Genomic DNA, 40,911 nt, shown 5'->3' with positions numbered 1-40,911 from the left:
TCAACGGAATTCGAAAGACTAATACCTCTTACCTAACATAATGCCAGTGGCTGTTGCAGAAGTCGATAACCGCATCGAATAGCTTCATCAAACAGTATTTTTAGTTAGTCCGAAGTATGGCATTGGTTGACAAACCATGATTTTCCGACCGGTTCTAGACTTTTGCAACAGCCACAACACTTATATAACAAACCGCTTTCCAACGGTTTCGGTCTTCGCTGAATCATTACCCAAGAAGATTATCGACTCCTATGAAACCTACCTTTGTTTATCTACTGCTCTCTATTTTACTTTTCAACTGTCATAACTCAGTATCTCCTACTGATAGCTTAGGTCAAGCTAATCAGTGGATTAATGGGAAATGGAAGTTGACAGCAGTTTCAACTATGATTCCTAATCCAACAGTACCTAATGTTCAACTTCTGATTGGCGGTAACCAGATTATACTTATTCAGGATGGCAAGCAAACGGATCAGGTCAATTTTGAGATTATAAAAACCGTTTACGATCTGCAACTCAGAACGAGCGCCCAACCTAGAGCAGATAATTGGTACATCCGTAATCCGGCTTTACGACTCTCAAAAAATCAAATGTTTCTGGATGCCGGCATGGCCAACGACGGGCCTGGGTTTAACTTCGAGCGAGCAGACTAAGGAGCCAATTTAGGGCAGTTATAAGAAAGAGGTAGTATTATGATTCTGTATGTTATAGGAATAATTTATTAACATAATTGTAGTGGCTGTTGCAAAAGTCTGAAACGAGTGTGATAGCCCTAGACGAGCGGCAAACTCTAGCCCGTTTACATGGCAAAATTGGATTATCTGGCAATGGTCCTTGTAGTCCTATTGACTTTTGCAACAGGCACGTCACTTATATAACAGAATTAAGCATTGACCCTTTTTTTGATAAGTACCTAGCTTTCAAATAAAAACAGAGAAATGCAAGTGGAATGAAGTAGATATAAATAGCCGATCTTTCTAGTAAACTGAGGCTAAAATTGTCAATGATAGGCCAAAGAGGAACAAGTATACCGATTAGCCACTCAACAATCAGATACCGCTTAAAACTTAATCTTTGTGGCACAATTATTAAGTCAGTGAGGTAGCCAAGTAAGCATATACCAAACCAAATCGGCGAAGTATAGACCAAGATAAGTGGAGAAGCAAGAAGGGTATCATGACTAGATGTTGTGAAGCCAGCGTGTAACAGTTGATCAATGAGAACTGCTGCTGGGATAGGCACTACAATACCCAAAATAATAGCCATTAAGAAGAGTGTATTAGCCCTCCAAAGAGTACGTTTGTAGCCTGTCATTCGGGTGTAATAATTGAATTTATTTTAGCTTCACTAACGGATGCGTAAAAAGTGAAAATTAGGAAAATTTCTTTACATAATCTTAGTGGCTGTTGCAAAAGTCTGGATGGATTCAAGATGCTTTGTTCAGTACCTTGTTTTCGGCTAAAAAGCGACCTATAGTGACCCCTTTGTTGGGCTTACTTATGCCCTAAAAGACTTTTGCAACAGCCACGACACTTATATAATACTCCTCCAAAAAGTGCAATGCGCTGATTCACAATAGAATTGTACTTTACGATGTTCTTACGTTAAGTCGCGTTTATCAATGGTGATCTCGACTTTTAAATAGATTATATATATCCTGATCAGCTTCTATACGTGCTAATCCATAAAGAACACCAGTACTAGGGCCCCGCATATCCCCATCTATGTACCCAAAGCAGGCTAACATTTTATGATGATCACCATCTTGACTTTCTACTAAAAGTGCCATTGCACGACCGTATGATTCTACTCTCAATTGACCATAGTCGGCTATTTGGTAGGATATACTTTCAAACCGAATTTCGTATCTGAAGCTACCTACTAAATCGGGGGTATGAAAACTTTCATCTTTGTATAATCCCCAAAGCTTTCCTAGACATTCAATAAAATATTTCCCCAATGGAGAAGTATCAGGTTTGGTAATGTAATTGGTGGTGTAGAAGGATAGATCTAGATATTTCCCAAGGTCATTTGTGTTGATATTGTCTAACAGTGGTTTGAAATCGAAAGGAGATAGTCGGACAGTAGTTCGATCTTCAAAGGAAGAGGGGGTAAAATCGAATACGACGGGAACTTGACATTCTCGACCGGTAATCCAGACAGAACCGTCTATTTTCTCTAGTATAAATTTTTCTCTCAAGTTTTCTCGAAAGCTGTTATATAAGTGGCGTGGCTGTTGTAAAAGTAATCCGCTCCGTATATTACTAGCCACCATTGTTGTCTAAAGTGAATATTTTTGTTGCTTCTCCCTGAGTTGATGGAAAAAGAGCGGTTACTGCCCGTATTAAAAACTATTTTGATTCTGTTATCCCAAAACAAATACGTTGCCTTGGCCGAGTTAGATTATGAGCAAAATATGCAGCCAGACTACTTAGAAACCGCCCTTAAAGAGTATGGAGGCAAGCTTACTATACCCAGCGATGAGCTGATTGTCCAGCAGATGGAAGTATTTGAAACGCAAAAACCAAATCGATTCTATGTTGACTTACCAATCTGGATGGATGAGGAAAGAAGTGATTTGACGTTATCAGTTGTCATTATCCAATTAGAAGCGGATTTAGCTTTTACGTTGAAAGACCTACACATTTTATAGACCAGGTCTATAGTATCAATTAATAGTCATCAATCAATTGATTATTAATAGTTTGTGTGTTTAGCCGTAGTCAACATTTTGAAAGGCTAATGGGTTGTTAGCTCATGCTAGGCTATCACTCATCGAACACCTCCCTGGTCAAACTCGTGCCGGCCAACCACTTCTACCAGCACCTGCTGGAGGGAGTTGACTTTAGCTTTATTAGGCCACTGTTCGAGCCTTTTTACAGTCTCACAGGACGACCATCCATTGATCCGGTGGTGTTCATTAAACTCCTGTTAATCGGGCACTTAGAAAACATTACTTCAGATCGTAAGCTACTGGAAGTAGCCAAGTTGCATATAAGCATTCGCGCATTTTTGGGCTATGATCTAGAACAGTCCTTACCCTGGCATAGCACCCTTTCGCGGACCCGCCAACGCATTCCGATTTCTACTTTTGAAACCTGCTTTAGCCACATCGTGGGTTTGTGCATTCAAAAAGGGCTTATTAGTGGACATACCCAAGTTATTGACTCGGCCTACATCAAAGCTAATGCGTCTATGAGTCGGTTGAAGCCCAAGCCCGCTATCTGGTCTTCTGAAGCAAATTCCACATTAAGTAAATCAAGCGCCCCTCGGTTAACGGCTTCGCCAGATCGCTTACAGCATATCCACCGGTTTCACAAAAACATTAAAAAAGCAGCCCCTAATAAATCCGGTCAACTGCTCAGTAATCTCACCCATTATAGTCCCACTGATCCCGATGCCCGTATTGCCTTTAAAACGGGGAAGCCCCGCCAGTTAGCGTATATGGCCAATGTGAGCGTGGACGCGGCCCAGCACGTGATTACGCATATTCAGGCTGGCCGGGCAGACTGGCGTGATAGTCGGTATCTTTTATCAATTGTCGATACTACTCAAGACCGTTTGAAAGGGTTTGGCGTTACCATGAGCAACGTAGTGGCTGATGCGGGTTACAGTTCTGGGGAGAACTACGAGCAACTTGAAAATCGCGGAATGAACGGCTTTATTCCCCCTCATGGCAAGTACAAAGACGAGCGCTCAAACTTTACTTACGATGCCCCTAGTGACAGTTATACATGTAGCCAGGGTAAACGATTGGCATTTGATCGACTGGTGGTCGATAAGCAAGGCAATCCCAAGAAGCGCTATCTGGCCAGGGCATCTGATTGCAAGGACTGCCGCATCGGCGGTCCGACCCCTTCGTGAGCAGTGTAAGGGTGAAAAGGCTAAGGAAAAACGCTTGCATCATACTTACTACAAAGCCCAATACGAGCGAATGGTAGAGCGGTTATCGAGTCGGTTCGGCAAGCGCATGATGCGAATCCGTTCGGCAACGGTGGAGCCCGTCTTAGGAAGCCTGATCAACTACTATGGCTTGCGTCAAATCAACACTCGGAGCCGAGAAGCCGCGACCAAAGTGATGTATGTGGCAGCAATGGCTTACAATATAAAGAAGTACTTACGCTTTACTTCAGTTGAGCAAGGCGGAATGGTAATTGCTCTACCAGTACCTGATCAGTTTTATTATATACTGATTTACTTTTGCAACAGCCACTGGCATTATGTTAACCTAGCCCTTAAAATTCAAATCAAGTAGTCTTATAGAGAAACCATCTATCGTCCATCGCTCGCAATAAGATGATATGGTCCGGGCTCGTCATTGGAATAGTTTGCTTATCCGGAATGTAAACATAACCCACTGAATTATCACTCATCCCCCAGATCACTAATTCTACCGAATTTCTAAAATCCGAATCACTTGTGGGTGTATAGGAGATAAATAGCTTCTGATAAGCCTCCTTCCAGCGATCTTCAATCGCTTTTCGATTCTTTGTGTTAAGATCAAGATCCGCCGTTTTCTTTTCGTTTAGTTCTTCCTTTCCTGCTATGATCATTTTTTTTAATTCATCGAACTGATGACGATGTTCATTAAAAAACGCGATTAATCCGTCATCCGATAAAGACAGCAGACGAGCGTTGCCTAGCTTAAAATTGTACTCCGCTCGCGACGAAAAGGGACTATAAGCCCCTGGCTTATGTTGCGACACCGCGATAATGCTGTCCACCTGTTGGGGGCTAAAGCGCTCTAACTGCTTTTTCTCAAATAGGCCAAAACCCGCCATGGCTAACGACCGAAAAGCCTGCATTTTCCAGACGCCCTCTTTGACAAAGTAAAGATAGTAGTCAGTGGCCAGGCCGGCTTGATTGGTGATAGTCATTGCGACAACCGACTGTTGGTTGGTTTGGCTTAACAAGCGAAAGGTGCGTTGAGCGTTTTTTTGGTTGATGTCTTTGCCGTTGGGATGACCTTTCCGTTCTTTTTTATACTCTCCTGTGCTATACTGCTCAAGAGCCGAAAATCCGTTTGGATTGAAAATTCGCTGAGCAAGTTCGAGGGGTTCCAGGTCGGAGGAAATCGATTGACAACAGGTAGAGGTTAAGCTTAACGAAGTAAACAGGCAACTAATAAAGACAAACTTAATCATCGCGTTCTTATAGGAAGATGTTCACTGTTTGGTCTACAACGGAGAGTTGATAGCTTGGACTGAAGTATGGGCTGCGACTGAGGTTGCACTCATCAATGGCCGCCTGAAAGTTAAGCTTAGGGTTAGAGAAATACAGCTAGTGTTGAAGTTTTTTTACTCCTGTTTTGTGGCTTTATTTTTGGAGGGGATTCTTGGAATAGTTTCTTGACATAACGTTGCTTATTTAACCTGGATTGGAAAAATACAAATGGACAGATGAAAAAATCAACAGGCTTAGTTAAGCTGCCCGTTCTAGTGTACTTCAGAATAAGGGCAGTGGTCGACTAACTTTCTGGGCTAGAACTACATCGGCAAATTAAGCGTTTTCCCTAAGAGCCTTTGCCGAGCCATGAACAGCCTACGACAACCCGATCCACTGCATACTATCGCTCAACAGCGCACCCGAATCCAGAATCAGGCCTTTCAAGCGGCCATCAACGGCGAGCCCTTGGTCAACACCTTGAACATACTCGCTCGAATGGTCGAACTCGAGTTAGATAGCGACGTACGCACGGCCTTTTACCTGGCCTACCCTGATGGCAAACGCTTGCATGCCATAGAGGGGGCGGGCGACATGGCCCCTTCCTACACGGCCCTCTTAAATGGCTTTCCCATTAGCGACGACTCGTTCTGCAGCGGCTATGCCATGGCTACCGCACACCCCGTTCACACCCCAGATGTATTCCAGAACCCGCTCTGGCAAGCCTATCTGCATTTGGCCACCGCCCATGGGTTTCGTTCCACCAGCTCTTACCCGATCCTGACCCGGCAGGGCAAAGCCATCGGTAGTTTAGCCCTCTACTTTCCCCACGTCCATCAGGCCACGGCCCAGGAAGTGGCCCTAGCTAAGGCTATCACCCAGGCAGCGGCCATCATCCTTTCCCCTGATACCCAAACGCTCGAACACACCCGCGCCCAAGAAGCCCTGCATAAAAGCGAAGCCGAGTTTCGTACCATAACGGAAGCCGCCCCAGCGCTGGTCTGGGTCTGTTCAGCCTTGGGTGAAAACATTTATTTCAACCAACGCTGGTATGACTATACGGGCCAGACCCTTGAGCAGGCCAGTGGGCAGGGCTGGACGACGAGTATGCATCCCGACGATGCGGCTCGTATTCTGCCCTACTGGCAACGCTGCCAGCAGACAGGTGAATCCTATGAAGGGGAGGTGCGCTACCAACGCTACGATGGGGTGTATCGGTGGCACATCTTCCGCGCCCTACCCCGTTGCAACTCAGCCGGACAAATTGAGGCTTGGTACGGCCTAAGCATTGACACGGATGATGCCAAACAAGCACAGGAAGGTCTCCTGAAAGCCGACCGGCATAAGGATGAGTTTTTGGCGATGCTGGCCCACGAGTTGCGTAACCCCATGTCCACCATCCGATCGGGGCTACAATTCCTGACGCTGACCTCGGGGCAGGATGAGCTAATCGGCTCAACCATAACGATGATGAATCGGCAGACGGACCACCTGGTCAGAATGGTGGATGATTTACTGGATGTAAGTCGTATTAACCGGAAAGAAATCGAACTCCAAACACAGCGGGTCAACCTGGTGGAGCTGGTGCAGCAGGCCGTAGCGAGTCTAAAACCCTTGTTTGAGCAGCAAAATAGGTCCCTTCAGATCAGTTTGCCGGTGGCTCCTGTTGAGTTGGACGGGGATGCTACCCGGCTGACCCAAGTGGTGGTTAATCTGTTGACCAATGGGGTTCGGTATACGGGTGAGCAGGGCACCGTCTGGTTGAGTCTGGAGCACCAAAACGGTCCATCGGGTCGGCAGGAAGCGATTCTTCAGGTGCGGGATAACGGCATTGGTTTAGCGGAGGATCAACGCTTTGCCATTTTCGAGTTGTTTGTGCAGGTCGATAATTCGACGGCTCGCTCGAAGGGCGGTTTAGGCTTGGGCCTAACGTTAGTCAAGCAACTGGTGGAGCTGCATGGGGGGCGGGTGGAAGCCCAAAGCGAAGGGATAGGCAAAGGCAGTACCTTTAGGGTTCATCTACCGACGCTCACCACCGCTGTTACCCCACTCCCTGGGCCTGCCTTACCGGCAGGGGAGTCAGCGACGGCCGGGCGTATTTTAGTCATCGATGACAACGTAGATGCGGCCCTGATGATGACCAGGCTGCTTAAGCTCAAAGGTTATGAAACGCATAGCCGGAACGATGGCCGGGCGGGTATCGAAGCGGCAGAAAGCTTGCAGCCATCAGCCATTCTGCTGGACATCGGCATGCCCCATCTGGACGGGTATGAAACCTGTCGATTGCTCCGTCAGCAGTCATGGGGCCAGGCGATGGTGGTGATTGCCTTGACGGGGTATGGCCAGGAGGAAGACCGGCAGCGAAGCCTGGAAGCGGGTTTTGATGGGCATATGGTGAAGCCGGTCGATTTAGCGATGCTGACCGAACGGCTCAGGGACTTAATCGATCAGAGAAAACCAAAGCCGTGTTAAGCAGAGTTACTAGGAGTTATCTTCCTCTTAAATAATCCTCCTAAGGGAGACGATTGAGCATTCGTTTATCTGCTTCTCGAATTGAGCGTTACTTACGCCCGATGCTTGTAGTTTTTGTTCAGCAATCAGATTTGTCTTTTGTTGGATAAGCGAAGATGAGCTTAGTCTACTGATCGATCGGATGCGTAGCATTTCATTAGCCCCCCGCTGAAATTCATAAGCAACGGGCACCCGATCAACTTGAATCGATTCATCGGTGAGTGCCTTTACGATTGAATCTAAGTAGGGCGATTGTTCACCTGCCAAAGTCTGGAGAGGGAATATGCGTACTTCGTTGGAGACCCGTACTAACTCCTTGATGGAATCGTAGTGTAGCTGCTCGGATAAGTGCTTGCTGTAAAGAAACAGCAGATGAGAGCATACACTCAGATCAAAGGACCGGTCAGCAAAGGGTAGAGTAGGCAGTTGATTCGCTAAATAGCGTCCCTGCTGCTTTCCTGTTGGGTAATCACTCAGAAACCGCTTCATGGCTGTCAATCGATACTGACCTAACTCATCTGCATCGTTGAACTGATCCCATCGATAGCCCTCAGCCGTTAAACGGATTTGGTCAACAATCGTAGGATAGGTCTGCTGGACGCGTTGCTCAATCTGTTGAGCAGAAAAAGCATAAATGGGATCAATCGAGATGACTTGTCCACTCATCGCTGTCACCTCGGCGTTAAAGCTAGCGGGCCCATCTCCTACGCCTAGCATCTTACTAGTCAGATCTTTTTGGGTTAGAGCGAACATGCGAACGTATTCTTCTAGAGTACGCCCCCAGGGGACTATTTCTTGGAGTGTCATTAAGCTAAATGGGATATAAAGGATTCTGGGATCACCAATCTACCCAAAATTAGGATTCTCACAAACCTCTCCTGTTTGAGACGAAGGAGCGTTCATGTATCTGCTGCTTAAATAGGGCGTTTATTTGGACGAACCCTTTTGCTTTAATATCTGTCAACTCCAGTTCGTAGCATACGTAGGGATTTCACGTCCGATTACGCCCGGAGCCTGATAAAGCACCGTGTCGCCGTCGTAGTGTTGAGTGGTGCACGACCCTGACAACGTCACGCGGCCGATATTTATGGCATCTGGGTCGATCCAAAAAACACCAATCACCTCCTGTTCGGTGGCGCCGTCAATGGGAACAAACCTCGTTAAGCTTATTTGAAACGGTTGATGAGGGGAAACAAATCAGGCAGATAACAGCGGATCCCACGTTGTCTACCGCAGAAGTTAGAAAGATTGTCGCTACAGATACGGATCCTGCCATTGTGGTATACGAACCTGTTACTAAAAAGATCCGGCTTTTGCAGTATCAATTAAAATAGCGATTTACCCTCTGGCCTTACAGCTAGTACCCCGTATAAACGATCATCCGGTATTTTCCTTCGATGCTTGCCGCGTTTCTTGGGCGCGTTCGACGGCCGCTCAGTCGTTTCCTGAATTAGCCCGTTCACCCGGGCACTCACACGCGGCTCCAAGGCAACGAGACGAGCGGCTAGTTGTGGCGAAGTCGTTTGCCGCTCACGGTAGGCGATGGTACCGGTAACCATAGGCGCGGGCCGGGTCCAGGCAAACGTTTGGGTAAACAGGCTCGTCGAAAGGAACAGTAAAAAGGGAAGTAACCCCTTATGAAAGCGGTTCATGGTAGACGATGTGACGATGAACAGAATTCGTTTCATAAGCGGGTAAGCCACTGGAGAGATTATGCGATCAATTAAACGACTGCCGAAAGGCCAGCGGAGACAAATTCGTTTTTAATTTGAACAATTTGCTAAAGGATTGGGGGTGTTCGAAGCCCAACTGATACGCAATTTCACCCACGGTCAGGTTGCTAATAGTCAATACTTCTTTAGCTTTCTCGATGAGTTTATGATGAATATATTGCTGGGTATTTTGCCCCGTTAGCGACCGCAACAGATCGCTCAAATAGCGGGGCGAGACGTGTAATTCGTCCGAAAGAAATTGAACCGTTGGCAATCCCTTCACCAGGGCCATTTCATTCGTAAAATAGGTATGTAGCACTAGGTCCAACTTGGTCAGCAAGGCGTTATTGATGGACTTACGAGTAATGAACTGGCGCTTGTAAAAACGCTGGCTGTAGTTCAGCAATAACTCCAACTGCGAGATCAATACATCCTGGCTGATATCATCGATGGCTGTTTCCAGCTCATCGCCAATGATTTTGCCGATAGCAGCAATAATTCCCTTTTCTTTATCCGACAGATGGAGCGATTCAGTGACCGAATAAGAAAAAAAACCATAGTTTTTAATCCGGGTATCCAGCGGATAATGGCGCAGAAAATCGGGATGGATCAACAACGTGAAGCCAGCAACTGAATCACCCGTTTGCAAGCCGGTTAATGGCTGTCCCGGTGAGGTGAAAAACATACCACCATCATCGAAGTCATAGGTGGTTTGTCCATACTTCATTTTACAGCCTGCCGATTCATTATAGGTGATGTGGTAAAAGTGCATCATGAACGCGGGTGTCAGCATGTCAGCTGTGATTTTCACGTTGCTATAGTCCAATAGGCTGATCAGCGGATGCAACGGCTGTGGCAGGCCAAAGTCCCGTTGCATTTCGCTAATAGAGTGGTAAATGCGTGGTTTGTTGACTGGTTCTCCTTTCATGAGTAAACAAGGTTAGGGCTGGTGCAACCTGACAACAAGTTGCACCAGCCAAGTAATTCCTGAGCGGGTGGTCAGGCGTCGGCCAGCAGTTGCTTTATCCCTTCCCTAAAAGCCTCATCACCTACGGCCAGCCGCTGGGCATACAGGGCTTTCGCATCCTCGCCACAGACATAGCGCAGATTGGTGGTGCCATCCGTAGCCGCTCCATACACAACCTGGGCAATCTGCTCGGCGGTAGAAACCGCTTTTTCGGGCGTTATCAACGCCCTAAATTTAGTCATCAATGGTTCATAAGCCGGGTGCGAAGCAAAAACGGTTCTATCGCCTATTTCAGTCGCTACCAGCCCCGGTTCAATCGTTTTTATGCCAATGCCGAATTCCGCCAGTTCATACGACAAGCTTTCGCTCCAGCCTTCCAGTGCCCATTTACTGGCATCGTACATGGAACTGACCGGGAATCCCATCAAACCAGCCGAAGAGCCGGTGGTAATAAAAAGACCGGCTTTCTGCTGCCGGAAATAAGGAATAAACGCCTGTGTCACCCGAACGACGCCCAGAAAATTAGTGTCAATCTGCCGGACGATCTGCTCCTCGCTACTGGCTTCCAGGGCACCCAGTAAGGCATAACCCGCGTTGTTGAACACCACATCTATTTGGCCCAGCGCCAGCGCCTTCTGTGTCGTTTCGTTCACCTGTTGGCTGTCCGTTACATCCAGTGGGAGTAGGGTTATATTGTCAAGCTGATTGAGCTCATTTTCGTTTTCCGGTTTACGCATGGTCGCAATCACATGCCAGCCTTTGGTCGCAAATAGCTTTGCTGTTGCCTTCCCGATTCCCGCCGAAGCGCCTGTAATAAAAATAGTCTTTGCCATTACTTCTCGTTGTTATTTTCGAGTGGCAAAGCTCCTTCACCAAGGCTTAGGGCACGTAGTAAAAGTGGTAAATCTTGTAGTCAAAATGGTGAAGTGACTTGTCCTTAATTTAATCGAAGGTTTTTCTGAACGATTTCCTGTGATGGCTACTATTGATACGAATCAATCACTGAAAGCCAACTGAAGACGGCATCAACCCGGGTCAACAGGCAATGGACTATCGCCGAAAACCCTTCAGGTAAAACTTGGGGACAGAATAACCATGAAAATGGTTAGAAACGGTGGCTTTGCGGCTTCCCTAAAGTAATGGCATCCGCCGTTCGGAACGTTCACACAAACGATACATTGGCAGCGGATGATAACCTCATCGTACTGGCCTCCTTTTATCAGCTCATCCTACTTACAGTATTGCCACATGAAGAATTATAATAGTTTTTTCACTCCCCATAGCTGGTCCTGTAAACCCGTTTGGCTATCCCTGCTGATCTTTCTATTCAGCTCGGTGTTCATTACCACAAGCTTAGCGCTGGGGCTTAAAGAGGGCCCAAAAACAGTGTTTAGAGGGGTGGTTTCCGATGCGGTGAACGGGATGCGGATCGACTCGGTCAGCGTTTCAGCTGGAGGGGTCACCACACGCTCCAACGCACAGGGCATTTTCACGCTCGAAATCCCAACAAGAAAATCGGCCGTGCCCAACCGCTACGTGCTGACGTTTTCCAGGAAGAACTTCAGCGCCCTGAAACAGACCGTTTCGGTTGGCAGCAGCTCGCCAATTGAGGTCAAAATGAGATCTCAATATCCGCTGCGCAACATATTCCACCTGTTTACAGACCCTCGCATTCCTGAGCGGGGGCCACACGAATCGCCCCCAACGCCAAGCTGTGCGGACGTAACCGTCGTACCTGATCTGATTGGGGGACAACTGGGTCGGCACAACTTCATCTACATTGGCGAAAATTACCGGCGCATCTGCGTGGTCATCGATGGCAAACTGGCCTGGCACTACGACACGGAAAACGATTGGGAAGACGATGAGATCTGGCTTCTCTCCAACGGAAATATCCTCCACGCACACATGAAATACATTGAGGAAATAACGCCCATGAAAGAGATTGTGTGGCGTTTTGACGCTCCTAAAGGCACCGAAATTCATACCTGCCAGCCCATTGGGGTTGATAAAGTACTTTTTCTTCAGAACCAGAGCGATGTCGCCATGGTCAAGTTGTATAACAAAGTCACCGGCAAATACGAGATAGAAAAAGAGTTGAAGGAGCTTGGCAAAGGCCCCCATGGGCAGTGCCGACGATTCCGCATGACCAGTAAGGGTACTTATCTGGCGGGCACCTTGGCCAGCCACACCTTTTATGAATATGACAAGCAGTTCAACCTGATCTGGACCCACGATCCGGGGTCAATGTGGGGCGGGGTTCCGCTTAAAAATGGCAACTACCTTTTCCAACGAGAAAATGCCATGACCTCGGTTGAGATAAACCGATCTGGCAAGGTTGTTTGGCAGGCTTCGATTGCCGACATACAGGACCAGCTCAGTAAGCTGGCCCCTGCTGCCGGCAAAATAACCGCCACGCAGACGTGCGAGCGGTTATCCAACGGCAATACGGTGGTATTTACGCGATCTTGTGATGCCAACTTACCGCAGGCTATCGAAATCACACCCGACAAAAAGGTGGTCTGGATACTACAGGACTGGAAGCATTTGGGAGATAGTGTGTCAGCCCAATTTTTGGATGAACCCGGCTATCCAGAAGTGCCTGGCGAAACAAACCACTAAGCGTCCTGATAATAGGGCGACTGGTTGCTGTTTAAAGTTATGGAAACGTTGCGCATCGGGCTCAGATTCGAACCGCGCGTTTTTCTGAACGTTTTTGGTAGCTGATTACTTCTCGTTCAGTTAATGATGAAGCTTTACCTTTTCGTGAACGATAATTAATTTGACCCGTCCTGATACAATTCTTAAGGTATGGTGAAGTGATTTTAGTTGATAAACTCAGTGAATAGAGTAGAAAACGTAAGACAGCAGAATGCCCAAACAGCTTCCCAACCCGTGCAAAGCTGTCGGAGATTGTTCAGCGCTTTGTAGAGGAGCTTATATACGGAGGGCGAAGTCAACTCCATCACTTCAGCGATTTCTTCGGTTGACAGAGAACTGTAATATTTCAGGAAAATAATTTCGCGCTGACGGGGTGGCAGCTGGTTGATAAAACGGGCTAAACTCTCCGTAATCGAGTCGTCGGTTTGCGTGGCAATGAGTTGTTCTTCAACGGAAAGCTCACTGTCTTCGTCGGGTGTAGCGTCCGAAAATTGGCGTTGCTTCGTGATGCGCCGGATTAGCTCCCGACGTAGTGCCACAATGAAATACGCTTTTGGGGACGTAACGGTTGGCAATTTTACCGCACTGTCCCAGATCTGAACAAATAAATCCTGCACCGTGTCCTTGACCAGTTCTTTATCGGGAACCAGCCGATAGCCGTAGTTGTGTAGCATTTTGCCATACCGCTGATAGAACCAGGATAAAGCGTCTGCATTACTCTTTTGTAGTAATAGCCATTGCTGTTGGTCAACGGTATTCGTGTCAGGTTCCAAAGTGGATTGTCTACTATATGAAAGAATAGTCGATCGATTATTATTAGGAAAACCAGCTTTCTCCTCGGGTAGTTGATATGGAAAGTTATAACTTTCTATATCAACTTAAACCATGTATTCTCAACGATTGACAATGGTTTTTAAGGTCAAAATCAGGTAGAAATTGTGGCGTAGATTTATTGCACTAAAGTACGGATTTCTTGCATAATATTTTAATAAAACGAATTAAAGCTAGTCAAGGGATTGTCGCGCTAGAAGCCAAAACTCACGCCTACATTATATCCCCGAGTAACTGGATAGTTGCCAACATCAATACCGAACGTAGCATCAGCCAAGCCGCCAACGGCGGGGTCTAATCCGCTGTATTTAGTAATGGTAAACAAATTCGTCGCTGATGCCGAAATTCGTAACCGGCTCATTTGTAGTCGATTAAATAGCGCATTTGAAAAGCTATACCCTACATTCAAATACTGCATCCGACCGTAGGACCCATCTTCAATGTAGTACGAATTAGGCTGCGTATTGGTACTGAAATTGGTTGCACTCTCGAAAATCGGCACGTTTGTATTGGTATGCGTAGGCAACCAAGAATCCTTAACCCGCTCACTTACTGCAGCTCCTGTAAACGAAGGGTAGAAGTCCGTAAACCACCGTTGGTTATTGAAAATCTGGTTTCCCAGCGCGACATATAGATTGGTGCTCAAGTCGAAGCCTTTGTACTTTATTCCCAGTGTAATACTGCCCGCGAACTTGGGAATGGGATTGCCCAAATACGTCCGGTCATTATCGTCAATTTTGTTGTCGCCATTAAGATCGGCAAAGCGAAAACGACCGGGGGCGGCTCCTAACTGCGTCGCAGCCGATGCCACATCTTCTTTACTGTTGAAAAGGCCGACTACTTGATAGCCATAGAACGACGATAAGGCATGGCCCGGCTCATTACGTACTACCGGCCCACCTAGGCGCGTACCGCCACTTGCGAAATATGGTACCAATGGTGCAATGGCCGTAATCCGATTACTTAAAAAACTGCCGATTCCAGTCAGCTCGTAACTCAAATCGCCAACGAGTCTTCCTCTTGTCGTAAGCAATAAATCAATCCCCTGATTGCGCATACTCGCTACATTCAGGAAGGGCGCGTTGGCTCGAACACCCACGACGCTCGGCAAGGCTAATTGGAAGAGTAAATCTTTGTTATCTTTCCGCCAGATGTCGACAATCACTTCCAGTCGATTGTTGAAAAACGAGCCATCAATTCCGATGTTGGACGTAATACTCGTTTCCCATTTGGCGTCTGGATTGCCATATTGGCTCGGATAGTAACCCGATTCGATGGAATTATTTGTCGCGCCCAGATCATAGCCATTGGCCGCGTTGGTTGAAAATAAATTGAACTGGTTAGTTGAACTGAGATAATTCGAATTGCCCATCAGTCCATACCCACCCCGAATTTTTAGATCCGAAACCCAGGACAAATTCTCCATAAATTTCTCGGAAGAAATACGCCAGGCCACAGAAACCGCTGGAAATACCCCAAATCGGTGGCTTGGGCCGAATTGAGACGACCCATCCCGACGTACCACCGCCGTGGCAATGTAGCGGTCATTGTAGGTATATTTGGCCTGCCCAAAAATCGAGTAAAAGTTGTTGCCTTTACTGTAGGTGCTGCTTACCTGACGCGTAGCACCGGGCGTTGTGTTGCTCAATGTTATGTAGTTCGGGTCGGTAGTGAAGGGATTGATACCTGAACCAATGATACCACGCCCATTCCCCGTGTTTAGTGCTTCCAGCCCCGCCAGCACACTCAGATCGTGTTTGCCGAACGTCTGTTTGTACTGCGCCGTGTTGGTAAATGTCCAGGCGAGTCCTATGTTAGCGCCTTCCGAATAGGTATAGTTGGCAATATTTTCGGAGTTTTCGTAAGTAGATCGAACATGCGAATTGGCGTAGTTCGTGTAATATGACCCTCCCAGACTACTCTTCAGTGTTATAGAAGGAATGGGGTCGTACGCTACGTAACCATTTCCCAAAATATTCACCGTATGATTCAAATTATTGGCCTGCCCATCCCGACTGGCTACTGGATTTCGGGGATTGCTGAACCCCGGTGCGGCCGTGCCCGCATACCCTCCGAATGAATTGTAGACCGGAATAATGGGCGCCATCCGAAACGCCGACAGAATGTCGTTCTCATCCGAGGCAACGCTTGAATTATTGTTGGTACTATTGCCCAGCGCATTCCCCGTTGTGCCCTGCAATCCCGTCGCCGATACGTAGGCCACCTGGATATTCTCGCCAAATCGAAGTTTTTTGCTAAGGTCAAATTCAGTATTGGCGCGAAAGCTATAGCGCGAAAAATCATTGTTTGTAACGATACCCGCCTGCCGCTGCATACCCAGACTCAGGTAGTACCGACTGGTTTCGGTGCCGCCCGAAAAGCCCAGTGTATGGCGCGTCATGGGGGCCACCCGCGTAATAGCTTTGTACCAATCAGTGCCTTGCTTATTGGCCGCAATCACATTGTAGATCACCCCATTGGCTGGATTGACGTTGTAATTGGGCAACTCAGCAGCTAAGTTAACGGAACCAACAACGCCTGGCACTTTACCAACCAACAGATAATCCGGCAATACGGGTGCTTGTCCCGAACCATACTGGCCATTGGCGATACCGACAAAACTAGTTGGACCAATAGCCGTTCCCGACTGAAAGAGATCATTCCGGCGCGCCTGCCAGGTCCAGTCGGCTTGTTCCTGCGGATTCAGAATTGGAAGCCCTTTGCCCGGAACAGTCACGCCATACAAGCCATCATAACTAATACTCAGTCTCTGCGCCTTGCGCTGGCCTTTTTTGGTCGTCAATACAACTACTCCCGCAGCCGCTCTTGCCCCGTAGATCGAAGCCGAAGCGGCATCTTTCAGGACGGTCGTGGTTTCAATATCATTGGGATTAATGAACTGAATACTTTGGGTAGGCACCCCATCCACTACGTAAAGCGGTTGATTACCGCCGAACGAGCCAAACCCCCGCACCCGAATCTGGCTGGATGTACCGGGTTGCCCGTTGGTGATGACTGTCACACCCGCCACGCGGCCCTGAAGTTGTTGCTCGACGTTAGCTGAAGGCACAATCTGAAGCTGAGCCGGTTTGACTGTCGAAACGGCACCCGTTACATCCCGGCGATTCTCCGTCGAGTAACCCGTGACTACAATCTCGTTCAATAGTTTCGTATCCTCTGCCAGTTGCACATTAATCCTTGTGTTTTCGGAAAAAGGATATTCCTGTGTAGAATAACCGATGTAAGAAAAAACTAGTGTTCCGGTACGTTCTGGAACGAATAAGGTATACGTACCATCGAGCAAAGTAGTCGTTCCAGACGAGGTATTTTTGAGTACAATGGTAACGCCGGGCAATGCCTCTCCAGTTGTGGTTACTACTTGACCGGTGAGGTGAAAAGTGGGTTGTTTTTCGTCGGAAAAGGCTGATTTGATAGACTTAATCGCGGGGAGACTGGTCGGGTACTTCTGGGCAGAAGCAGTTTCCCGAATGGGTTCCTGATAAAGGATATAGGTGTGTTTTGTCCGCTGAAATTTTATGTTGTAGGGTGACAGTAATCGGGTTAGAATCCGGTCTAAATTTCTGGGTAAGCTGGCCAATACATCGGACGGAACAAATTTATTTGCCAGTAAATCAGTATCATAATTAAAGATAACATGGTGACGAAGCGCTAGTTCACTTAGTATCTGAGCCAGATCTGATTTAGCCGAAACGGTCATCACGGACGGTGGACGTGTGGCTTTTTTTTTAGAAGGCAACTGCTGACCAGCGGTTTCAGTTTGTGCGTTACCTACAAGCCCAAGCAATAGCAGTACCGCAAGTAAATGCGTTTTTAGTCTATTCTTTCTGAGGGTAGATGGGCCCATACTCAAGTACAGCAAACGGATAAATAACAAGTCGTCAGTCTATCAGATAGCCTCCTTTTATTGCTTTCGCGCGCAAATTGTAGATCGTTTGAAGCTGATTATAGAAGGTCCGAATTGAGTCCGTGCCAACTGAGCCTGTAAACCGTTTACGAAGCAGTTCCGGACGACTAACTGTGGTGCGAATGCCGTAACTATCCTCCAAAATCTGAAAGACGTTATTCAGTGTTTCTCCGTTAAAAATCAACGTATTGTTCAACCAGGCGGTATAGATGTGTGGGTCCGCCTTTTCTTTCGTCAGAGAATCCGTTTTGGGTAATAAAGTGGCCTTCTCGCCGGGCAACAGAACCATATTCTGATCGGTACGACTACGTTCGTTCAACTCTACTTTACCTTCCGCCAGCATTACTTCCGTTTTACCCCGGCGGTCGTTCACGTTAAAAACGGTTCCTACTACGTTGATGTCCAGACGGGCGGTTTTGACCGTAAACTTCACCAGCTCATTCTGTTGCCGTTGTTTTCTGACCTGAAAAAAAGCTTCGCCCGTTAGCTTTACTTCTCGATTCGACCAGCTCCGTTTGTATTCCACCCGTGAATTACCGTTCAGCGTGACAAGTGAGCTATCTGGTAAGACCACCGTATGCATCTCGCCGAATGCAGTTGTATAAAAAACGGGTTGTTGATACCACCACAAACCTGAGCCTACCATAATCAACAGCGCTACCGATGCGGCAACGGCATACCAGCGTCGCCAGAGGGGAATCACAATTCCAGCAGGCTGTTCCAGAAAGTCGGGGGCGACCCGTTGCTGTATCTGCTTCCAGCTTTGCTGAATCTCCTCTGCAGAAAACACATCAGGTTGTGCCGATAGCTGTCTGACAATCCTGACGGCCTCTTCTACCTCTGCCTGTTTGTAGGGGTGTTCTTGTACCCACTTGAGCCAAAAAGAAGTAGAGGCCTGTGTAGGACAGGTCACCCAGGCGATAAAGGCATCGTCGGCAATAAAGTCTTGTATGGAAAATAGCTCGTACGAGCGCATATACTATACTAATTATCTCTATACTAAAAGTACAGAGTCGTCCAGAAATTACCCCTTTATCTTGAAACTTTACTGAATTATCAGACCTGAAGAACTCGCTTTGGTTGTAGCTGGAGACACGTCAGTTCTCGAATTGAATGTTAGTTAATTTGAGAATTTCGTCGTTTGGCTTGGTTCGTTTGATTGCGAAAAAATACACGTCATGACGACCAGAAACCACTTTATTCAGCTGACCCCTTACTGTTTTTAACGTATCCCAGCCACCCGTTGGTCCATAGCCTGTTGTGCTAATGACCGGACCCGCCTGCGAATCGATTCGTACCTCAATTTCCCCGGTCTGATTAGCCGATCCATATTCATACTGAAACGCTTTAATGCCTGACAAGTCGATGTTTTTTAGCAAAATATAGGCTTTATGACCACCCGGCGACAGGTTATCCCGAAAACGGGGAAACCCAACGTAGGCGTCAGCATAAGCGGGTTTAACGTTCGCATTACGTAGCCTTACTACGTCCGTCCCCGTAAGTGGACCCACTACTTTTCCACCCTTATCGGTATAGGAAGCCATAATTGTGTACTGTCCTTTCACATCACCTTTGGGATTATCTTTCAGCGTCAGTGAACCTTGTACTGGCAAGACCGTCTGGCTTTTCTGCTTGTCGGTCAGTGAGAAGATATAGCGCACCATTTCCTGTGCATCCTGCGCAGAAAGCTGCGGGTGGGCACTCATCACATGCTCGGTTCCCCAGGCGCCACCGCCACCGTTGATAATCTTAGTGCCTAGTTGTTCGACAGCTCCAACCTGCTCTTTGTACTTATGAGCAATCGCCATAAACGACGGCCCCACAGACACCTTATCGACCGTATGACAGGCTTTGCAATCACTGCCAGCCACGAGTGTTTTACCGAGCGAATTTGTTTCAGCAGCGAGTATTCGTGTGTTTGGCGACGTCGTGCCCGATACGCTCGGCTGCGGATTGTAGGCGTAAACAACTTTAACCCGCTTTGTATCAACGGTTGCGTCCTCTTTGTCCTTAACCTTAACCGCGTATGCAAACGGTTTATTCTCCCAGAAAAAGGATTTATTGTTTGTACTCGTGATGGCCACGCTTGGCCGGGTATTACCAACGTTGACAACAACAGTATCCCGACTCACAAGTCCCGCCAGATCGGTTACGTTTAAGATGGCTTTATAAACACCTGGCTTTCTGTACGTGTATGTAGCAGTCGGTGTGGTAGCTCCCACCGTTTTGCCATCAAATAGCCATTGGTACGTCACTTGGTCATCATCGTCAAGATCGCGTGAACCCTGGCTTTTGAAGGTAACGCGCAAAGGGGATTGACCGTCGGCTTCGCGAAGAATAGGATAATTACGTCGTTCAGAGGTCAGGAATACCATTTTATCGACTCGTGCTTCGGCAGCAGAATCGGCGATACTTGCCTGGGCAATGGGTGCCCGATTGCCGGTATTGTACTCTATTTTTACCAATCGGGCATCCTCATTATCAGCCCCATACACAGAACCGTATTCCAGCATATACATAACACCATCAGGCCCAAACGCCAGATCGATAGGACGCCGAAAATCACCGTTGGTGGCCATGAACGGTTCGCTACGTACATAATTCTCTTTCTCATCGAATCGTAAGGCCATCACCCAGTTGCGCATCCAGTCGAATACGAACAAAGCACCGTCGTAATAATCCGGGAATTTGTTTGGCGACGCAGCGTTTTTGGTAAAGGTGTAAAATTCGCCCGCCATTGCGCTACGTCCGCCCAAACCCAATTCAGGAAACTCTTCCGAAGCCGCGTACGGATACCAGATCATAGCGGGCATTGCCGGTGGTAATTGGTTCAGGCCGGTGTTGTTCGGCGAGTTATTGATGGGTGCGGCCGGGTTGAATTTGGGCCCAGCAGTTTTGGTCGCAAAATCCCATTTCGCGTAAGCATAATTGTTACCCATAAAATAGGGCCACCCGAAATTGCCCGCCTTTCTGGCCTGATTAAACTCATCATAGCCGCGTGGGCCTTGAACGCCATCTTTGCCCGCATCCGGGCCAATTTCACCCCAATACAACACGGACGTTTTAGGATTGACGGCAATTCGATACGGGTTTCGACAGCCCATGATGTAAATTTCCGGGCGAGTTTTGGGCGTATCTTTTGCAAATAAATTGCCGTCGGAAATAGTGTAAGTACCGTCTGTTTCGGGATGAATCCGCAGTATTTTTCCTTTAAGATCGTTTGTGTTGCCCGCCGAGCGTTGCGAGTCCAGGCTGTAAAATTCCTTGCCCGGTCGTTCATCGAGCGGAGAATAGCCGTCCGATGGAAAAGGGGCGGAACTGTCGCCGGTAGACAGGAATAGATTACCGTCTTTGTCCCAGGCCAGCGACCCGCCGTGGTGCGACCCACTAATTTTCTGGACCGGCACTTTCAGCATTACCTTCTCAGAACCCAAATCCAACGTGTTGTCAGGATTCATTGTGAATCGCGAAAGCTGAAAGGCCAGTGTCTCTTCGGTCAGGCCAGCGGGCGCGTAATACATGTAGAGATTACGATTTTGGGCGAATTTTGGATCGAGCGCCAGACCTATCAAGCCCGTGCCGCCCATGTTCGTAATCGGAAATTTATGGATCAATGTGTTCTTCCCGGTACGAGGATCGTAGACCGACAGATTACCGAATAGTTCCGTAAAAAACACCCGACCATCGGGCGCAATCGCCAGCTCCATCGGCGAGTTCAGGTCATTGACCAGCACCGTTTTTACGAAGCGGTTTTGTTCGGGCGTCACTTTGGCGTAGGCTTTCCGATAGTCAAGCGGTTTACCATCGCCAATGGCGTAGTTGATGCCACCCAGCAAATGGCTCAGAAACAACGGCTCACTAAAACTCTCGTCGGTATGGCCACCATCGGTATAAAAGGCTCGTCCACCATCGAATTCGTGATACCAGCTGATGTGGTGATTCGCGCCGTTGGTGCCGCCTTCGTAGGTGCTTTCGTCCAGATCGGCCAACACGTTTATACCTGAATAGAACGATCGGTAGTTATACCACTCGTCGGTACGTTCCCAGCGATCGGGCAGCATTTTCGTTGCCGGATGGGTTTTGTCGATCACGTCAACGGTAGCTTTTCGCACATTGGGATTGTGCGGGTGGCTGGAAAAATGAGCGCCCATCAGCTTGCCGTACCACGGCCAGTCATATTCTGTGTCGGCTGCCGCGTGGATACCGATATAGCCGCCACCCGCCTGGATGTATCGTTCGAAAGCCGCTTGTTGTTCACCATTCAAGACGTTGCCTGTCGTACTGTTGAAGATAACGGCCGCGTATTGTTTCAGGTTTTCGTCGGTGAATAAAGCCGCATTTTTCGTGGTGTCAACCGAAAACCCATTCGCATTTCCCAGTTTCTGAATCGCGGCAATCGCAAACGGAATGGAGGTGTGTTTCCAGCCTTTGGTCTTCGAAAAGACCAGTATGCGGGGCGGATTAGCACGCTGCCTGACTGTCATTCCCGAATGAAGCAGGAACGTAATAAAAAGCAACCCGATAAAATAAAGTTTTGCGTTTAATGATGTCATGTTGAAGTTAGTTGGTATCATCTAGCCCGATTGTTCACTCAAGGCACCTGGGCTGTTTTGGCTTTGGAATAATCCCGTGGTTCATTCGTGCCAATGCTATATTGTATACCCGCCAGAATATGTTGCTGAAATAAGGGATCGCGATAGGCTTCGCCGAGGTGGCCCAGCGCGGTATAAAACGACCGGCCACCATCGAATTTGTGCTTCCAGGCAAGCGGGTGATAAACGCCTTCGGTGCCGCCCTGGTACGTACTTTCATCGGCTGTCAGCAATACATGTACGTCGGTCATGCGTTTTTTGAAATTATACCATTCGTCCTTGCGCTTCCACCGATTGGGCAGTTGACGCGTCGATGGGTCTTTCGCATCAGCGACCTGCACAACACCATCCACCGGATCGGGCGGGTGATTTACGAAAACGGCACCGGTCAACTGGCCGAACCACGCCCAATCTTTCTCCGAGGCCGAGGCCGAGTGAATGCCCACGTAGCCGCCACCTGCCTGGATGTATCGTTCGAAAGCTGCTTGCTGGGCTGGATTCAGTACGTCGCCAGTTGTGCTAAGCCAGATTATAGTCGCGTAGTTTTTTAGCGTGTTGTCGGTAAAGAAATCAGCATTTTTCGTCGTGTCTACGTCAAATCCATGCTGTTGTCCCATTTGCATAATGGCCGCGATACCATCGGGAATGGATTCGTGATAGTACCGTAGCGTTTTGCTGAAAATCAGAACTTTAGGTTTGCTGGATTGGGCAATACTCAGTGCCGAAATTCCCAGTGTAAAGGCCAGAAGGAGGGCAATTCTCTTTTTCATATTTAATTCATTTGCAGCACTTTGGCAATATTTATTTCCCCGAAGAATTTGTCATCCCGACGCAGGAGAAATCTTCGGGGAAGGCTGAATATAGGCTGACTACCGAAGATTTATCCTGCGTTAGAATGATAAAAAGCACGCGGATTCTAGCTCAATTCATTCTCAATACAAATCGTCAGGCACTTCGCTTATAGTAAAGAGATTCCAGCATTTTCCGTGCTTCGCCGTCGGGGTCGTTTCGTACTTCGCTGTTTTTGTTGAAGACCATCATCGCACCTTTGCCGGAGGTAAAGGCGGGCCAGTTGGGGAGTCCTTTATGATTCGGATTGCCGGTTCGGGCGAAATTGATCCAGGCCTGACTCATTTTGGTGGCCAATTCCCGAGCTTCGTCTCCTCCGCCTGTCATCGTTTCGCAACGGTCGGTATTCGCAAAAACAAACGGGATTTCACTGCAATGGAATGAGCGGGGGCGGCCGTCCAATACGGGCGTCTGCCAGGCAAACAGGTAGAGATAAACCGGTGCAGCATTCTGGGCTGCCTTTCGCTCAGCTTGCAGGTAAGCCATTGGGTTGTATGGTGCTACGTAGGAAAGCAGTTCCACAGGCTTCGCTTTTGGGTGCACCTTACGTAACACATCATAAAGCTGGCTGCTCCTTTCACCGAAACGTTCGGCCAGTTTCTTTTTCGCCCCATCGTCGTCAATTGATTCCATACCGGGATTGTTGATACTTGCCGACGCTTCATTGCGGTTTGTACCGATGATCATCGGGATGTTCGCCGAATAGGCCGGAACGGCAGGTTCAAACGGATGGGCGGGCAATACGGTGCCATCCACAACTGGTTGCCACCCCGCCCGACCAACACCCGGCGGGATGGCGGTTCCCATCTTTTTCTCGGCAGCCATTCCCGCTTCCGTTAGGCGTGCGAACGGAAGTTTGTGAATATCAGCGATGTTCGACCGGTTGAGTTTCAGATCAGCCAGCACATGTTCGGCTAACTGAGCCGCATAAGCATGTGTAGCTACCTGAACGGTCGAGCTACTTTCCGAAATGCCTTTATGGAACAACCCCTTTGCCGACGGCATTGCCATGAGCGTCGTGACTTTGGCCGCGCCACCCGACTGACCGAAAATCGTTACATTGCCGGCATCGCCCCCAAACTGCGTAATGTTGTCACGTACCCATTCGAGGGCCGCCACCAAGTCCAGCATACCCACGTTTCCCGATTGAGCGTACTGACTGCCATAGTCAGACAAATCCAGGAATCCGAAAACGTTAAGTCGGTGGTTGATCGAGACGACAACGACATCACCGAATCGGCTCATGTTTTCGCCATCATAGGACGGGTGTTCCTGACTGGAACCGGAGAAAAAAGCTCCCCCATGTATCCAGAACAAAACCGGCCGCTTTTTGCCATCGTTAACGCCCGGCGACCAAACATTCAGTCGAAGGCAGTCTTCCCCTTGTGAGCCGTCGTTCCACTGATACAGAAACGCGTATTCTTCCGAGCTCCAGCCGCCATTTGGTTTCTGTGGGCAGACTGGTCCGTAAATCAGTGAGTTACGAACGCCCGTCCAGGGAGTAGGTTTAGCGGGTGGCATAAACCGGGCGTCTCCGGCGGTGGTTGCCGCGTAAGGAATACCCTTAAAATTGACAATGCCGTTGTGCGTATAGCCGCGCACTTTCCCCGCCGTTGTTTCAACAACCGCATTCGATTCCGCAGCGACAATACTGTCTTTTCGATTCGGAGTTGTTGGCTTGGCAACGACGTCTGACGTAATGGGCGAGATGCCCAGAGCCGTAGCGCCAAGGCCAAGCTTTTGAAGAAATTCTCTACGGTTGTTGCTCATAGTTGTGTTCGGTTGATGTGCTGTCAGTTTTGAGAAACTGACAGCACATCATTAGCTATTAATAACCCGGATTCTGCGTCAATACAGTTTTGCCCTGATAATCAATCTGTGTCTGCGGAATGGGAATATACTCGTCGCGGCCTGGGGTAAATTTGCCCCCACTGTAAGCTACAGGTAGTTTCTTTGATTCATAGGCCAGGAATGCATTTAACACCGTGGAAGCCGTTCCCCAGCGAATAAGATCGAAGAAGCGGTGACCTTCGCCCGACAGTTCGAGTTTACGCTCAAATTGAACGGCCGTTCGGGCCGTAACTTTATCCGTCCAGGGCGTTGAGTAGTTGGCAATTACATAGTTAGCCGCATTTTTTCCATCAGGCGTTTTTACCCATGTGTCGGCATTGGCTGCCCGTGCCCGAATCAGGTTCACATATTTACGCGCCGTTTCCAGACTTCCTACTTCAATCTCGCACTCAGCGGTCATCAGCAGTACGTCGGCAAAGCGGATGATGTTGTAATTGATTGCCGAATAAGCATCCGTTGATGTACTGGCATCGGTCAGGATTTTGTCCTGCGATTTGTAATAGATAAATTTCTTGGGCGAATACGGACCAGCGAAACTCTGGTCGCGGATCCAAGAATAGCCTGGATGGATCGACCAATCCAGATACGGAATGCCCCGACGACCAACTGACCAATCCAGTCGTGGATCAACCGGTCCCGCATCGGGCGTGAAGGCCTGATTTGACAAAATACCCTGATCCGTTTTCAACTGATTTGCATCCGAATTGTAGGAACCGTCCAACAAAGGAAGCCCGTTACCATCCACCCGGAATGAGTTCGCAAGTTCAAAACTGGGCGGGAAATAGCCGCAGCAACCCGCCGGACCGCTCGAACCCGTATTGTAGGGGAAGTTATTGGCCAGGTCAGTGGCGGCATTATCCGAACTACCCGTATTGGCGGCATTTTGAACGGCGAAAATCGACTCGGCGTTCGTCTCTTTGGCCGCGTTGAAAATATCGGTATAGTTCGCTACGAGACCATATTTCGTACCACCCGACGTAACGCCGTTGGCAATTACCTGATCGAACAGCGCTTTGGCCTCTGTGTATTTCTTCTGATATAGATAGGTTTTCGCCAGATAAGCCATAGCCGCCCATTTGTTTGCCCGACCCACCAGCGTTTGGGTTTCAGGCAAGTTGTCGACAGCGTATTTGAAATCGGCTTCAATTTTCGGCCAGATGTCTACATTATTCGGCACTTTCTCAGCCCCGGTTCCGTAACCAACTGTTTCATCTACGTAGGGAACCAGGTTGAAGCTCCGTTTCAGGTCAAAATAATAGTGAGCCCGCAGGAAACGAGCTTCCGCAGAAATCCGCTGTTTATCGGCCGCCGTTACGTCGGCACTGGCCGATGGAAGCGCCCGCATCACCGCATTCGCCCGGCTGATGCCTTCAAACATGGCGCTCCATTTCTGTCCGATATCGAAAAGACTTGGATAGAGCTGATACGTCATCCAGGGAACAAGATCGCCGTAATCACCTGAATTGGAGCCTTTATTGGCTTCGCCACCAGATATGCTTCCACGCAGCCAATTAAACGAACTGGTTACGCGCCGGAAACCGCGCCCGTTCAACTGGGCATACGACGACACCAGAATGCCCTCGATACCCGCCTTAGACGTTAACTGATCACTGGACAATTGCCCCGTAGGCGGCACCTCCAAGAACTTATCCTGGCAGGCAGAAGTCGACAACATCAGCGTTGCCGTCACTATGATTAATTTACTGGTAAGATTTTTCATGTTGCAGATTACTTGACATGTTAGATCAATGATGCGTTGGCCAATACCCGAGTTAGAAGCCAAAACTTACCCCTACATTATAGCCCCGAGTCACTGGGTAATTCCCCACATCAATGCCGAACGTAGCATCCGAGCCACCACCTACTGCTGGGTCCAGACCGCTGTATTTGGTGATCGTAAACAAATTCGTTGCCGACACCGACACCCGCAACCGGCTAAGATTTGCCCGTTTTAACAGTTCATTAGGAAAGGTATACCCCAGGTTCAGATACTGCATTCGGCCATAGGAACCGTTCTCCACATAGTAGGAGTTGGGCTGCGTGTTGGTACTAAAATTTGCGGTACTTTCGAAAATCGGTACGTTCGTATTCATGTTGGTTGGCAACCATGAATCCTTCACTCTGGCGCTCACAGCGGCCCCTGTAAATGAGGGATAGAAGTCAGTAAACCACCGTTGGTTGTTGAAAATCTGGCTTCCTAATGAAGCATACAGGTTGGTGTTCAGATCGAAGCCTTTGTATTTCAGACCCAGCGTAATGCTTCCCGTAAACTTGGGAATCGGACTGCCCAGATATGTCCGGTCATTGTCATCAATTTTTTTATCGCCATTGATGTCTGCAAAACGGAACCGGCCCGGAGCAGCGCCCGTTTGGGTCGCTGCCGATGCCACTTCTTCTTTGCTATTGAACAGACCAACTACTTGATAACCATAGAACGACGACAACGTGTGGCCCGCTTCGTTACGTACTACCGGTCCGCCAATGCGGGTTCCACCGCCCGTGAAATAGGGCACCAGGGGCGCAATAGCCGTAATCTGGTTGCTTAGAAAACTGCCGATTCCGGTCACTTCGTAACTCAGGTCACCAACGAGTTTTCCCCGAGTCGTCAGCAGTAAATCGATTCCCTGATTACGCATGCTCGCTACGTTCAGGAAGGGCGCATTCGCCCGAACCCCTACGACGCTCGGCAGGGCCAATTGATAGAGCAGGTCTTTCGTATCCTTCCGCCAGAAGTCGACAACCACTTCCAGCCGGTTATTGAAAAATGAGCCGTCAATACCGATATTGGAGGTAATACTCGTTTCCCATTTGGCATCGGCATTGCCAATCTGACTTGGGTAGTAGCCCGTTGCAATCGAGTTGTTCGTTGCGCCTAAGTCATAACCATTGGCTGCATTGGTAGCAAATAAGTTAAATTGATTGGTTGAACTCAGGTAATTCGAGTTACCCATCAGGCCGTAACCACCCCGGATTTTAAGATCCGACACCCAGGGCAGATCCTTCATAAATTCTTCGGCCGAAATGCGCCAGGCTGCCGAGAAGGCCGGAAATACCCCATATCGATTGTTGGGGCCGAACTGAGATGACCCATCCCGACGTACTACTGCCGTAGCAATGTAGCGGTCGTTGTAGGTGTAGCGGGCTTGGCCAAAAAGGGAGTAAAAATTATTTCCTTTGTTGTAGGTGCTGGTAACCTGACGGGTAGCACCAGGCGTTGTGGTACCTAGTGTAACGTAGTCAGGATCAGTGGTAAAGGGGTTAATGCCCGAGCCCATGCTACCCCGTCCATTACCTGTGTTAAGAGCTTCCAGACCTGCCAATACACTAAGGTCATGTTTACCAAACGTCTGTTTGTATTGTGCCGTATTGGTAAATGTCCAGGCCAATCCCGCGTTGGTCGCTTCGGTGTAGGTGTAATTGGCGATGTTCTCTGAATTTTCGTAGGTAGATCGGGAGTACGAATTATTAAAATTCGAGTAATAGGTTCCACCCAGACTGCTACGTAGTGTTAGACCAGGTATAATGTCATATTCCAGATAGGCATTGCCTGAGCCGAAGACAGTGTAATTGATATTATTGGCGACACTTTCGCGATTGGCAACTGGGTTCCGGGGGTTATTAAAACCAGGAGCGGCTGTGCCTGCGTAACCTCCAAACGCGTTATAGATCGGAATAATAGGAGCCATCCGAAATGCGGTTAACACGTCGTTCTCATCGCCCGACACGCTCGAATTGTTATTCGTGCTGTTGCCTAGTGAGTTCCCAACACTCCCCTGCAATCCCGTCGCCGATACGTAGGCAACTTGCATATTTTCGCCAAACCGAAGTTTTTTGGTCAGATCAAATTCGGTGTTGGCCCGCAGGGTATAGCGCGAAAAATTATTGTTTGTAATAATCCCGGCCTGCTGTTGCATGCCCAGACTCAGGTAGTAGCGGCTAGTTTCGGTGCCGCCCGAAAAGCCCAGTGTATGGCGCGTCATGGGGGCCACCCGCGTAATAGCCTTATACCAATCAGTGCCTTGCTTATTGGCCGCAATCACATTGTAGATCGCCCCATTGGCTGGATTGACGTTGTATTTAGTAGCTTCTGCCGTCAAATCAACGGCCCCGATAACGCCTGGCACTTTACCAACCAACAGATAATCAGGCAATACGGGTGCTTGCCCCGAACCATACTGCCCATTGGCGATACCGACAAAACTAGTTGGGCCAATAGCCGTTCCTGTCTGAAAGAGATCATTCCGGCGCGCCTGCCAGGTCCAGTCGGCTTGTTCCTGCGGATTCAGAATACTTGGTCCTTTGCCCGGATCAGTTACGCCATACAAGCCATCATAACTAATACTCAGTTTCTGCGCCTTGCGCTGGCCTTTTTTGGTTGTCAATACAACTACTCCCGCAGCCGCTCTTGCCCCGTAGATCGAAGCCGAAGCGGCATCTTTCAGGACGGTTGTGGTTTCAATATCATTGGGATTAATGAACTGAATACTTTGGGTAGGCACCCCATCCACTACGTAAAGCGGTTGATTACCGCCGAACGAGCCAAACCCCCGCACCCGAATCTGGCTGGATGTACCGGGTTGCCCGTTGGTGATGACTGTCACACCCGCCACGCGGCCCTGAAGTTGTTGCTCGACGTTAGCTGAAGGCACAATCTGAAGCTGAGCCGGTTTGACTGTTGAAACGGCACCCGTTACATCCCGGCGATTCTCCGTCGAGTAACCCGTGACCACGACTTCACTGAGTGCATTGGCTTCATCTTCGAGCTTCACCTCAATGGATGAGCGGTTACCAACGGTAATTTCCTGGGTTTTAGATCCAATAGAAGACACAATCAACACCGGGTTTTCTCCCCGAATGGTCAACGCAAAATCACCATTGGCATCAGACGACGTACCGGTTTGTGTCCCTTTCAATACGATGTTAGCTCCTGGGATTGGGCCATCGCTGCCTGTAATTTTACCCGTTACCCGGCGATCCTGAGCGGAAACCTGTAGGCTCCATAGCAGCAGTATTGCCCCTAGAAAAGTAGCCTGCAGAATCCTGTAGAACGATTCTTTCATGAATATTGACTTGGTTTAGAACATGAATTAAACAGCTGTGCGAAGCGCGATTAAGTCAACGGAAATCATGCAGGCCTACATGGTTTCATTCCTTATTGAGCTGTTTTATTTATCTAGTGCTGGCAAGGGCTGGAATTATCCCTTTTCAAGTCAAAATTTTTATAAAATATTTTTTTAACGTATTCGATTGATCGAGTTAGACTGGTATCAAACTATCATGAATAAGGTTCACTCCCTTGGCTTATATACGCCAAAGCGGGAGCGGTCAATAACCGATCCCGCTTTGGCGGCCCAATTTAACTAGCGTCTTATCTCGCTTACGTAAGGGGAGATTTTCACCCCGAATGTGTAAAAACTATTACAAGGAGGAAAAATCGAATAGGAAAGGTATGCGCGAAAGTAGTCTTGCCCCTAAGTAGGGTACAGGTCGAGTTGTCCCAAGGAGTAGTCTGTGGGAACGTGGTTTATTGAATGTCTTGTCCTGATTTTATTCGGACGTTTTAATATACTTTTTTATTGACGAACGACCTTATTGTAAATAACTCAACTACAATGGGTTATAATTTAAATGCGTGCAATTAGTAATACCTTTCTTCGGACAACAATGACCATTGACGTGTTGTTACTGAACTGTACCGAGACAGTCGACCATAAGATTCGTTAGTTGACATAACTAGCCCAAGAATTAGTCACTTAAATAGAGCGATTAGTGAGACAATTATATTTTACAAGCTGTTAAACGCCATCAATTACATACGGTGTCAATGTTTGGACGATCCGTTAAAAATCTATTTTTACTCTAAGAAAACCTGGTTATTAGCACTACTGAGGAGCACTTTCCAGCAGTTTAAGCGCATCCTCATCCTTGTATTTGACGATTTCAAGCTTCAGTTGCTGCTTCAAGCCAGCCGTGATCGTTTCGTAGCCTGGCTGACCATACAGATTGTGCAGATTGTGTGGATCTTTTTGAATATCATACAGTTCCCAGAAATTGTCCGGACCGTAAAAACGGGCCAGCGTGTATTGTTTCGTCCGTAAACCGAAGTGTGGCGATACGTGATGCGGCTGGGGATATTCATAATAGTGATAGTAGGCCTGATTACGCCACGCTTTCTTGGAGCCGGTCAATACCCCTAAAAAAGATTCTCCCTGAATATACGCAGGAATGGGCGTACCGGCAAGACTCAGGAGTGTGGGTGCCCAGTCCACATTCGAGACCACCTGCTGGACTTGACTGCCGGGCTTGATCACGCCCGGGTACCGAATCACAAACGGCGTTTTTAGCGACTCTTCGTAGATCCACCGTTTATCGAACCAACCGTGTTCACCCAAATAGAAACCCTGATCAGACGTATAAATGACCACCGTGTTTTTGGCCAGACCACGCTTATCCAGATAATTCAGAAGCTTACCGATGTTGCGATCTAGCGAATTGGCCGTCGATAGGTAATCTTTCAGGTAACGTTGGTACTTCCACTCCGTCAGAGCCTTACCCGTCAGCTTCTTCTGGTCGAATTCTTGACTGATTTTGGCGTAGTAGGCCGAAAAGGCCCGCTTCTGCTCGGGGGTAAGCCGCTTATAGGAGCCCTCCCGAACGTACGTGTCGAGCTGTTTATCCTGCTCAGGGGTAGGCTCCGCATCGCCGTACAGCATCTTTTTCAACCGGGCTTTCTCCTGAGGCACTTTGGCTTCATCGACTTCGTACTCCACGTGTACTTTCAGGTCAGCCTGCAGGGTCATGGTTTTTTCGATGCTCATATCCTGCTTCTGGGCCGCTAAACGCCCTTCGTACTGGTCGTAGAACGTAGGGGGAATGGGGAAGGTAACGTTGTCGTAAGCCCCCAGGTCTTCCAGGGCTGGCATCCACTCACGGTGAGTTGCTTTATGGCCCACTACCAGGAAGAAGGGCTTGTCGGCATCCCGCTTATCAAGCCAGTCGGTGGACAGCTTCGTCACCACATCGGTCACGTAGCCCATGTGGCGCGTTGTCTTATTGTTCGAGTCAACAAAGTCGGAGTTGTAATAACTGCCATGGCCAGGCAGGATGTTGAGGTAATCAAACCCATGAGGCAGACTGCCCAGATGCATTTTGCCAATCCAGGCCGTTTGGTATCCGTTCTTCTGCAATTCTTCCGAGAAGACGGGCTGATTGATGTCAAAGACCTTTTCATTCAATTTGTAACCATTGCGGTGGGAATACTGACCCGTCAGTAAGGTCGCCCGGCTTGGCCCGCAGATGGAATTGGCGACGACATTGTTGTAAAGAATAGCCCCTTCTTTTGCAATGCGGTCGATGTTAGGCGTTTTGGCCAGTCTACTGCCATACGCACTGATGGCCTGAGCCGTATGGTCATCGGAAATGATGAATATAATGTTGGGTCGAGCGGGTTTGGCTGCGGGCAAATGGTCTCCCTGCTCAACGACGTAACTAGGCAGTGCCAGCAATAAACCGACCAGCGCCAGTAAGCTAAGACCGGTGCGAACAATAAACGGGTGAATCATAAGTAGAGTAGGGGTGAAGGGATACAGTTGCTTAACGAAAGAGTCTTCAAGGGATAATGGTCTTTTTTTACTTGGGAAGGAAATACGCTTACTGCCATGAGCCTCATTCAATTACAGCTATTCCGGAGCGAATTGCGTTCGTTTTATGCATCAGTAAAACCAGTAACGGTCTTGGCTCAAATGACTAGCCGATAGCCTTTTCATGGGGCATTACGTTACCTTTGACTACCCAAAAGTAGCGACTACGTTTCGCATATTGAGTCATTTTGACCCAATGTACACGTAAACTAATTGGTTGCCAAGAAAATTAGTACTTTATGTTAAATCAGTTCTGGCCAAGTAGTGATCTGCCGCCTGGCTCCGCCCCGTTTTTACCGGCTGTTTCGATTGATAATGTCATTTTTGGCTTTCATCAAAATGAATTGACCGTCCTGTTACTTCAGGCTAAAAGTAACCAGAACTGGATGCTACCCGGTGGGTTCGTCGGCAAAGATGAAGATGTCGATTCCGCTGCCGCTAGGATCCTTCATGCCCGCACGGGCTTGATGAATGTATTCCTACAACAATTTCATGTGTTTGGCAGTGCTAAACGCAACAAAAAAGAGCATCTAAGGGAAGTGCTGGGAACGCTGGGTATTGACCTAACGGCGGAGAGTTGGTTTATGCAACGTTTCATTTCCATTGGCTATTATGCGCTGGTTAACTATAGCCAGGTAATTCCCCAACCCGATGAGACTTCACTGGCCTGCAGTTGGCAGCCTGTCAGTCAGCTCCCCCCGATGCTATTTGATCATGAATCGATCATTGGCAGCGCCTTGCAGGCCCTACGCCTACAATTGAACTACCAGCCTATTGGCTATACGTTACTACCCAAAGAGTTTCCGCTGAAGAGTTTGCAAACGATTTATGAAACCATTCTGGGCCGAAAGCTGGAGCGCAGTAATTTCAATCGGAAGCTACTGTCCTATGGCATATTAGAACGAAAAGAGAAGCACTACACCGGTGGTGCCCACAAGGCCCCCTTTCTGTATTCGTTTAAAGAAGATATGTACTTTAAGGCTTTGGAGAACGGGCTGGAAAAAGACTTTTAGCTGTTAGGGTTCATTGTTAGGGTCTCCGTTAGGAGGGCTATCAAACACACGTATCAGGCGGCATTTTATGGAATTAACCAATGACTGCTCGCCAATCGGACTAACGTTTTACGAGATTATAGATCTGCTTAAGCCTTAACTATAAGGTTGACTAGACCACTATTCATACCGCAAAGACCGCACTGGATTCGTACGAGCCAGCCGTATGGCATGATAGCTCGTGGTTAAGCAAGCAATCAAAAAGGCGGCTCCACCTGCCAGTACAAATTCGCCAGGGCCAATCGAAATATGGTAGGCAAAATCCTGTAACCAACGATTCATCGCAAACCAAGCCAGTGGACTCGCCACTAGAATGGATAAGCCGACTAATCCCAAAAATTGCTTCGATAGCAGATAAATTAGACTATACGACTGAGTACCCATTATTTTACGAACTCCTACTTCCTTGGTTCGCCGTGCGGTAGCAAAAGACGATAAGCCAAATAAGCCCAGACAGGCTAGAGAACGGTATGCCTGAGACGGCCCAGTTCACGGGTGGCCTGTTCCGTATTAAAGTCAAAGATGTAATCTTGAAATAGCGAAGCGAATCCTGCCTTTCTAGGATTAATCTGTTTCAGTTTGCGAATGCCAACCTATTTCCGCCAATATCCGGGCTAATGCCATTGCTTATACTCCTTGTGGCTGAGCACCCTATTTAATCAGAATCAGCTCCATCTCAGGGAGGAGCGATTTATGATAACAAACTCGAAATAGTTAGCTAAACCAGAGAGCTAGCTTGCCTGGCTAAATATTTCTTAGGCTGGGTGCCGATATGCTGCTTAAAGACCCGGCTAAAGTGGCTTAGATTTTCAAAGCCTAACTGGTAGCCTATTTCCGACACCGATAACTTCGCTTCCCGCAACAGCCGGACCGCTTCTTGCATGCGCACGGTCTGGTAATACGCATAAAGACTTAGACCAAACACCTGTCGAAATAAGCGCCGAAGTTTACTCTCACTCATGCCTGCCAACAAAGCCAGTTGCGGGATCCTAGGCGCTTGACGTAAATCCTTAATCAGCTCATCGCGGACCCCGAACAGCGTCTTACCCTCATCTTCCCGAAGCGTATAAACCACTTTCGTTTCGCGTTGGAGCAGTTCACTCATAAACTGATAAACTAACTCTTGACCTTTGGCCATCACGTAAAATGCCAATAACGGGTCCGTCTCGGGGTGGGCCAGCAGATCCCGGGCAATTCGCTGAACCGCGAGTGAGCCAATTTCTTCATAGAGGCAGGATTGATGACTACCCAGTAGCGTTTGGACTAGCGGTTGTTGGGCTTGTTGACCTAGAAGTTGCTCCAGCAGGTCCGCGTGGATGCCGACGATAATGGCCTGAATGTGCGTACCAGCGGGCGAAAATACAGCTAAGTCCTGATCGCTCGAGCTCACTTGCACGGCTGGCAACAAACGGGGTGCAGATTGTTGAGTGAGTGAAGTATCCGGTGGGGACACTAGGTTACGAAAACTAAATAGGATCATTGGCTGATCGCTCGCTTCGTGCTGACGCCGTAGCTCCACATCTCGGCTAAGGGTGTAACGATGCAGCATGACAAGGAGCAGTGGACTCAGCGTGAAGCGCTGGATAGTCCCCCTTCCCAGGGCGGCAGGAAACGCCATCACTACCGAATCGGTGCTAACAGGGGATTCTGCTTCCGAAAGCACCTTAATGCGACCGACTAAGCCTGAGGTATCGATCTCAAATTGCATTTGACTAAATACGACTATTTATTGACTAAATATCGGCATTTCATCCTGTTTCTAAGCACGACCTTTGTTCGATTCAACATGAGTTAACGTATCAACGATTAGAAATTAGGTATCGATCACTATGACATTAAAATGCTTTGAACTTCTCAATTTAGTCTTGTCAGCGTTGATAGGCGGCATGTACTGGGGCCCTTGGCTTGCCCTGAGCCGCTCGTTAAATACCTTCGAACCACGTGTATTTCTGGCCATCACCCACCGACTCAATCAGAACATGGCGGGCCTAATGACCTACCTCACGCCGATCGGCCTGCTCTCTACCCTGCCCACGCTGTACTTGACGTTCGGTAGCCAGCCAACTACCTTCTGGCTCACACTCGGAGGTTTCGTCGGCTTTTTAATCGCGCTCTTGGTCACGGTATGGGTCGAGGTACCCATTGTGATGCAGATCGTCCGTTGGGACCCTTTGTCTCTACCCGCCAATTGGATGCAACTGCGCGACCGATGGATGAGCTTTCATTGGATTCGGGTAGTGGGGGGACTAATGGGGTTGTCCCTCTTGGGAGCCGGGGCCATTTTCTAATCAACCAATGACTTGCCAGCATCCATGCGTCTATTTGGCGCTTGTAATTAAATAGTCCTTTAACAGACGGCCCTTCGTCTCCTTTAGGAGCATTTTATGGGACGATTATTTTTACTACCTGTCAATGCCAGTCGTAGCGCATACGACTCCTTATAAAGTACGCTGCCTAGCTACTCCAATCAATAGCTAGGCAGTGTACTGTTAAAATGAAATAAGTCTATCGCTGTTTGGACTGATAGGCCGAAACGGTCTGGTCACCCTGGTCGAAATTTATTGACAGTAGCGCATTATCTGATTCATAATACCAGCTTTCTTTTGTCTTCTCAATGGTTCTCATCGTAGGAGGACCGAAGAGTAGCGCAATAGCGGGCCCGTCAGCAAGCCAATTCGGCTCACTCGAGCCGAGATGATCAGACGTTACTCCACGCCATTAGCTCCCCTGGCATTTATCGGATTGGGAGCAAAGACGCCACCGCGGTCAATAGGCCTGCCCGACCATTTACTGAACGGCAGTGTCAGCAACATCTTTATTGATGATCCTGCTCACCGGTGCTTCTATTATCCTCTTAACTACCCAGTAGCCACTTTTCAGGATCAGACAACGGTCAGCAAAATTTAGGACGGGTCACTTTTTGACAGGTTTATAGAATATCATAAACCCTTCTTATCCGAATGGTTTCGCTTAATTAAGTCATTGATTTTCATAACTATAAAATTTGAGTTTACTTCGTGGCGAATTTGCAATGTTGAATACACGGCCAACGCTACCGAGTTCAACCTTCTGTAGGGGTGTAATAATTACTTGACGAATGATCATCAAATAGAATGGACGCCCCGTTGAAGTTGCTCGTCGTAGAGGACGACATGATCATTGCCGCCAACATCGCCCTGCAACTTACTAAACTGGGTTATGAGGTGAGCGGGATTGTACCTCGGGGCGAAGAAGCCATCTTAAATGCTGAAATTAACCGGCCTGACCTGATTTTGCTCGATATCAGTCTCAAAGGCTCACTCGACGGTATAGAAACAGCCCATGCTATCCACCAACAGTGGAACATCCCGATTATTTACGTCACGGCCAATACCGACGAAGCCACTTTTGCCCGGGCAAAAAAAACACATCCCTACGCTTACATCGCCAAGCCGATCCGGGCAATTGAGCTACAACGGGCGATCGAGCTGGCCATGAGCCGCCTGGCCTACGAGCCTCACCCCGCTGCCAACCCTGCCCCCGACGCGCCCTTTGTGCTGAGTGACCGGATTTTTGTGCGGTACCGCGAAAAGATCGTCAAGATTTTCATCGCCGATATTCTCTACGTAGAAGCCGACCGCAACTATTGCCACCTCTACACGGCCAATAAAGAATACCTGCTGACAACGACCCTGAAGATGATGGAAGACAAACTCCCGGTCAACTCGTTTGTGCGGGTGCACCGCTCTTATCTGGCAAATCTGACCCAGGTCGATGAGGTAGGCGAAGGCCATATTGGAATCGGGGGTAAAACGATTCCGCTCAGCCACCTCCTGCGCGAGGCACTACTGAAACGAATCCAGACCATTTGAGGCCTCCGGGTAAAACCCGCATTACCATTCACACATCCGGTAAAAAAAGACCCCCTTTCGGACAGTAAAAGGATGCGCTCGTCCGGGCGGGCTAGGTTCAGGTACACGCTGGCAATAGTTTAGACCCGTTGTCGGCCCCATCACGCTGCTGAGTGGATTGGGTTGATCATTCCTCAACCGCTAAACGCCTGCCAATCCAATGAAACCCTTCCTTGTGGGAATTGTACTCTTTTTGGGGAGTATAACCATCGTATTTGCCCAGGATTTTTACCTGCCTGTATCATCAACCTCCAAAACGGCCATCACGTTGCTGAAGCGGACTGTGGAGTTGGATACCAATACCCTGAAGCAGGCCGACACTGGAAACGCTACCGCAGGCCGTGTAGCCACACTGCCCCAATCAACTCACATAACCATATACACTCATGAAAACCAGTAATCTATTTTTCGTCATGGCCCGGCTGTTGACTCTGCTGCTCCTCCCGGCCTTCGCAGCCACCACTCTCGCTCAGGGCCTCAACCCCGAAGCTGTTGCCTTTACCAAAACCTATCAGACAGTCTACAACAAAGGCGACCGGCCCACGCTGATGACCCTTTTTGCCGACAATGTGGGCTGGGTAAACCCCGATGGCAGTGTAACGCCCGGTTCTAAAGCCGATGTTGAAGCCGACTATGTACGCGATTTCGGCGAAACGGCCGGGTCGTATATGGACTTCACGGTGGTCAGCACGGAGACACAGCCCGATGGCAAGGTAAAAATCGGCACGACCGTCAGCGGTTATGATTTTGTGCGGAAAACCGGCGCGAAACTCAACCCCACGGCGGGCACCTACGAAATGCTGATCGGCAAGGTCGGTGAGCAGTGGAAGATTTCGCAGGTGAAATGGACCATGAACCAGGTTGCGCTTGAACTCCGCAACTTGACGAAGCAATTTCAGGATGCCTATAACCGCGAGGACGTAGCCACCCTGAAAACGCTGCACACCAACGATGTAGTCCGAACACAGAGCGACGGTACGAAGCAAACCGGTATAGGTCAGGTGGCGGAGTTGCTTGCCAAAAATTTCGCCGACGCTGACGTGAACAGTGCCATTCTGATAACGGACGTAAGGCCGCAGTTTGATGGCAGTGCCATCTTTACCGGCACCTTTCACCAGAACGGACGGGCGGTGAACGGTAGGCGGGTCACGGTCGATGGGGCCTATACCAACACAGCGATTAAAGAAAACGGAGCCTGGAAAATCAGCCGGATAGCGGTTTCGCCGATTACCAAAGCGATGGTCTATCACAAAGTAGCCGACTATGCCGCCTGGAAAAAAGGCTTCGATCTGTTTTATAACGAACGGATGCTGGCGGGCGAACTAAGTGCCGAAGTCAGTACGCTGGCCGACGACCCCAACACGGTCTGTATCATCAGCGAGTGGGCCTCGCCCGACGCACCGAAAGCTTTTTTTGCCCGCCCGGATTTGGCGGAAACGATGCGAAAAGACGGTGTCATTGGTAAGCCTACCATGCTCATTATGAGCAAGAAATAATCGACTCTATCCCACCATAGTCGCCCGATTTGTATTGTCGCAGACCGGGCGAAACAACCAAACCAAGTCAATGAAAACTAACCCATTCACCCCCGTTCTGCCCCTTTTTGCCGCTCTGCTTCTGTTTGCCGCCGGTTGTAGTTCACCCGCCAAAGAAAGTGCCGTGACGGTCGATAACGCCACACTCAAAAAAGAAATAGAAGCCGCCAATATTGAGTTCGCGGGCTTCATCGCTAAAGGCGACTCGGTGGGCATGGCCAATTTTTATACCGAAGACGCGAAACTGATGTTCTCAAATGCACCAGCCATCGTAGGCCGCAAAAATATTCAGACGGCCATACACAACGTCCTCGGTTTTGGAATCGCCAAAGCTGAGTTTACCACTATCGACGTATGGGGAACCGGCGATTTCGTGTCGGAGGAAGGCCAGGCAAGCCTTTTCGATAAAACCGGTACTCAAGTGATCAAGGACAAGTACATCGTTCTCTGGAAAAAGGAAGCTGGTAAATGGAAGCCCTTCCGCGACATAACCAACTCCGATCTACCCCTACCTGCGGCTAAGTAGGTCAATACAGTCAATCAACCCTGTTTAAAGATACTCCATTGAAAACCAATCAAGTACCCAAGATGCTGTCCGTCGTTACGGCCCTGTTCCTGTTTGCCGCCGGTTGTAGTTCACCCGCCAAAGAAACTGACGCAAAAACAACCGCCGTGTCGGCAATGGCACCTGAACAAAAGCAGGCGATTGAACAGGAGATTTCTGGCCTTATCAAAGAATTCTTTCAACAGGTCGAAAAACTGGACATTGAAACGTGCATGACCTACTTCGAAAATACGCCTGATTTTCAGGCGGTCAATCCCGATGGCACCCTGGGCGGCTACGACGCGCTAAAAAAATTGAACGCAGACGGGTTTAGCCAGATGAAGACGTTGAGCGTCGTGCCAACGAAGGAAGTGATTCGGGTTTTGACAGACTCGCTGGTGCTTTATACGTTCTCGATGGAACAGGATGCAACGCTCAAAACCGGCCAGAAAATAAAGTACGAACACGTAGCGGGAACGATGCTCTTTACCAAAATCAATGGCGCGTGGAAAGCGACGTTTTACCAGGAGGCTGCATCGGCACCGGTCGCCGTCAGGTAGCAACTACTGAGCGCATATAAAATCTATATCCTCACAGCCTTTTCCCTATTCGCTAGACCTATGAAAATCAACCAATTTATTGCTGTTTTTGCCGCCCTGACCCTGTTTACCGTCGGTTGCAATACCGCTCCCCAAAAAGCAGATGAGAAACCAGCGGCTCAATCCGATGCACCGGAGTATTTCCTGTTACGGCCCGAAGTCGAAAAAGCGTATGGCTATTCCCATGCTGTTCGGATTGGTAATGAACTAAAAATATCGGGTGCGGTCAGTATGGACGAGAAAGGAAACCTGACGGCTAAAGGTGATCTGGGCCAGCAAATGAAAAATTGCTACGCCGATCTGGAAAAAATTCTGAAGCACTATGGCTACACCTGGGACGACGTTGTGGTGGAGAATATTTTGACCACAAACATGCCTGAATTTGTGAACCAGTCGGCTTACCGAAATACGATCTACAAAAAGCAGTTTCCGACCGGGTCGTGGTTTGGCGTAAAGGAATTAGCCTTGCCCGGCCAGTTGATTGAGATTGAATTAGAAGCCTATAATGTGCGCTGATTCAGTTAAGCTACCACAGAAAGTAAATAACCAAACCCTATTTAGGAAATGAACAAAAGTGAAAAAGTAAAAA

33 protein-coding genes (1 of these 33 cut by a window edge) are annotated in these 40,911 nt (G+C 48.6%); 15 read left to right on the top strand and 18 right to left on the bottom strand.

Annotated features, from left to right (window positions below; translation table 11 throughout):
* The first annotated feature begins 251 nt into the window (after positions 1-251).
* Positions 252-653 carry a hypothetical protein gene (locus ACYVAM_RS31065; RefSeq protein WP_461074050.1) on the top strand — a complete coding sequence of 134 codons (402 nt, stop codon included), beginning with the start codon at positions 252-254 and terminating at the stop codon, positions 651-653.
* A 217-nt stretch (positions 654-870) separates the two neighbouring features.
* On the opposite strand, the gene ACYVAM_RS31060 is transcribed toward ACYVAM_RS31065, so the two are convergent.
* Both ACYVAM_RS31060 and ACYVAM_RS31055 read right to left on the bottom strand, forming a co-directional pair.
* Positions 871-1,314: a hypothetical protein gene (locus ACYVAM_RS31060; RefSeq protein ID WP_461074049.1), complete on the bottom strand. Its 444-nt coding sequence runs from the start codon at positions 1,312-1,314 to the stop codon at positions 871-873.
* Between the two features lie 304 nt (positions 1,315-1,618).
* On the bottom strand, positions 1,619-2,275 hold the full coding sequence (locus tag ACYVAM_RS31055) for a hypothetical protein (RefSeq protein WP_461074048.1): 657 nt from the start codon (positions 2,273-2,275) through the stop codon (positions 1,619-1,621).
* Between the two features lie 42 nt (positions 2,276-2,317).
* On the opposite strand from ACYVAM_RS31055, the gene ACYVAM_RS31050 reads away from it, so the two are divergent.
* The 3 genes from ACYVAM_RS31050 to ACYVAM_RS31040 all read left to right on the top strand — a co-directional run bounded on the left by ACYVAM_RS31050 (position 2,318) and on the right by ACYVAM_RS31040 (position 4,255).
* Positions 2,318-2,653, top strand: coding sequence for a DUF7668 domain-containing protein (locus ACYVAM_RS31050; protein ID WP_461074047.1), 336 nt, complete (start codon positions 2,318-2,320; stop codon positions 2,651-2,653).
* Positions 2,654-2,757: 104 nt separating this feature from the next.
* Positions 2,758-3,864 (top strand): transposase, encoded by a 1,107-nt coding sequence (locus tag ACYVAM_RS31045; RefSeq protein ID WP_461074046.1) that lies wholly within the window; start codon positions 2,758-2,760, stop codon positions 3,862-3,864.
* Between the two features lie 34 nt (positions 3,865-3,898).
* A complete protein-coding gene (locus ACYVAM_RS31040) occupies positions 3,899-4,255 on the top strand; it encodes a transposase (RefSeq protein ID WP_461074045.1) in 357 nt (118 codons plus the stop codon).
* Here the strand turns inward: ACYVAM_RS31040 and ACYVAM_RS31035 are convergent.
* Positions 4,248-5,144, bottom strand: a complete 897-nt coding sequence (locus ACYVAM_RS31035; protein ID WP_461074044.1) for a hypothetical protein — start codon at positions 5,142-5,144, stop codon at positions 4,248-4,250. The two genes, ACYVAM_RS31040 and ACYVAM_RS31035, sit on opposite strands and share 8 nt — an antisense overlap.
* A 388-nt stretch (positions 5,145-5,532) precedes the next feature.
* On the opposite strand from ACYVAM_RS31035, the gene ACYVAM_RS31030 reads away from it, so the two are divergent.
* Positions 5,533-7,635, top strand: a complete 2,103-nt coding sequence (locus ACYVAM_RS31030; RefSeq protein ID WP_461074043.1) for an ATP-binding protein — start codon at positions 5,533-5,535, stop codon at positions 7,633-7,635.
* Positions 7,636-7,662: 27 nt separating this feature from the next.
* On the opposite strand, the gene ACYVAM_RS31025 is transcribed toward ACYVAM_RS31030, so the two are convergent.
* From ACYVAM_RS31025 to ACYVAM_RS31010, 4 genes are all read right to left on the bottom strand, one after another.
* Positions 7,663-8,427 (bottom strand): SAM-dependent methyltransferase, encoded by a 765-nt coding sequence (locus ACYVAM_RS31025; RefSeq protein WP_461074042.1) that lies wholly within the window; start codon positions 8,425-8,427, stop codon positions 7,663-7,665.
* 572 nt (positions 8,428-8,999) lie between these two features.
* Positions 9,000-9,362 (bottom strand): hypothetical protein, encoded by a 363-nt coding sequence (locus ACYVAM_RS31020; protein ID WP_461074041.1) that lies wholly within the window; start codon positions 9,360-9,362, stop codon positions 9,000-9,002.
* 31 nt (positions 9,363-9,393) lie between these two features.
* Entirely contained in the window at positions 9,394-10,314 is a 921-nt protein-coding gene (locus ACYVAM_RS31015; RefSeq protein ID WP_461074040.1) for a helix-turn-helix domain-containing protein, read from the bottom strand.
* 71 nt (positions 10,315-10,385) lie between these two features.
* Positions 10,386-11,186: an SDR family oxidoreductase gene (locus tag ACYVAM_RS31010; protein ID WP_461074039.1), complete on the bottom strand. Its 801-nt coding sequence runs from the start codon at positions 11,184-11,186 to the stop codon at positions 10,386-10,388.
* A gap of 415 nt (positions 11,187-11,601) precedes the next feature.
* Between ACYVAM_RS31010 and ACYVAM_RS31005 the strand changes: the two genes are divergently transcribed.
* Complete coding sequence (locus ACYVAM_RS31005; protein ID WP_461074038.1) at positions 11,602-12,975, top strand: hypothetical protein; 1,374 nt, start codon at positions 11,602-11,604, stop codon at positions 12,973-12,975.
* A gap of 203 nt (positions 12,976-13,178) precedes the next feature.
* Here the strand turns inward: ACYVAM_RS31005 and ACYVAM_RS31000 are convergent, their stop codons facing one another.
* From ACYVAM_RS31000 to ACYVAM_RS30960, 9 genes are all read right to left on the bottom strand, one after another.
* Positions 13,179-13,787, bottom strand: a complete 609-nt coding sequence (locus tag ACYVAM_RS31000) for an RNA polymerase sigma factor (protein ID WP_461074037.1) — start codon at positions 13,785-13,787, stop codon at positions 13,179-13,181.
* Between the two features lie 251 nt (positions 13,788-14,038).
* Positions 14,039-17,602 (bottom strand): SusC/RagA family TonB-linked outer membrane protein, encoded by a 3,564-nt coding sequence (locus tag ACYVAM_RS30995; RefSeq protein ID WP_461074036.1) that lies wholly within the window; start codon positions 17,600-17,602, stop codon positions 14,039-14,041.
* A 142-nt stretch (positions 17,603-17,744) separates the two neighbouring features.
* Positions 17,745-18,746, bottom strand: coding sequence for a FecR domain-containing protein (locus tag ACYVAM_RS30990; RefSeq protein ID WP_461074035.1), 1,002 nt, complete (start codon positions 18,744-18,746; stop codon positions 17,745-17,747).
* A gap of 121 nt (positions 18,747-18,867) precedes the next feature.
* Positions 18,868-22,323 carry a ThuA domain-containing protein gene (locus ACYVAM_RS30985; protein ID WP_461074034.1) on the bottom strand — a complete coding sequence of 1,152 codons (3,456 nt, stop codon included), beginning with the start codon at positions 22,321-22,323 and terminating at the stop codon, positions 18,868-18,870.
* 38 nt (positions 22,324-22,361) lie between these two features.
* Positions 22,362-23,132, bottom strand: a complete 771-nt coding sequence (locus ACYVAM_RS30980; RefSeq protein WP_461074033.1) for a ThuA domain-containing protein — start codon at positions 23,130-23,132, stop codon at positions 22,362-22,364.
* A gap of 175 nt (positions 23,133-23,307) precedes the next feature.
* Positions 23,308-24,981 carry a carboxylesterase/lipase family protein gene (locus ACYVAM_RS30975; RefSeq protein WP_461074032.1) on the bottom strand — a complete coding sequence of 558 codons (1,674 nt, stop codon included), beginning with the start codon at positions 24,979-24,981 and terminating at the stop codon, positions 23,308-23,310.
* 58 nt (positions 24,982-25,039) lie between these two features.
* Positions 25,040-26,782, bottom strand: a complete 1,743-nt coding sequence (locus tag ACYVAM_RS30970; protein ID WP_461074031.1) for a RagB/SusD family nutrient uptake outer membrane protein — start codon at positions 26,780-26,782, stop codon at positions 25,040-25,042.
* Between the two features lie 52 nt (positions 26,783-26,834).
* Positions 26,835-30,122 carry a SusC/RagA family TonB-linked outer membrane protein gene (locus tag ACYVAM_RS30965; protein WP_461074030.1) on the bottom strand — a complete coding sequence of 1,096 codons (3,288 nt, stop codon included), beginning with the start codon at positions 30,120-30,122 and terminating at the stop codon, positions 26,835-26,837.
* Positions 30,123-30,944: 822 nt separating this feature from the next.
* The gene (locus ACYVAM_RS30960) at positions 30,945-32,624 is read right to left on the bottom strand and encodes a sulfatase family protein (RefSeq protein WP_461074029.1); all 1,680 of its coding nucleotides are present in this window, start codon (positions 32,622-32,624) and stop codon (positions 30,945-30,947) included.
* Positions 32,625-32,941: 317 nt separating this feature from the next.
* On the opposite strand from ACYVAM_RS30960, the gene ACYVAM_RS30955 reads away from it, so the two are divergent.
* Positions 32,942-33,715: an NUDIX hydrolase gene (locus ACYVAM_RS30955; RefSeq protein WP_461074028.1), complete on the top strand. Its 774-nt coding sequence runs from the start codon at positions 32,942-32,944 to the stop codon at positions 33,713-33,715.
* Between the two features lie 159 nt (positions 33,716-33,874).
* Here ACYVAM_RS30955 and ACYVAM_RS30950 read toward each other — a convergent pair whose 3' ends face one another.
* Positions 33,875-34,207, bottom strand: coding sequence for an ABC transporter permease (locus ACYVAM_RS30950; protein WP_461074051.1), 333 nt, complete (start codon positions 34,205-34,207; stop codon positions 33,875-33,877).
* 265 nt (positions 34,208-34,472) lie between these two features.
* On the bottom strand, positions 34,473-35,462 hold the full coding sequence (locus ACYVAM_RS30945; protein ID WP_461074027.1) for a helix-turn-helix transcriptional regulator: 990 nt from the start codon (positions 35,460-35,462) through the stop codon (positions 34,473-34,475).
* Between the two features lie 157 nt (positions 35,463-35,619).
* On the opposite strand from ACYVAM_RS30945, the gene ACYVAM_RS30940 reads away from it, so the two are divergent.
* The 8 genes from ACYVAM_RS30940 to ACYVAM_RS30905 all read left to right on the top strand — a co-directional run.
* Positions 35,620-36,042 (top strand): DUF1772 domain-containing protein, encoded by a 423-nt coding sequence (locus ACYVAM_RS30940; RefSeq protein WP_461074026.1) that lies wholly within the window; start codon positions 35,620-35,622, stop codon positions 36,040-36,042.
* A gap of 825 nt (positions 36,043-36,867) precedes the next feature.
* Positions 36,868-37,605 carry a LytR/AlgR family response regulator transcription factor gene (locus ACYVAM_RS30935; RefSeq protein WP_461074025.1) on the top strand — a complete coding sequence of 246 codons (738 nt, stop codon included), beginning with the start codon at positions 36,868-36,870 and terminating at the stop codon, positions 37,603-37,605.
* Positions 37,606-37,804: 199 nt separating this feature from the next.
* Complete coding sequence (locus ACYVAM_RS30930; protein WP_461074024.1) at positions 37,805-38,044, top strand: hypothetical protein; 240 nt, start codon at positions 37,805-37,807, stop codon at positions 38,042-38,044.
* A complete protein-coding gene (locus tag ACYVAM_RS30925) occupies positions 38,031-39,140 on the top strand; it encodes a DUF4440 domain-containing protein (RefSeq protein WP_461074023.1) in 1,110 nt (369 codons plus the stop codon). Before ACYVAM_RS30930 ends, ACYVAM_RS30925 begins: the two co-directional genes overlap by 14 nt.
* A gap of 70 nt (positions 39,141-39,210) precedes the next feature.
* On the top strand, positions 39,211-39,705 hold the full coding sequence (locus ACYVAM_RS30920) for a YybH family protein (RefSeq protein WP_461074022.1): 495 nt from the start codon (positions 39,211-39,213) through the stop codon (positions 39,703-39,705).
* 38 nt (positions 39,706-39,743) lie between these two features.
* Positions 39,744-40,283: a YybH family protein gene (locus ACYVAM_RS30915; protein WP_461074021.1), complete on the top strand. Its 540-nt coding sequence runs from the start codon at positions 39,744-39,746 to the stop codon at positions 40,281-40,283.
* A gap of 60 nt (positions 40,284-40,343) precedes the next feature.
* On the top strand, positions 40,344-40,838 hold the full coding sequence (locus tag ACYVAM_RS30910) for a RidA family protein (protein ID WP_461074020.1): 495 nt from the start codon (positions 40,344-40,346) through the stop codon (positions 40,836-40,838).
* A gap of 48 nt (positions 40,839-40,886) precedes the next feature.
* Positions 40,887-40,911, top strand: the start of a protein-coding gene (locus tag ACYVAM_RS30905) for a GNAT family N-acetyltransferase (RefSeq protein ID WP_461074019.1). Its footprint extends 512 nt past the window's final position; the window shows 25 of its 537 coding nt (coding positions 1-25); it begins with the start codon at positions 40,887-40,889; the stop codon falls past the right edge of the window.

Source organism: Spirosoma horti, from assembly GCF_054776595.1.
This window is presented reverse-complemented; position numbering and strand designations above follow the sequence as displayed.

What these genes read in the sequence shown, in the direction of transcription:
- ACYVAM_RS31065 (WP_461074050.1), top strand. Translation starts at nt 252, where the DNA reads ATGAAACCTACCTTTGTTTATCTACTGCTCTCTATTTTACTTTTCAAC.
- ACYVAM_RS31060 (WP_461074049.1), bottom strand. Translation starts at nt 1,314, where the DNA reads ATGACAGGCTACAAACGTACTCTTTGGAGGGCTAATACACTCTTCTTA.
- ACYVAM_RS31055 (WP_461074048.1), bottom strand. Translation starts at nt 2,275, where the DNA reads ATGGTGGCTAGTAATATACGGAGCGGATTACTTTTACAACAGCCACGC.
- ACYVAM_RS31050 (WP_461074047.1), top strand. Translation starts at nt 2,318, where the DNA reads ATGGAAAAAGAGCGGTTACTGCCCGTATTAAAAACTATTTTGATTCTG.
- ACYVAM_RS31045 (WP_461074046.1), top strand. Translation starts at nt 2,758, where the DNA reads ATGCTAGGCTATCACTCATCGAACACCTCCCTGGTCAAACTCGTGCCG.
- ACYVAM_RS31035 (WP_461074044.1), bottom strand. Translation starts at nt 5,144, where the DNA reads ATGATTAAGTTTGTCTTTATTAGTTGCCTGTTTACTTCGTTAAGCTTA.
- ACYVAM_RS31030 (WP_461074043.1), top strand. Translation starts at nt 5,533, where the DNA reads ATGAACAGCCTACGACAACCCGATCCACTGCATACTATCGCTCAACAG.
- ACYVAM_RS31025 (WP_461074042.1), bottom strand. Translation starts at nt 8,427, where the DNA reads ATGTTCGCTCTAACCCAAAAAGATCTGACTAGTAAGATGCTAGGCGTA.
- ACYVAM_RS31020 (WP_461074041.1), bottom strand. Translation starts at nt 9,362, where the DNA reads ATGAAACGAATTCTGTTCATCGTCACATCGTCTACCATGAACCGCTTT.
- ACYVAM_RS31015 (WP_461074040.1), bottom strand. Translation starts at nt 10,314, where the DNA reads ATGAAAGGAGAACCAGTCAACAAACCACGCATTTACCACTCTATTAGC.
- ACYVAM_RS31010 (WP_461074039.1), bottom strand. Translation starts at nt 11,186, where the DNA reads ATGGCAAAGACTATTTTTATTACAGGCGCTTCGGCGGGAATCGGGAAG.
- ACYVAM_RS31005 (WP_461074038.1), top strand. Translation starts at nt 11,602, where the DNA reads ATGAAGAATTATAATAGTTTTTTCACTCCCCATAGCTGGTCCTGTAAA.
- ACYVAM_RS30990 (WP_461074035.1), bottom strand. Translation starts at nt 18,746, where the DNA reads ATGCGCTCGTACGAGCTATTTTCCATACAAGACTTTATTGCCGACGAT.
- ACYVAM_RS30985 (WP_461074034.1), bottom strand. Translation starts at nt 22,323, where the DNA reads ATGACATCATTAAACGCAAAACTTTATTTTATCGGGTTGCTTTTTATT.
- ACYVAM_RS30980 (WP_461074033.1), bottom strand. Translation starts at nt 23,132, where the DNA reads ATGAAAAAGAGAATTGCCCTCCTTCTGGCCTTTACACTGGGAATTTCG.
- ACYVAM_RS30975 (WP_461074032.1), bottom strand. Translation starts at nt 24,981, where the DNA reads ATGAGCAACAACCGTAGAGAATTTCTTCAAAAGCTTGGCCTTGGCGCT.
- ACYVAM_RS30970 (WP_461074031.1), bottom strand. Translation starts at nt 26,782, where the DNA reads ATGAAAAATCTTACCAGTAAATTAATCATAGTGACGGCAACGCTGATG.
- ACYVAM_RS30965 (WP_461074030.1), bottom strand. Translation starts at nt 30,122, where the DNA reads ATGAAAGAATCGTTCTACAGGATTCTGCAGGCTACTTTTCTAGGGGCA.
- ACYVAM_RS30960 (WP_461074029.1), bottom strand. Translation starts at nt 32,624, where the DNA reads ATGATTCACCCGTTTATTGTTCGCACCGGTCTTAGCTTACTGGCGCTG.
- ACYVAM_RS30955 (WP_461074028.1), top strand. Translation starts at nt 32,942, where the DNA reads ATGTTAAATCAGTTCTGGCCAAGTAGTGATCTGCCGCCTGGCTCCGCC.
- ACYVAM_RS30945 (WP_461074027.1), bottom strand. Translation starts at nt 35,462, where the DNA reads ATGCAATTTGAGATCGATACCTCAGGCTTAGTCGGTCGCATTAAGGTG.
- ACYVAM_RS30935 (WP_461074025.1), top strand. Translation starts at nt 36,868, where the DNA reads ATGGACGCCCCGTTGAAGTTGCTCGTCGTAGAGGACGACATGATCATT.
- ACYVAM_RS30930 (WP_461074024.1), top strand. Translation starts at nt 37,805, where the DNA reads ATGAAACCCTTCCTTGTGGGAATTGTACTCTTTTTGGGGAGTATAACC.
- ACYVAM_RS30925 (WP_461074023.1), top strand. Translation starts at nt 38,031, where the DNA reads ATGAAAACCAGTAATCTATTTTTCGTCATGGCCCGGCTGTTGACTCTG.
- ACYVAM_RS30920 (WP_461074022.1), top strand. Translation starts at nt 39,211, where the DNA reads ATGAAAACTAACCCATTCACCCCCGTTCTGCCCCTTTTTGCCGCTCTG.
- ACYVAM_RS30910 (WP_461074020.1), top strand. Translation starts at nt 40,344, where the DNA reads ATGAAAATCAACCAATTTATTGCTGTTTTTGCCGCCCTGACCCTGTTT.